General features: G+C 68.6%; 46 protein-coding genes, 3 tRNA genes, 3 rRNA genes and 1 pseudogene (1 of these 53 running past the window's edge). 29 read left to right on the top strand and 24 right to left on the bottom strand.

The annotated features are described in order from the left end of the window. Window positions 1–1,841, bottom strand: the 5' portion of a protein-coding gene (locus OHB44_RS00265; protein ID WP_330439312.1) for a glycosyltransferase family 39 protein. The gene continues 376 nt to the left of window position 1, outside the view; only the first 1,841 of its 2,217 coding nucleotides appear in the window; the start codon lies at window positions 1,839–1,841; the stop codon falls past the left edge of the window. Between the two features lie 123 nt (window positions 1,842–1,964). Between OHB44_RS00265 and OHB44_RS00260 the strand changes: the two genes are divergently transcribed. Beyond that, complete coding sequence (locus tag OHB44_RS00260) at window positions 1,965–2,672, top strand: glycosyltransferase family 2 protein (protein WP_091397575.1); 708 nt, start codon at window positions 1,965–1,967, stop codon at window positions 2,670–2,672. Here the strand turns inward: OHB44_RS00260 and OHB44_RS00255 are convergent. Together OHB44_RS00255 and OHB44_RS00250 are read right to left on the bottom strand one after the other, a co-directional pair. Beyond that, window positions 2,658–3,551: a transketolase family protein gene (locus OHB44_RS00255; protein ID WP_330439311.1), complete on the bottom strand. Its 894-nt coding sequence runs from the start codon at window positions 3,549–3,551 to the stop codon at window positions 2,658–2,660. The genes OHB44_RS00260 and OHB44_RS00255 overlap by 15 nt on opposite strands. 5 nt (window positions 3,552–3,556) lie before the next feature. Further along, a complete protein-coding gene (locus OHB44_RS00250; RefSeq protein WP_330439310.1) occupies window positions 3,557–4,252 on the bottom strand; it encodes a transketolase in 696 nt (231 codons plus the stop codon). A gap of 47 nt (window positions 4,253–4,299) precedes the next feature. Here OHB44_RS00250 and soxR point away from each other — a divergent pair, with 47 nt between their 5' ends. Continuing rightward, entirely contained in the window at window positions 4,300–4,773 is a 474-nt protein-coding gene (gene soxR, locus OHB44_RS00245) for a redox-sensitive transcriptional activator SoxR (protein ID WP_238687525.1), read from the top strand. On the opposite strand, the gene OHB44_RS00240 is transcribed toward soxR, so the two are convergent. Next, window positions 4,766–5,764 (bottom strand): NAD(P)H-quinone oxidoreductase, encoded by a 999-nt coding sequence (locus tag OHB44_RS00240; RefSeq protein WP_330439309.1) that lies wholly within the window; start codon window positions 5,762–5,764, stop codon window positions 4,766–4,768. The genes soxR and OHB44_RS00240 overlap by 8 nt on opposite strands. A gap of 161 nt (window positions 5,765–5,925) precedes the next feature. Here OHB44_RS00240 and OHB44_RS00235 point away from each other — a divergent pair. Continuing rightward, window positions 5,926–6,012 (top strand) — tRNA-Ser (locus OHB44_RS00235). Window positions 6,013–6,110: 98 nt separating this feature from the next. On the opposite strand, the gene OHB44_RS00230 is transcribed toward OHB44_RS00235, so the two are convergent. Continuing rightward, on the bottom strand, window positions 6,111–6,557 hold the full coding sequence (locus OHB44_RS00230; RefSeq protein WP_330439308.1) for a peptidoglycan-binding domain-containing protein: 447 nt from the start codon (window positions 6,555–6,557) through the stop codon (window positions 6,111–6,113). A gap of 168 nt (window positions 6,558–6,725) precedes the next feature. Between OHB44_RS00230 and OHB44_RS00225 the strand changes: the two genes are divergently transcribed. Further along, the gene (locus OHB44_RS00225) at window positions 6,726–6,857 is read left to right on the top strand and encodes a hypothetical protein (protein WP_330439307.1); all 132 of its coding nucleotides are present in this window, start codon (window positions 6,726–6,728) and stop codon (window positions 6,855–6,857) included. Window positions 6,858–6,866: 9 nt separating this feature from the next. Here the strand turns inward: OHB44_RS00225 and OHB44_RS00220 are convergent, their stop codons facing one another. Both OHB44_RS00220 and OHB44_RS00215 read right to left on the bottom strand, forming a co-directional pair. Beyond that, the gene (locus OHB44_RS00220; protein WP_330439306.1) at window positions 6,867–8,069 is read right to left on the bottom strand and encodes a low temperature requirement protein A; all 1,203 of its coding nucleotides are present in this window, start codon (window positions 8,067–8,069) and stop codon (window positions 6,867–6,869) included. Between the two features lie 51 nt (window positions 8,070–8,120). After that, a complete protein-coding gene (locus tag OHB44_RS00215; protein ID WP_238687522.1) occupies window positions 8,121–8,288 on the bottom strand; it encodes a hypothetical protein in 168 nt (55 codons plus the stop codon). Window positions 8,289–8,431: 143 nt separating this feature from the next. Here OHB44_RS00215 and OHB44_RS00210 point away from each other — a divergent pair, with 143 nt between their 5' ends. After that, the gene (locus OHB44_RS00210; protein WP_238687521.1) at window positions 8,432–8,974 is read left to right on the top strand and encodes a YbhB/YbcL family Raf kinase inhibitor-like protein; all 543 of its coding nucleotides are present in this window, start codon (window positions 8,432–8,434) and stop codon (window positions 8,972–8,974) included. A 177-nt stretch (window positions 8,975–9,151) separates the two neighbouring features. On the opposite strand, the gene OHB44_RS00205 is transcribed toward OHB44_RS00210, so the two are convergent. After that, on the bottom strand, window positions 9,152–9,862 hold the full coding sequence (locus OHB44_RS00205) for a class I SAM-dependent methyltransferase (protein ID WP_330439305.1): 711 nt from the start codon (window positions 9,860–9,862) through the stop codon (window positions 9,152–9,154). Window positions 9,863–10,074: 212 nt separating this feature from the next. Between OHB44_RS00205 and OHB44_RS00200 the strand changes: the two genes are divergently transcribed. Then, complete coding sequence (locus OHB44_RS00200) at window positions 10,075–11,910, top strand: hypothetical protein (RefSeq protein ID WP_442932643.1); 1,836 nt, start codon at window positions 10,075–10,077, stop codon at window positions 11,908–11,910. 35 nt (window positions 11,911–11,945) lie between these two features. Here the strand turns inward: OHB44_RS00200 and OHB44_RS00195 are convergent, their stop codons facing one another. Beyond that, window positions 11,946–12,722: a hypothetical protein gene (locus tag OHB44_RS00195; RefSeq protein ID WP_238687519.1), complete on the bottom strand. Its 777-nt coding sequence runs from the start codon at window positions 12,720–12,722 to the stop codon at window positions 11,946–11,948. 325 nt (window positions 12,723–13,047) lie between these two features. On the opposite strand from OHB44_RS00195, the gene OHB44_RS00190 reads away from it, so the two are divergent. After that, window positions 13,048–14,577 (top strand): peptide deformylase, encoded by a 1,530-nt coding sequence (locus tag OHB44_RS00190; RefSeq protein WP_266304160.1) that lies wholly within the window; start codon window positions 13,048–13,050, stop codon window positions 14,575–14,577. A gap of 68 nt (window positions 14,578–14,645) precedes the next feature. On the opposite strand, the gene OHB44_RS00185 is transcribed toward OHB44_RS00190, so the two are convergent. Further along, entirely contained in the window at window positions 14,646–15,761 is a 1,116-nt protein-coding gene (locus OHB44_RS00185; RefSeq protein WP_266304161.1) for a globin domain-containing protein, read from the bottom strand. Between the two features lie 144 nt (window positions 15,762–15,905). Here OHB44_RS00185 and OHB44_RS00180 point away from each other — a divergent pair, with 144 nt between their 5' ends. Then, on the top strand, window positions 15,906–16,676 hold the full coding sequence (locus tag OHB44_RS00180; RefSeq protein ID WP_330439303.1) for a CPBP family intramembrane glutamic endopeptidase: 771 nt from the start codon (window positions 15,906–15,908) through the stop codon (window positions 16,674–16,676). A 4-nt stretch (window positions 16,677–16,680) separates the two neighbouring features. Here the strand turns inward: OHB44_RS00180 and OHB44_RS00175 are convergent, their stop codons facing one another. After that, entirely contained in the window at window positions 16,681–17,976 is a 1,296-nt protein-coding gene (locus OHB44_RS00175; RefSeq protein WP_330439301.1) for a hypothetical protein, read from the bottom strand. A 239-nt stretch (window positions 17,977–18,215) separates the two neighbouring features. Here OHB44_RS00175 and OHB44_RS00170 point away from each other — a divergent pair. The 3 genes from OHB44_RS00170 (at window position 18,216) to OHB44_RS00160 (ending at window position 19,390) form a co-directional block, all read left to right on the top strand. Then, a tRNA-Ser gene (locus OHB44_RS00170) sits at window positions 18,216–18,306 on the top strand. A gap of 35 nt (window positions 18,307–18,341) precedes the next feature. Then, window positions 18,342–18,414: transfer RNA gene (locus OHB44_RS00165), tRNA-Arg, on the top strand. Between the two features lie 394 nt (window positions 18,415–18,808). After that, entirely contained in the window at window positions 18,809–19,390 is a 582-nt protein-coding gene (locus OHB44_RS00160; protein ID WP_330439300.1) for an FtsX-like permease family protein, read from the top strand. Window positions 19,391–19,755: 365 nt separating this feature from the next. Here the strand turns inward: OHB44_RS00160 and OHB44_RS00155 are convergent, their stop codons facing one another. Next, complete coding sequence (locus OHB44_RS00155; RefSeq protein WP_330439299.1) at window positions 19,756–21,315, bottom strand: hypothetical protein; 1,560 nt, start codon at window positions 21,313–21,315, stop codon at window positions 19,756–19,758. Between the two features lie 486 nt (window positions 21,316–21,801). Here OHB44_RS00155 and OHB44_RS00150 point away from each other — a divergent pair, with 486 nt between their 5' ends. The 4 genes and pseudogenes from OHB44_RS00150 (at window position 21,802) to OHB44_RS00135 (ending at window position 27,107) form a co-directional block, all read left to right on the top strand. After that, window positions 21,802–22,914 carry a ricin-type beta-trefoil lectin domain protein gene (locus tag OHB44_RS00150; RefSeq protein WP_238687510.1) on the top strand — a complete coding sequence of 371 codons (1,113 nt, stop codon included), beginning with the start codon at window positions 21,802–21,804 and terminating at the stop codon, window positions 22,912–22,914. Between the two features lie 122 nt (window positions 22,915–23,036). Further along, window positions 23,037–23,369: pseudogene (locus OHB44_RS00145) on the top strand (DUF3455 domain-containing protein); the annotation flags it as partial. A gap of 63 nt (window positions 23,370–23,432) precedes the next feature. Next, a complete protein-coding gene (locus tag OHB44_RS00140) occupies window positions 23,433–25,049 on the top strand; it encodes a serine/threonine protein kinase (RefSeq protein ID WP_330439298.1) in 1,617 nt (538 codons plus the stop codon). Window positions 25,050–25,574: 525 nt separating this feature from the next. Then, a complete protein-coding gene (locus tag OHB44_RS00135; RefSeq protein ID WP_238687508.1) occupies window positions 25,575–27,107 on the top strand; it encodes a non-reducing end alpha-L-arabinofuranosidase family hydrolase in 1,533 nt (510 codons plus the stop codon). A 94-nt stretch (window positions 27,108–27,201) separates the two neighbouring features. On the opposite strand, the gene OHB44_RS00130 is transcribed toward OHB44_RS00135, so the two are convergent. Then, entirely contained in the window at window positions 27,202–27,684 is a 483-nt protein-coding gene (locus OHB44_RS00130; RefSeq protein WP_238687507.1) for a class I SAM-dependent methyltransferase, read from the bottom strand. Between the two features lie 227 nt (window positions 27,685–27,911). Beyond that, window positions 27,912–29,399 (bottom strand): MFS transporter, encoded by a 1,488-nt coding sequence (locus tag OHB44_RS00125; protein ID WP_330439296.1) that lies wholly within the window; start codon window positions 29,397–29,399, stop codon window positions 27,912–27,914. A gap of 299 nt (window positions 29,400–29,698) precedes the next feature. Here OHB44_RS00125 and OHB44_RS00120 point away from each other — a divergent pair, with 299 nt between their 5' ends. Continuing rightward, on the top strand, window positions 29,699–30,454 hold the full coding sequence (locus tag OHB44_RS00120; protein WP_112736771.1) for an SDR family NAD(P)-dependent oxidoreductase: 756 nt from the start codon (window positions 29,699–29,701) through the stop codon (window positions 30,452–30,454). Window positions 30,455–30,533: 79 nt separating this feature from the next. Here the strand turns inward: OHB44_RS00120 and OHB44_RS00115 are convergent, their stop codons facing one another. Beyond that, window positions 30,534–33,764 (bottom strand): S8 family peptidase, encoded by a 3,231-nt coding sequence (locus tag OHB44_RS00115; protein ID WP_330439294.1) that lies wholly within the window; start codon window positions 33,762–33,764, stop codon window positions 30,534–30,536. Between the two features lie 181 nt (window positions 33,765–33,945). Between OHB44_RS00115 and OHB44_RS00110 the strand changes: the two genes are divergently transcribed. From OHB44_RS00110 to OHB44_RS00095, 4 genes are all read left to right on the top strand, one after another. Then, window positions 33,946–34,446 (top strand): sigma-70 family RNA polymerase sigma factor, encoded by a 501-nt coding sequence (locus OHB44_RS00110; protein WP_238687504.1) that lies wholly within the window; start codon window positions 33,946–33,948, stop codon window positions 34,444–34,446. Next, complete coding sequence (locus OHB44_RS00105) at window positions 34,439–35,131, top strand: hypothetical protein (RefSeq protein WP_330439293.1); 693 nt, start codon at window positions 34,439–34,441, stop codon at window positions 35,129–35,131. The genes OHB44_RS00110 and OHB44_RS00105 overlap by 8 nt, the downstream gene beginning before the upstream one ends. Next, the gene (locus OHB44_RS00100; protein ID WP_330439292.1) at window positions 35,128–35,259 is read left to right on the top strand and encodes a hypothetical protein; all 132 of its coding nucleotides are present in this window, start codon (window positions 35,128–35,130) and stop codon (window positions 35,257–35,259) included. The genes OHB44_RS00105 and OHB44_RS00100 overlap by 4 nt, the downstream gene beginning before the upstream one ends. A 102-nt stretch (window positions 35,260–35,361) precedes the next feature. Further along, entirely contained in the window at window positions 35,362–37,011 is a 1,650-nt protein-coding gene (locus tag OHB44_RS00095) for a glucuronyl esterase domain-containing protein (RefSeq protein ID WP_330439291.1), read from the top strand. Window positions 37,012–37,107: 96 nt separating this feature from the next. Here the strand turns inward: OHB44_RS00095 and OHB44_RS00090 are convergent, their stop codons facing one another. Then, complete coding sequence (locus OHB44_RS00090) at window positions 37,108–37,770, bottom strand: hypothetical protein (protein ID WP_330439289.1); 663 nt, start codon at window positions 37,768–37,770, stop codon at window positions 37,108–37,110. A gap of 340 nt (window positions 37,771–38,110) precedes the next feature. Between OHB44_RS00090 and OHB44_RS00085 the strand changes: the two genes are divergently transcribed. From OHB44_RS00085 to OHB44_RS00075, 3 genes are all read left to right on the top strand, one after another. Further along, window positions 38,111–39,169 (top strand): HupE/UreJ family protein, encoded by a 1,059-nt coding sequence (locus tag OHB44_RS00085; RefSeq protein ID WP_330439287.1) that lies wholly within the window; start codon window positions 38,111–38,113, stop codon window positions 39,167–39,169. Window positions 39,170–39,313: 144 nt separating this feature from the next. After that, a complete protein-coding gene (locus tag OHB44_RS00080; RefSeq protein ID WP_238687499.1) occupies window positions 39,314–41,287 on the top strand; it encodes an FN3 domain-containing metallophosphoesterase family protein in 1,974 nt (657 codons plus the stop codon). Window positions 41,288–41,376: 89 nt separating this feature from the next. After that, entirely contained in the window at window positions 41,377–42,456 is a 1,080-nt protein-coding gene (locus OHB44_RS00075; RefSeq protein WP_330439285.1) for a WxL protein peptidoglycan domain-containing protein, read from the top strand. Between the two features lie 12 nt (window positions 42,457–42,468). Here the strand turns inward: OHB44_RS00075 and OHB44_RS00070 are convergent, their stop codons facing one another. Continuing rightward, the gene (locus OHB44_RS00070; protein WP_372488426.1) at window positions 42,469–43,257 is read right to left on the bottom strand and encodes a YoaK family protein; all 789 of its coding nucleotides are present in this window, start codon (window positions 43,255–43,257) and stop codon (window positions 42,469–42,471) included. A 145-nt stretch (window positions 43,258–43,402) separates the two neighbouring features. On the opposite strand from OHB44_RS00070, the gene OHB44_RS00065 reads away from it, so the two are divergent. Continuing rightward, window positions 43,403–44,374 (top strand): quinone oxidoreductase family protein, encoded by a 972-nt coding sequence (locus OHB44_RS00065; RefSeq protein ID WP_238687496.1) that lies wholly within the window; start codon window positions 43,403–43,405, stop codon window positions 44,372–44,374. 4 nt (window positions 44,375–44,378) lie between these two features. Here OHB44_RS00065 and OHB44_RS00060 read toward each other — a convergent pair whose 3' ends face one another. The 5 genes from OHB44_RS00060 to OHB44_RS00040 all read right to left on the bottom strand — a co-directional run bounded on the left by OHB44_RS00060 (window position 44,379) and on the right by OHB44_RS00040 (window position 48,615). Continuing rightward, entirely contained in the window at window positions 44,379–44,969 is a 591-nt protein-coding gene (locus OHB44_RS00060; RefSeq protein ID WP_238687495.1) for an HAD family hydrolase, read from the bottom strand. A gap of 16 nt (window positions 44,970–44,985) precedes the next feature. Then, window positions 44,986–46,242, bottom strand: coding sequence for an RNA polymerase sigma factor (locus OHB44_RS00055; RefSeq protein WP_330441161.1), 1,257 nt, complete (start codon window positions 46,240–46,242; stop codon window positions 44,986–44,988). Window positions 46,243–46,244: 2 nt separating this feature from the next. Further along, window positions 46,245–46,592 carry a YciI family protein gene (locus OHB44_RS00050; protein WP_266305251.1) on the bottom strand — a complete coding sequence of 116 codons (348 nt, stop codon included), beginning with the start codon at window positions 46,590–46,592 and terminating at the stop codon, window positions 46,245–46,247. A 120-nt stretch (window positions 46,593–46,712) separates the two neighbouring features. Continuing rightward, window positions 46,713–47,924 carry a low temperature requirement protein A gene (locus OHB44_RS00045; protein ID WP_330439283.1) on the bottom strand — a complete coding sequence of 404 codons (1,212 nt, stop codon included), beginning with the start codon at window positions 47,922–47,924 and terminating at the stop codon, window positions 46,713–46,715. A 40-nt stretch (window positions 47,925–47,964) separates the two neighbouring features. After that, window positions 47,965–48,615: a winged helix-turn-helix transcriptional regulator gene (locus OHB44_RS00040; RefSeq protein WP_238687491.1), complete on the bottom strand. Its 651-nt coding sequence runs from the start codon at window positions 48,613–48,615 to the stop codon at window positions 47,965–47,967. Window positions 48,616–48,687: 72 nt separating this feature from the next. Between OHB44_RS00040 and OHB44_RS00035 the strand changes: the two genes are divergently transcribed. After that, window positions 48,688–49,410, top strand: a complete 723-nt coding sequence (locus tag OHB44_RS00035) for a hypothetical protein (protein WP_330439279.1) — start codon at window positions 48,688–48,690, stop codon at window positions 49,408–49,410. A gap of 57 nt (window positions 49,411–49,467) precedes the next feature. Here the strand turns inward: OHB44_RS00035 and trpS are convergent, their stop codons facing one another. Both trpS and OHB44_RS00025 read right to left on the bottom strand, forming a co-directional pair. Next, entirely contained in the window at window positions 49,468–50,526 is a 1,059-nt protein-coding gene (trpS, locus tag OHB44_RS00030) for a tryptophan--tRNA ligase (RefSeq protein ID WP_238687489.1), read from the bottom strand. 273 nt (window positions 50,527–50,799) lie between these two features. After that, entirely contained in the window at window positions 50,800–51,264 is a 465-nt protein-coding gene (locus OHB44_RS00025) for a PRC-barrel domain-containing protein (protein ID WP_330439278.1), read from the bottom strand. Window positions 51,265–51,465: 201 nt separating this feature from the next. On the opposite strand from OHB44_RS00025, the gene OHB44_RS00020 reads away from it, so the two are divergent. From OHB44_RS00020 to rrf, 4 genes are all read left to right on the top strand, one after another. Then, window positions 51,466–51,720, top strand: a complete 255-nt coding sequence (locus OHB44_RS00020) for an SCO4848 family membrane protein (RefSeq protein ID WP_238687487.1) — start codon at window positions 51,466–51,468, stop codon at window positions 51,718–51,720. 743 nt (window positions 51,721–52,463) lie between these two features. Further along, window positions 52,464–53,978, top strand: a 16S ribosomal RNA gene (locus OHB44_RS00015). A gap of 381 nt (window positions 53,979–54,359) precedes the next feature. Continuing rightward, window positions 54,360–57,468: ribosomal RNA gene (locus OHB44_RS00010) — 23S ribosomal RNA — on the top strand. 85 nt (window positions 57,469–57,553) lie between these two features. Next, window positions 57,554–57,670, top strand: a 5S ribosomal RNA gene (rrf, locus tag OHB44_RS00005). The 16S, 23S and 5S rRNA genes sit together here, the layout of an rRNA operon. The last annotated feature ends 1 nt before the right edge of the window (window position 57,671 follow it).

Here is a 57,671-nt window from a genome sequence, read left to right as displayed (position 1 = left end):
CGCGGGAAGCCGTACGACAGCGCGAGCACCCCGGCCAGCGCCGAGGTGGCCAGCACGGTGACGGCCGCGACTGTGGCAATCGAGCGACGCCCACCCGCGCGGTTGCGCAGGAGAGCGTCCAGCCACAGGCCGGCGAGGGGCACGGCGAGCACCACGGCGTAGAGCAGTAGCCGGTTTCCCCACGGCTGCCACTTGATCATCGCGGTGTGCAGCAGCACGGCGGTCAGCACCACCACGGCGTACGCCCGCAGCGACCCGGCCCGCTCGGGCGCGATCCGCCGTGGGCGGGCGAGCGCGATCACCGCCCCGATCACCGCCAGCGCCCCGGCCAGCGGAAACGCCACCCGATCCTCGTCCGGATACCAGGCCGGCTCCGGGAACAGCTCACGCCCGAAGGTGATCGCGCGGTCCTGCGGGTCGACGCCGATCGCCTCGGCGCCGCTGATGATCACCTCCGCCCCGGCCCGACGCAGCGGTGCCAGCGGCGTGTCGAACGCGGTGTGCCCGATCCGCAGTGCGTTGACCACTATCGACGCCGGGTCGTGCCGCTCCATGGGGATGGACTCACGCAGCCGGGGTGGCCCCAGCGGGTGCCCGAACTCGGCTGTCACCCGGGCCAGGAACGGGCCGACCACCACGGCAGCGACCACCAGGATCAGCACCGAACCGCCGACGGTGCGGGCCAGCCGGCCGACCGGCCAGGACCGCCGACCCCCACCCGGTGTCGCCGGGTCCGCCGGTGCCGATTGATCGGTCCGGGCCAGCCTCAACTGGGCCAGTCCCCAGAGCACCAGCAGCGGGCCGACAGCGATCAGGCCGCTGGTCTTGGTCACCGCGGTCAGTCCGGTGGCCGCCCCCAGCCCGAGCAGCGTGCCCCAGCCGGTCCGTCGACTGAGCCCGTCCAGCACCAGTGTCGCCGCGCAGGCCACCCACGCCGCGCAGATCAGGTCGGTCTGCGTGCTGGTCGCCTGGAGCACCACCATCGGCGTGGTCGCCAGCACGAACGCGGTGAGCAACTGGGCCCGCCGGCCGCCACCGAGCTGTGCGGTGATCCGTGCGGCCACCAGGAGGCAGACCACTCCGGCCGCCCACTGCACCAGGTTGTGCAGGTGGTCCCCGCCGGTGAGCAGGCGCAGGTGCAGCAGCAGGTACTCGGCTCCGGGCGGGATGGTCACCTGCCGGTGGATGGCGGTGGGCCAAAAGTCCAGGTCGCCCTGGGCCACCCAGTGCTCCACCTTCGGCAGGTGGTACGTCTGCGAGTCGAAGTTGTTCGGTTCGGCCAGCAGCGCGACCAGCAGCTCCACCAGGATCAGCCCGCCGACAGTGCCGGCGAGGAGCCGCTCACCCGGCCGGGCCGTACGCCACGCGTCGACAGTCATGGCACGAAGGTCAGCGACCCCCCGACCAGCCCGGGTCGGCGCGGGGGCGGGCTCATCGCTCTCGGCGGGGGCGGACACGTCGGGTCCGCCACCGGACACCACAGCGCCGACCGGCACCGGCCGCTGTGCGGTGCTGACTGCCGGCGCGGCGCTGACCGGCACCGGTGTGGCAGCGGGCGGCTGCCCGAGGCGGGTCGCCCGTCGCCAGCGCAGACCGGCCGCCGCCGCGGCCGCGACCAGGAAGAGCAGCCAGGCGACTGTGAACGCGCCTCGGGTCAGCGCGTGAGACGCGCCGAGCACCTCGACGACGAGCACCGCGTACGCCCCGCTGAGCAGGACGGCGCGCACCACGGCGAGCCGCAGCGGTGCCACCGCGCCAGCCTCACGTGGCATCGCCGCGACGATGAGCAGGAGCACCGCGGCGGCGGGAACCACCGCGAGCAGGGAGCCGGCAGCCGACATGGCGGAAGTAAACACCATTGATCTGAGGCCGCCGCGCCGGCTGCCCAGCGGTAGCGGTACGTGGTAAACAAACCAACCAGGCTAGGCTATGGCCGACGTGTTGCCGCCACCGTGGAGATCCCCGTGAAGCTCTCGATCCTCATGCCGGTCTACAACGAGGAAGAACGCATCGCGGATGCCCTCAAGCAGGCATTGGCGGTGGACTATCCCTGTGAGATCGAATTGGTAGTCGTCGACGATGGCAGCCGCGATGGCACCGGCGAGGTCCTCGGTCGCGCCGACGACGCACGCCTGCGGGTCATCACCCACCAGCGCAACGCCGGCAAGGGCGCCGCCATCAAGACGGCGGTCGACAGCGCCGAGGGTGACTACATGGTCATCCTCGACGCCGACCTGGAGTACGACCCGCAGGACATCCCCAAGCTTCTCGACCCGGTGCTCGACGGTCGCGCCACGGTGGTCTACGGCAATCGCACCTTCGGCAGCCACAGCGCCTACAGCTTCTGGTATGTGATGGGCAACAAGGGCGTCACGATGGCGGCGAACGTGCTGTTCAACTCGTACATCGGCGACCTGGAGACCTGCTTCAAGCTGATGCCGGTGGCGCTCTACCGGTCGCTCGGGGTGCGCTCGCGCGGCTTCGGCATGGAGGCCGAGGTGACCGGCAAGCTGCTGCGTCGCCGGATCCGGCCGTACGAGGTGCCGATCAGCTACCGGGCGCGCGGTCGGGAAGAGGGCAAGAAGATCACCTGGAAGGACGGCGTCGAGGCGATCTGGATCCTCGGGCGCGAGCGCGCTCGCCGCCGCCCCGCCGTCTCAGCCGCCAACTGACCCCAGGAACGCGCTGATCGACCTCCGCAGGCCGTCGGCGTCCAGACCATGCCACCGGGCGTGGTCCGCCGGATCGCCGTACCGTCGTAGGTCGGTCTGACCCACCCCGAGGGCGAGCAGCCGGTGCGGTACGTCCGCCAGGGCCCGGCTGACGAGCGCGCTCGACGTTCCCGCCAGGTACGGCTCGACCAGCACCACATCGGTGTTGGTGAGCGCCCGCAGCCCGCGCGTGTCGAGCGGCCGGGGCGTGTGGGTGTACGCCACTGTCACGTCCATTCCCTCGGTCGCCGCCAGTGTGGGGTCGAGCATCGGCCCGACCGCCACCACGAGCGGCGCGTCCGTCACGCCCCGCCGGAGCACCAGTAGCCCCGTGGCGTCCGGGTACGCCTCGGCGTTGCGCTGCTCGGAGAGCCGCAGGTAGACCGGATCGTCGCTGGTCGCGGCGTTGCGCAGCAGTGGCGCCACCTCGTCCGGGTGGCCGGGCACCCGAACCGTCCAGCCGTCACCGAGCGAGTCGAAGAGCGCCACGTCCCCGGGCGACTGGTGGGTGCGGCCCTCAGCCGACCCGTCGTACGACGCGCCGATGCTGACCAGGACGGCGCCCACACCCTGGTGGTCCAGATCCAACTTGATCTGCTCGTACGCCCGGTCCACCAGGAACGTCGCGTACGAGTGCGCGATCGGACGCAGCCCGGTCAGGGCGAGCCCGCCGGCCACACCGATCATCAGTTGCTCCCGGATCCCGACGTTGAGCACCCGGTCCGGGTGGCGGTTGCCGGCTGAGGCGAACTGGCTCGCCGAGATGTCGGCCAGCACCAGTGCGGTACGCGGATCCTCGTCGAGGAGCGCTGTGGTGGTGTCGATGAAGGCGGTACGCATGTCGGTCATCCCTTGCTCTCGATGCGGGCGACCACCAGGTGCGGGTGTCGTGGTCGGTGCCCGGTCAGCGCCGCGTACAGGGCTTCGTGGTTCCGGCCGTCGACGGTGTCGGCGGTCCACCCGTTGACGGTGAACCGGCTGGCGATGCCACCGGCCCACCCGTGGCTGGCCGACGAGTTGTCGACAACGACCGCGGTGAGGCTGTCCAGGCCGGTCGCTCCCGCGTACGCGATCGCCTCGTGGTTGGATCCCTCGTCCAGTTCGGCGTCGCCGAGCAGCACGTACACCCGGGGTTTGCGCAGCCCCTGAGCGCGCAGGCCAAGCGCGGTGCCGACGGCCAGCCCGAGCCCGTGCCCGAGGGAACCGGAACCGATCTCGACCCCGGGCACCAGGAGTCGGTCCGGGTGGTGGCCGAGCCGGCTCTCCGGCCCGGCCAGGTCGTCGAGCCAGGCGTCCGGGATGAAGCCGTGCGCGGCGAGTACCGCGTAGTAGGCGGCCGGTCCGTGGCCCTTGGAGAGCAGGAACCGATCCCGCTCCGGGTCGTCTGCGGTGTCGGGGGTGACCCACAGCACCCGGTCGTAGAGCACCTGGAGCACGTCGACGGTGGAGTGCGCACTCGGCGCATGTTTCTCGTCGCCGGTCAGTCGCCGGATCAGCCCGGGCAGTCGGGCGCTGCTGTCGGTGGTCAGTGTCGTGGTCATGCCACTACTGTGTGAGTTGAAGTGGACTTCAACTCAAGGACCTGGTGATGCCGGATCTATTGACGATCGGTGAGCTGTCCGCCCGCTCCGGGGTGGCACCGTCGGCGCTGCGCTACTACGAGCGGCTCGGGCTGATTCGCGCCGACCGCACCGGCGGCAACCAGCGCCGCTACGCCCGCGCCGAGCTGCGGCGGGTCGCCTTCATCCGGATCTCCCAGCAGGTCGGCGTCTCGCTCGACGAGATCCGGGAGGCACTCGACTCGCTCCCCGAGGCGCGCACCCCCAGCCCGCAGGACTGGGCGCGACTGTCGGCGAGCTGGCGCAGCCGGCTGGACGAGCGGATCCGGCTGCTCAGCAAGCTCCGCGACGACCTGGACGGCTGCATCGGCTGCGGCTGCCTGTCCTTGCAGCGCTGCACGCTCAACAACCCGGAGGACACGCTGGCCGGCGAGGGCCCGGGCGCCCGGCTGGTGCTGCCCCGACCGACTGACGACCCGACGCTGGCAGGCTCGCTCAACTGACGGCGGACCCGCCACCCGGCGGACGGGTGAGCAGCACCTTGCCGAAGTGGTCGTTCGACTCGACGAGCCGGTGCGCCTGCGCCGCCTCGGTCATCGGCAGCCGCCGGTCCACGATCGGCCGGATCCGGCCCGCCTCGACCAACGGCCACACCTCGTCCCGTACGCCCTGGACGATCTCCGCCTTCTCGGCGAGCGGACGGGACCGTAGCGACGTCGCGGTGACGCTCGCCCGCTTGGCCAGCAGCATGCCGAGATCCAACTCGGCCTTGCGCCCGCCCTGCATCCCGATCACCACGAGCCGACCGCCGCTGGCCAACGCGGAGACGTTCCGCCCGAGGTAGGACCCACCCATGATGTCGAGGATGACGTCCACTCCGCGCCCGTCGGTGACCCGGCGGACCTCCTCGACGAAGTCCTGCTCCCGGTAGTCGATGATGTGTGCCGCGCCCAGCTCACGCAGCCGGTCGTGCTTGGCCTCCCGCGCGGTGGTGAGCACTGTCACGCCGAGGGCCGCCCCGAGTTGAATGGCGAAGGTGCCGATCCCGCTGCCGCCGCCGTGCACCAGCAGCGTGTCGCCAGCACCGAGCCGGGCCACCTGGACCAGGTTCGACCAGACTGTGCAGGCCACCTCGGGCAGCGCCGCCGCGTCGACCGGGTCACACGCCGGCACCGGCAGCAACTGCCCGGCGGGGACCGCCACCCGCTCCGCGTACCCGCCGCCGGCCAGCAGCGCGCAGACCTGCTGCCCGACCGCCCACCCGGCGACCTCCGCGCCAACCTCCGTGATCACCCCAGAACATTCCAACCCGGGGTACGCGGGCGCGCCCGGCGGCGGCGGATAATGCCCCTGCCGTTGCAGCAGGTCAGCGCGGTTGACTCCGCTGGCCCGCACATCCACGATCACCTCGTCCGGGCCCGGCTCCGGGTCGGGCACCTCGGCCCAGACCAGCGCGTCGGGTCCACCGGGCTGCGGAATCGTGATGGCTCGCATGGGCTCAGTCTTCCTGATCTTCCCGGGTGTCGCAGGCGCACCGCCCAGCCCACAGTGGACACCTCAGACCGCCTGGCCGGCGCACCGGGGAGGGACGCCGGGCCGACCGGAGCGAGCCGTGGCAGACTATGCGTGGCCGTACGCCCACGGGTGGCGGCCCAGGAGGGTTCGCCTAGTGGCCGATGGCGCTGGTCTTGAAAACCGGTAAGGCAGCGATGTCTTCGTGGGTTCGAATCCCACACCCTCCGCTCCCGAGTAGCGAGAAAATGCCCCCTCGCCAGCGCGAACGCTGGCAGGGGGCATGTCTGCAAATTGTAGTCGGGTCTCAAGTCGTCTTGCTTATGTGTTAGCCCGGCCCATCTTTTCCGGCCGGATACCAGCTACACCCCTCATTGGGGGTCGTCTGCCAGCACAGGTGGTCGCGCGTCTGTGGCCCGTACACCCCATCGGCTGTAATCTTGAATCGACGTTGGACATTTTTCAGCGCCTGCTCGGTAGCGGGACCGAAGTCCTGATCGACGGCGATCGGCTGGTCGTAGATCTCACGCAGGGTTTGCTGGAGGATGGCCACGCCGCGGGTGAAGTTGCCACGCCGAAGGTTGCAGTAGGTGCTGGAGCCAGAGCTGGTGGCGGGAACGCGGATCGAGCCGCCCAACTCGCCCGTCACGCTCGTGTGGTAGGAGCAGATGGCAACCGCGCTCGTCGCGGGATCAGCTTTCGCGGCGGCAGCCATCATTTGGGCTGCAAGGACTCCTACCAACATCGCAGAAGTCAATCGAGCCAATTTACCCACTGGCTACTCTCCTTTCTGGTTCGCTGCTTCCAGTGCCGGAAGCGGCGGTTCCTGGGGTTACCAATATATTTACGCAAGCCCATGGGACGGTGCTCCTATTTGTCTGGAACCTGTCAGTGAAGGACGATCTTCGTTGGGTGGTAAAACGTCGATCGTGAACCCACCCCAATGGTGCTGAACAGCGATGTCGCCGCCTATCAGGATATGTATTTGGGCAGTCTGCACGCGGTGGTGGTCGCGGAGCTGCCCGCCGTCGCCGCTGGCGAGTTGTTCGAGCGGTTCGTTGGCTGGGCGCGTTGATCAGCCCGGTCACTTCGGTGAAGTCTGTGGCTGGTCGTTCGTCGAGGATCGACGGGTCCGCGCCTCGTAGCTGAGCAGCGCGACGAGGAACGCGGTGAGCAGGCCGAGAGCGGCCAGACCGGGCAGGTAACGCCCGGCGGGGAGCAACGGCAGCGCCACGACGGGAGCGACGAACTGCCCCGGTCGTAGGCACCGGACGCTGAGACTCAGGAACGTCGCCCGGCCCGCGAGGAACAGGGCGGTTCCCCCGAACAACGCGACGGCAGGCATCCAATCCGAGATGCCGTGGGGCTCCTCACGTGCCAGGCCAGCCAGCACCTGCTCGACTCCCAATGCCACGTAGATGGTCCCGGCGAGCAGCGGAAAGTGGGCAAGGGTGTAGGCGTTGGCACCCACGTGGGCCCGCCGCAGCCCGGACTCCATCATCAACGCCTGGCCGGCGGCCATCGCAGTGGAGGAGTACAGCCAGTACAGGCACACGGTGACGGCCAGCGTAAGAACTGCGGCCAACAGGATCGGTCCGCGGATCCGCTGTACCCCGACGCCGGCGGCGACCGAGATCAGGGACTCGCCGAGCGCAATGATCACCACGAGGCTGTGTCGCTCCGCGAAGTGACTGGGACTTCGCACCGGCCACCCGCTCAGCACCGAGGACACCACCCCGCCGCCCATGTCGATGGTGAGGGCCACCGCCCAGAGCAGGAGCTGTGCGGTGCCGCCGACCAGGGCACCGAGGACGAAGGGGATCCAGGACAGCGCGGTCGAGAGGGCATACAGACGAATGGTCCTGCTCAGCTGTCGGTTGCCCGCAGCGACCCAATGAAAGAGCGCGAGAGCGATAACTCGGAGCGTGACGTAGGCCAGCACCAGGATCAGGCGTTGTCTCGTCGTGCCCGGCCCGGTCGCCCAGGCGTCGGGGATGACCAGTGCGACGAGGAAGACGGCCGCCATCGAGACCGTCACACCGGCACGGATCAGCCCGACGTTGATGCGGACGTGGTTGCCCAGCCAGGAGTAGACCACCCAGGAGATCCACAGCAAGAGGAGTACGAGGAATCCCTGCGTGAGCGCCACCGGCGACGGCCGCTCGCTCATGAACGTGGTGACCCGGATGAGTCCGAAGACGAACACCAGATCGAAGAAGATCTCGAACAGGGTGGTCCGGTGTGTCTCCGCGGTCGCCACCGGCCGCGACCGGAAGATCCGCCCCATCAGGTCATCTTCACCGGTTGCGAGGTGGCAGTCCGGCGCGCCGCGTCCCGGTCACTCCGGCGGGTCGGTGGTCCGCCGCTCCCGGCGGATCGTCTCCTCGGCCAGTCGCTCGACAGCGCGTCGGCGTTCGTCGGCGATGGCTCGCTCGTCGGCTCGCTCGTCCCGGCGGCGGAACGCGGTGACAACAGCCCCCACGAAGTCCCGCCAGATGCCGGCCACGATGTCCCCCTGCGGAACGCTGCCCGACCTCAAACGTAGCTCTGCGAATCCACACGGGGTCAGCGCGTGCTTCCGGTCGTCGGCAGGGCCGTGGCGGGGTAAGAAGGGGCTGGTATCTCCGCACATCGGAAGGACGCGTCACCATGACCCTGGAACGACCGATCGCCCCGGACCCGTACGAGCTGCTGCCGACACTGCCCTCGTTCACGCTGACGAGCGACGACGTGCGGAACGGCGAGCCGATGGACGCCCGGCACGCGCATGGCAGCACCGGGGGTGACAACGTCTCGCCGCAGCTGACCTGGTCGGATTTTCCCGCCGAGACGAAGAGCTTCACGGTGACCTGCTACGACCCGGACGCGCCGACCGGCAGCGGTTTCTGGCACTGGGTGCTGGTGAACGTGCCGGTCAACGTCACCCAGTTGCCCACCGGGGCTGGTGGCGCGGCGGGCACCGACCTCGGCGGGGCGTTCTCGGTTCGCAACGACTACGGCGAGCAGGGCTACGGTGGCGCGGCTCCGCCGGCCGGCGACCGCCCGCACCGGTATGTCTTCGCGGTACACGCCCTGGACGTCGACCGCCTGGACCTGACCCCGGACGCCAGCCCCGCCTACGTCGGCTTCAACCTGACGTTCCACACCCTGGCGAGAGCGGTGATCCGCCCCACGTACCAGATCAAGGACTAACCCCGCCCCCAGCTCCCGCGATCTTGCACTTTCTGTCCCGACATCCTTGACATAAAGGGCATAAGGACGACAGAAAGTGCAAGATCGCCGGGCCGGGCCGGGCCGGGCCGGGCCGGGCCGGGGCCGAGGCCCCGGGCCGGGGTCAGGCTGGGCCAGGGCCGGGGCCCCGGGCTGGGGTCAGGCTGGGACGCGGGCTACGGCGAAGACGGACTGGCCGAACGGCGGGAGGACCAGTTGCTCGGCGGCCTTGGTGGCGGGCAGGACGAGGGTGTCGTACACCTTGACCATCGGGCCTTCCTTCGGCATCAGCCGGAAGACCTTGGTGGCCATGAAGTAGCCGATCAGCCCGAGCGCGTTGGCGTAGTGCATCTTCTCGATGGTCAGACCGGCGTCGGTCATCGCCGCCCCGAGCGTCTTCTTCGTGTAGCGGCGGACGTGCCCGGTGGCGATGTCGGCCGGGCCCATCGCGAACTGGAACGCGGGCACGATGATGATCACGGCGCCGCCGGGTCGGACCAGGTCGCGCATGCTCTGTAGCGCGCCCACGTGGTCCTCGATGTGCTCCAGAACGTTGTACGAGACGGCGGCGCTGTAGTCGCCCCGGTCGTTGTGCGGCAGCAGCATCTGCCGGACGTCGACGTTCGGACGGTCGGCGAGGCGCTCCTTGAGCTGCACCAGCCGGTCCGGGTCGGCCTCGGTGGCGGTGAACCGCGGCAGCCGCTCGGACCATTCCAGCGCGTAGTCACCGAGACCGCTGCCGATCTCGATCGGGTCGTCGCCGAGGTACGGCACGGCCAGTTCGATGAACCAGCGACGGTGGTTGACAGCGGTTGCCAGGCCTTCCAGCACCTCGGACTGCACGCGCTGATCCCCAGTGATTTCTGCCATGCGTCGATTCCTCACGATATGAACTCGACCCGTGCCTGGACCGACAGTGTGAATCATCCGCTGGGACGGCGAAAGAATCGGGGCATCGGGGTGGCCGAATTGTGGTCGGGGGGTGGGTTCGTGATCGGCGGTCGGCGAACCCGGCACATAGTACGGCAGTACCCCGAAACATGTCACGGCGGCGTCATGCGCTGACTACCCTATGAATTGTCATGACTACTCCTGAACCGGACGTGCCCAGCGGCAGCGGCGGCCCGGCCGCCGCGCCGTCGGCGGAGGGGGCCTCCGGTGCCGTTCGGCCTTCCCACAGGGGGATGTGGGCCGATCTGGCCGCCGTGCTGAGCTTCGTGGTGCTGGGCTTCTGGATCACCTGTCGACTCTGGCTGGACCCGGGCAGCGACGTGCGGGACAACCAGTCCGACCAGTCGCAGTTCGAATGGATGATGGCCCACGGTGCGCGAGTAGTCACGCACTTTGCGTATCCGTTCCATTCCAATCAGATGAACGTCCCCGACGGCGTCAATCTGATGGCCAATACGTCCGTATTATCCATTTCATTGCCAATGACGCCGATCACCCTACTGTTTGGGCCGCGGGCGTCATTTCTGATCTTTCTCACCGCCGGCATGATTGCCACGGCCACGGCCTGGTATTTCCTGCTCTCCCGGGTCCTGATCGGCAGCCGGGGGCCGGCGTGGCTGGGCGCCGGCTTCTGCGCGTTCGCGCCGGCCATGGTGTCGCACGCCAATGGGCATCCGAACATCGTGTCGCAGTTCGTCGTCCCGTTGATCATTTGGCGCACGCTACGACTCGGTGAACCGGGCCGCTGGCTGCGCAACGGGGTCCTCCTCGCGCTGGTCATCGTCTGGCAGGCCTTCCTCAACCTGGAGATCCTGCTGATGACCGCGATCGGTCTCGGCGTGGTCGTCGGCGTGCTCGCCGTCGGCCGCGCGGATCTACGGTCGCGGGCCCGATCCTTCCTCGCCGGGCTGGCCGTCGCCGCCGGGGTCGCCCTGCTCCTGCTCGCGTACCCCCTGTACGTCCAGTTCTTCGGACCGGACGCGTACTCCGGGCTGTCCCGCCTGATCCGCGGCTACTCCAGCGACGTGGCCTCGTTCGTCGCGTACTCCCGGGAGTCGCTGGCCGGTAGCGCGCGCACCGCCGCGGGCCTGGCCAAGAACCCGACCGAGGAGAACAGCTTCTTCGGTTGGGCGCTGGTGGTGCTGGTGATCGCAGTGGTCTGGTGGCTGCGCCGCTCGATCGTGGTGCTCGCGCTGGCCGCGCTCGGGTTGCTCTTCGCGGTGCTCTCGCTGGGCCGGGAGGTCCGCTTCGACAATCGGGGTACGGGTGTGCCGGGCCCCTGGGCCGCTCTGGAGAACCTGCCCATCCTGCACTCGGTGGTGCCGACACGCTGGGCGTTGGCGATCACCCCGATCATCGGGCTGCTGCTCGCCTACGGCGCCGAACGTGCCCGCGAGTTGGCCGACGCGCACCCGGCCGCTCGGGGGCAGGTCCGCTTCGCCACCGCCACAGTGCTCACGATGGCCCTGTTGCCGATCGTCCCCACCCCGCTGCCCGTGGCCCACCTCGACCCGGTCCCCGGCTTCGTGACCAGTGGGGCTTGGCGGCCGTATGTGGCCGGTGGGCGCAGTGTGGTGACCCTGCCGTTGCCGGACACCACCTACGCCGAGCCGCTGCGCTGGTCGGCGGCGACCCGGCTGGACATGCCGCTGGCCCGTGGCTACTTCCTCGGCCCGGACACCCGCCCGAACGCCGATCCGCCGAAGGTCGCGTTGTTCGGTGCGACTCCCCGTCCCACCAGCAGCTTCTTCGCCACCATCCGGCGCACCGGGGCGGTGCCGCCGATCACCCCGCAGAGTCGGGTCCGAGCGGTCGACGACCTGCGCTACTGGCGGGCCGGGGTGGTCATCCTCGGGCCACACGAGCACGAGGCCGCGCTGCGCCGGGGCATGACCGAGCTGACCGGGATCCAACCGGTCTTCAATGGCGGGGTCTGGGTGTGGGATGTCCGGTCGTTGACCGACTGAGCGGTGCGGCTCAGCCTGACCTAGGTGAAAAGGCCCTAGCGGACGCAGCAGCCCTGGCAGACCTTCGGGCGGGGCAGGGTGAACGCGAGGCAGCAGGTGCGGCGCTGCACTGTCGGCTCACCGGTCGGCCCTGGCACCAGCTCGATCAGGTCGGCCAGGTCGAGTGCGCCGAGCAGTGTGTCGATGCTCTGCACGGTGGAGCCGGGCAGGGCGTCCGCGGCCCGCAGGATGCCGTGCGCGATGCCGGAGGCGACCGAGCCGAGCAGCGTCCGGGTGCCTACCCGGACCTCGGACTGGATCGCCGTGATGAGCGGCGCCAGGTGGGCGTCGAGCAGGGACGCGCGCAGCGCGACCAGCAGCTCCGCCTCGTCGGCGACGACCCGCACCTCCGGCAGGCCGGCCAGCGCCAGCGGATCGTTCGGCAGCACCGCCACCGTGGTGCCCCGGCGCATGCCCATGGTGAGTAGCTGGCGGTGGTCCTCGAAGTGGATCAGCAGGTCGGCCGGACCGAGCAGTGGCACCCGTCGGGCCGAGGCCCAGCCGAGCACTACCGGCAGCGCTGCCCAGTAGCTGTAGGACTTCCAGGCCAGCGCCGCGCAGGCGTGCGGGGTGCCGCCCCAGCGGACGGCGGCGCCGTTCAGCAGCTCCGGCAGTCGGCTGCCGTCGATCAGGGTGGTGGCGGGCGCCCAGCCGAGCTCGTCGTCGACCAGCAGGCCCCGGGCGAGGCCGGGGAGGTCGTCGGTGCCGAACATGGCCCGGAGCGCCGCGGTGACGGGGGCGAGCGGCGTGGTGGCGGCCTCCCGCCGTGGCATCACCGCTGTCACCTGAGTCGTCCCCTGTCTGTGAGACCGAGGAGTGCGCCCCGGCGGACGAACCAGTGCCGTCCTGAGCTAAGGCTAGCCTAACCAAGCCCCTGGCCGTAAGGGAAGCCTCACCTTGGTCACATCCCGGACGCCCAGGTCACCCCGCATTTGACGGAGTAGTGCTTCGCCTACTACCCGGAGTCAGTGCTGGAAAACGCCGCCGCACAATCGATGGCCATCGGTGAATTGTCAAGCGGTGTGTCGAAAACATGCCACTTGCGTGTGTGTCCGCGTACGGAACGTGAAACTTATAGCCCCGGCCGCGAGGAAGCTGATGACGACCTCACCCCTCGAACGGGCTGCCGACTCCTTCGCGGCCGAACTCGCCCGACAACGGACGGGGCGCGGGCTGTCCAAGAAGCAACTGGCCGTCCTGATGGGGTTCGACCCGTCCTACGTCAGCCACGTCGAGGGGCGCCGGCACCGCCCGACCGAGGACTTCGCTCGCCGCGCGGAGGCCGTCCTGGAGGCAAGCGGCGCGATCTGGCAGCGCTTCCGGGAGTACGACGACCTGCGGCACGCCAGGGCGGGTCAACCGCACCGCGAGCCGTACCTGCCCGGCCAGTGGCTGCCACCCGGCACCGGCCTGGTCGTGGAACGGGAGCTGGCCACCCTCACGCACGTCGACGAGGGCTACCGGTGCGTCATCCACCGTGAGTTGTACAACGCCGGCACCGAGCCGGTCACCCGCTACCTGGTCCGGGTGGCCGTCGACCGCTACCCGAACGACCCCGGCCGCTCCAACCGGCACCACCGGGAGCACCCCCTCAGCTTCGCCGAGCTGCAGATACAGGCCCGCCGAGACGACGGCGGCGGAGACCCGGAACCGATGCACTGGCGAGCCAAGCACGATCGGGACGCGTTCAAGGAGATCTGGCTGCTCTTCGAGAACGGGGAGCGACGCTTCCCCCTCTACCCGGGCGACCGGGCCGTCATCGAGTACGCGTACAGCGTCGGGCACGAGAAGTGGGGCCCCTGGTTCCAGCGAGCCGTCCGACTGCCCACCCGGCAGCTCGCCGTACGGCTGGATCTGCCGGCGGCCCTCGACCCGCAGGTCTGGGGCGTGGAGACCTCGCTCAGCGCGGAGGAGGGCCCGCTGCGGACGGCGCCGCAGCGTCACGACGAGGGCGACCGGGTGATCTACGACTGGCAGACCGACGACCCCCCGTTGAACGCCCGCTACCGGATGCAGTGGCGGTTCCGAGCCCGTCCGGACACCGAACCGGACGTCGGCCCCGGCGGCGCCCGGGTCCGACCCAGCGACCGGATGCGCGGCCTCGGCATCGTGCAACGCGGGGACGACCTGCTCCGCCAGCGGGCCCGCCCGTTCGACCTGCCCGCTGAGGACCACGTCGCCCGCGACGTGGTCGACCGGCTCACCATGGCCCTGGCCCGGCTCGACGAGCTGCACCCGTTCAGCAAGGGAGTGGGCGTCGCCGCACCGCAGTTCGGCATCGGCCGCGCGGCGGCAGTGGTGCGGCCCCCCGACCGGTCGGCGGAGCCGGTAGTGCTGCTCAACCCACGGGTGGTCGACGCCGACCCGGAGACCGACGAGCAGTACGAGGGCTGCCTCTCCTTCTTCGACCACCGGGGTCTGGTGCCCCGGCCGCTGCGACTGGACGTGGAACACGCGCAGTGGGATGGCAGCCGGATCATCACGTCGTTCGAATTCGGCATGGCCCGGCTGGTCGCACACGAGATCGACCACCTGGAGGGCCGGCTCTACGTCGACCGGATGGCACCCGGCGTGCCGTTGGTGCCGGTGGAGGAGTACCGCGAGACCGGGCACCCCTGGCGCTACTGAGCACGAAGGGACCGGGGCGCGTGCCCCAGGGGGCAGGGGCACGCGCCCCGGTGTGGGGGGAGGAACGTCTAGAGGTCACCGAAGGTGTCGTAGCGGATGTGCGGCGGCGGCACATTGTCCGCGGCGAGCACCCGCAGGGTGGACCGGACCATCCGGGCGGCACCGGAGACGAAGCAGTCGTGCGTGGTCCACGGGCCGTACCGGGCCACGACCTCAGGGATCTCGCCCTGCTCGCCGTCGAAGTCCGGATCCTCACTGCACGCCGCGGTGACCGACAACCACGGGTGTACGGCCACCAACTCCTGCAACCCGTCCAGGCCGTACAGGTCGCCCGCCTGTCGTGCGCCGTAGAAGACGTGCACCCACCGGGTCCGGTTGAAGGTGGCCAGCTCCTCCACCAGCGCCTTGATCGGCGCCAGCCCGACGCCGCCGGCCACGCAGAGGATGTCCCGTTCCGAGGCGCGGTCCAGGGTCATCGACCCCATCGGCGCCGCCAGGCGGAGCAGGTCACCCGGCCGCACCCGCCGCACCAGGGCGCCGGACACCCAGCCGGCCCCCGGAGACCGCACGTGGAACTCCAGCACGTTGTCGTCGTTCGGCGCGTTCGCCACCGAGTAGTTACGCCACACCCGGGGGTGGTAGCGCGGCGCCTCCAGGCTCACGTACTGCCCCGCCTGCCAGCGCAGCGGATGCTGCAACGCCCGGCAGGTCAACACGGCGGTGTCCGGGCCGTGCCGCTCGTGGGTCAGCACCTCGGCGTGCCAGAACGGCGGGTCGTCGTCGGAGGCGGCGCCAGCCACCATCAGGGCGGCGATCGCCGCGTACGCCTCCCGCCACGCCTGGTCGTACTCCAGGTTCCAGCCGTCGCCGGCGGTGCTGCGCAGCGCGTCCAGCAGTGCGACACCCATCGTGGCGTAGTGCCGCTCGTCGACGTGGTACTTGCGGTGGTCGCGGCCCAGCGCCCGGAGGAACTCGTCGAAGCTCTCCGGATCGTCGACAGTGTGGATCGCCGTGATGATCGCTTCGAGTAGACGGTCGCCCTGGCCGGTCATCTGCACCGGGAAGAGTTGCCGCAGGGCGGGGTCGAGCAGGAACAGCCGAGCGTAGAAGTGACCGCTCAACCGGACCCGGTCGTCCTCGACCAGGGTCCAACTCTCCTTCAGCAACCGCGCGAGGTTGTCCACGGACGCTCCTTCTCCAGACGGCAACGGATCGGGCGCTCATAGAATCTCCACGGAGCGTGTCGACTGGTCGCACAGAATGTGCGATCGGCTCATGGTGGCCGGTCGGCCATGTCACGGGTGCCGCACGTCGGGCAGAGTGGTGCGGTGACCGTTGAGCTGACCCGCCCGGTGTCCCGCCGACTGCTGGGCACCGAGACGCTGCTGGTCCTCGGCCTCTCCCTCGGCCAGTCCGCGATCTACGCGGTGGTCTCGATCATCGCGAAGTTGACCGCCGACGGTCCGCTCTCCAAGCAGACCGCCTCACTGAACACCTCGGCGTCGGCCCGCCCCTGGCTGGACCTCACGTACCAACTGCTCGGCATCGTGTTCGCGCTGCTGCCGGTGCTGCTCGCCGTACACCTGCTCAGCCGTGACCCCGGCGACCCGGCGCGGACCCTCGGCCTGGACGCCCGGCGTCCCGGTCAGGACGTGGTGCGCGGCGCCGGCCTGGCGGCGCTGATCGGTCTACCCGGGCTGGCGCTGTTCTGGGTGGCGGCCCACCTGGGCCTCAACGCCACGCTGGTGCCGGCCGCGCTGCCGGACGTCTGGTGGACGGTTCCGGTGCTGATCCTTGCCGCCGTGCAGAACGCCGTGCTGGAGGAGGTGATCGTGGTCGGTTACCTGGTCACCCGGCTGCGCCAGCTCCAGTGGCGGCTGGCCGCGATCATCGCGGCCAGCGCGCTGCTGCGCGGCTCGTACCACCTGTACCAGGGCTTCGGCGCGTTCGTCGGCAACGCGATCATGGGCGTCGTGTTCAGCCTCTTCTACCTGCGCACCCGGCGGGTGATGCCGCTGATCATCGCGCACACCCTGCTCGACGTGTTCGCCTTCGTCGGCTACGCGCTGCTGCCCCGGGAGTGGTTCGACTGGCTCTGACCGGTCAACGCCGGTCGGATCGGTAGACGGCCAACGCTCGGGTCGCGAGCCGGTCGGCCGCCGCCGCGTCACCCAACGCCGCCGCGAGCACCGCCGCTCCCGGCAGCAACCGTGCCACCAGCCGCAACACCACCCAACCGCCGGCCTGCGCCGTGAGCGGCGCGGCCAACCGCCAGGCCGCCTCCGCAGTGCGCGGCCACGCCCCCTCGACCGGGTCACCCGGCGACTCGGCGGCGGCAAGAGCCGCCGCCGCGCTCGCCCGATCCGGGTGCACCTGGGTCAGCACCAGCAGGTCGACGGCCCGGTCGGGATGCGTCGGATCCTTGCCGTACGCGGCGGCCAGGTGCAGCACCAGCTCCGAGTGCGTCCACAGCACCGCCGCCAACTCGGCCAGTGGCGCGAAGAACCCGGCCAGCGCGGCGGTCGCCCCACCCGCCCCCGCCGAGCGGACGAACCGCCGGGTCGCCAACCGAGCCAGGCCGTCCGCCGACGCGTCCGGATACCGGTCGCGCAACCCAGCGGCCCACCCGGCCGCGCCGGGCCCGAACGTCCGCACCGCGGCCAGAGCCAGCAGCTCCGGTGCGAAGCCAGGGTGGTCGAGCACGCGCGCGGTGACCGCGCGCAGCTCCGATTCCGGGGTACGCCCCAGAGGCGGCTCAGCCTGCCGCACGGCGGGGTCTGCCGGGGCCAGTTGCTGCTCGGTGGGCGCCGTCTGCGGCCTGACCACGGGTTCGGGGGCGGGGTTTGTCGCCGTGGTGCTCTTTGTCGGCGTGGTGCTCTTGCGTGGGGTGGCCGCGCGCTTGGTGGTCTTTGCGGCTCTGGCCGGGGCCGTTGGCGTGATCGTGCTCGCCTCGCCGGTGGTGCTCGCGTCTGTGGTGGTCGCGGCCTCGGTGGTGCTTGCGGCCTCGGTGGCGGTCGCGGCCTTGGTGGGTTTTGCGGCGCGCTTGCGGGGTGCCGGCGTGGGCGGGGTCACCTCGGCGGGCGTGTCGGCTGCCTGCCGAGGGGCAGCACTGCGAACAGGGGCGGTCCGAGCCTTCGGCGGTGTCGATGCGAGGCCGGTTGCCGGGCTCGGATGGTCGCCGGTCGGCTGCTCCGCGTGCTCCGGCTGCTCCGCGATGGTGTCGGTGGCCAGTTCGGCCGGTGCGCGCCGAGGCTGTCGAGGCAGCGGGCGATCCGGCTCCGGTGGTTGGAAGAGCACCGCCGGGGCGGCCTTGGCCCGTCGAGGACGCTGGGTCGCCGGGGTGGCCGGCGGCGGTGCCGACGCCTCAGGCTCCACCGTCTCGGTGGGCTCCTCGGCCACGATCGGCGGCCGGAAGGTAGCCCGTGGGGAGCGCCGACGCGCTCGTTCAGCAGGCTCTCGACGGGTCGGCTCGCTGGGCGGCTGCTCCTGCATATCGATGGAGCGTAGTCGCGATCACGCCGACGCACAGCGTGGAAACACGGGGGCGGGCGGGTCGCGGTGGGCGTACCCCGGAAGTCGTTTTGCTCCCGGTGGGTGGCGACCTGTATCCTCGGGCGCGGTGGTCTGAGGATCACCAGGGAGACTTCGCCTAGTCTGGTCTATGGCGCCGCACTGCTAATGCGGTTGGGGTCTTAAAGCCCCTCCCGGGTTCGAATCCCGGAGTCTCCGCGCGAAAGCCGGTTGTGTAGACTGGCTGAGCACAAGCGCCCGTAGCTCAATGGATAGAGCATCTGACTACGGATCAGAAGGTTAGGGGTTCGAGTCCCTTCGGGCGCACAGAGTTTGAGCAGGTCAACGCCCCTCTGGTTGTCGACAATCGTCGACCAGGGGGGCGTTTTGCGTGAGCCCATGGGCTCACACCTGCCGCTTGTGATACCCCACCGTTACTCTGAGTTGCGGGTGCCAGCTCTGGCGCGAGGTGCGTCCTCGTCGCCATCCACGCGTCTCAACCGCCACGCATAACAGGCCTTCTCGCTTAGTACGGAGCAGCGGCCATTCGCGATCTCCGGTCGGCAGGGTGTCTGGTGCTTCTTACGAATTCGCTGCTTCGAGGATGGCGGTGAGACCGTCGATGGTTTGCTGCGCCTCAGCCTGGTCGGTCTCGGTCGTCCATCCTTGATGCCAGGGTCCGCCGGGACCGGCCACGAAGCGCAGCGCTTCGAGTGCGGACGTGGCAAGGTCGGGCGCTGGCTCGGGCAGAATCATTGCGCTTGGTTCGTCGGACACTTGCGTACCGCGGGCCGACGCCGCTGCGGCGCGCGTCTCCCTCCAGCGCACCCTTGCCGGCACTGACAGCCGGATCCTCGGCTCCGGCGACTGGATCGACGCCACCACGGCCCAGACCCGCCAGGCCAACAACCTCAGCCTCACCATCCTGCTCGGACCGGCCGGTCTCTACGCCGCCATCGCGATCGTCAACGCCACCCTCATCGGCGGATCCCAGCGGCGCCGGCAGCGCGACCTGGTCCAGTTCCTCGGCGCGACCCCCGACCAGGTCCGGCGAGCAGCCATCTGGCAGGCCGCCCTCGTCGGCGGCACCGGACTGCTCCTGGGCGGTGCCACCACCCTGCTGCTCGGCTGGCTCGTACGCCGCGCCATCACCGCCGACCTGGTCGGCATCGCGGTGCCCATCACCATCCCGTGGCTCCCGCTGCTCGGCATCGGCGTCACCTGCGTGCTGCTCACCGTGGCCGCAGCAGCGGCCGGTATCCGTACGCGCAAGGCTCCCCATCTAGCCGGGAACGCGCCATGAGCGTGGATCCCGGAAGACTTCACGGTGTTGAATCGTGCCGACAGGAGATCCCGAGGTCCCGTGTTCTTTCCCGCGTCCTGGCAGGGGGTCTGCGGGCCGGGACCGCCCGGGGGCGTCACCGTCGAGCCTGTTGATCACGCCCCCCGGCCGGTCCGGTGGCGGGTTGACCACGAAGCTGCACCTGGCATATGAGCAGGGACAGTGCCGTACCCGGAGGATCGTCGCGCGCCAGAGCAACGACGGTTCGAGTCCCTGGTCGTTCCACGGATGGCATCCGGTCCCGCGCAGGTCCGATCTTCGTGACGGAACCTGTGCGGGACCGGATGCCTAACTCGTGCTACCCGAGTGTCGGACCGATCGGATGATCAGCCGAAACAGTTGGGCACCGGTGGTGAGCTGGGTGTGCAGTTCGTGGGCCGGTTGCCGCTGATCACCGTCTTCTGGTCCACTGTGACCTGGCCGCCGTCGTTGAAGATCCCGCCGGGTGCCAGGATGGAGATGTTGTCGGTGACCTTGCTTTCGGTGAGGGTGAGCGAGCTGTTGTTGTAGATTCCGCCGCCCTGGGAGTTCGAGCCGATGGCCCGGTTCCGGTCGACGTGGGTGCGGCGCAGTACGACGGTGCCGCTGCCGTTGTAGACGCCGCCGCCGTGTTCGATGGTGCTGTTCGTGCTGGCGACGTTCTCGTTGATCGAGGTCTCTTCGGCCACGAACTGGCCGATCTGGTTGTAGACGCCGCCACCCCGTTGGCCGGCTTCGTTGTGGTGGACCTTGCCGTGCCGGAGGTGGAAGACGCCGTCGGAGAAGATTCCGCCGCCCTCGCTGCCGGCTCGGTTGTCGTTGACTTCGACGTTCCGGGCCTCGGTGGTGGAGTTGATGCCGCCGCGGATGCCGCCGCCACGGAAGCCTGCGGTGTTGTTGTCCAGGTGGACGTTCTCGAGCACGGCGACCTGGCTGTTCGACAACCCGCCACCAGCACCACCGATGGGCAGAACGGTGACGACCCCGATCGTGTTGTTGTAGCTCAGCCGGGTGTTCTGCACGGTGAGGTTGCCGTTGTTGTGGACGCCTCCGCCGTCGTACAGGGCGCTGTTGTTGCTGATGTTGCTGCCGCTGTCCTTCTTCTTGTCCTTGTCCTTGCCGTTCCAGTCCTTGCCGTGGTCGTTCCCGCCGAGGATCTTCGTGACGCCGAAGTTGGCGATACCACCGCCCGTGCCGTTGGTGTGGTTGTAGACCACGTCGGTGTTCTCGATGGTGGCCCTGCCGCCGATGTCGACCCGGATGCCACCGCCGCCGGCGCCAATCCCGCCGTCGGCTTGGCCGCCCTTGATGGTCGCGTCGCGCAGCGTCAGGTCGCCGCCGGCTCCGACCTCCAGGATCCGGAACGGGGTGGCGTTGGCCGCGCGGACGATGGTGGACCCGTTCCCGTCGATCACGACCTGCTGGGTGATGATCGGCAGGCCGACCGCACCGAAGGGCACCGGTGGCTGGGGTGCGGATCTGTTGAGCGTGTAGGTGCACTTCTCGGCGAGCCGGAGCTTCGCCCCGGAGTCGGCGTTCGCGCGGACGATCGCCGCGATCAGTTCGTCGGCGTTGCAGGGTACGGACCGGAAGTCGTCGCCCCTGTCGTCTCGATGGTCGCCGTCCTTCTTGTGGTCCTTGCCGTCGCGGCCGCCCGGGTCCTTTCCTCCGTGGTCGTCGCCGCTGCCCCGGTTGCCGTCGGCGAGGAGCTGCGCTCCGGCGTTGGAGGGGTTGCTGCCGCTCATCCCGGTTGCTCCGCTCACCCCGGCCGGGGTGAAGGCGGCCAGACCGACCACTCCGGTCAACCCGGCCACCCCGGCGACGAGCCAGCGGGCCCGGCGCCGCTTCGGCGGACTGACCTGACCTGCCGCGACTTCGCTCATGTTCGGGTGCAGATAGTTGGACATCGAGCTACCTAGCCCTTCTCCGTACACCAGGTTTCCGCACGTCACAGCGGTGCAGAAGGCGACAAATCGGTTGTCGCCACCAAGGCGACAGTAGTTGAGCGATCCTCACATCAAACGGTCTTAAGCGAAAAATACCTACATTCGGCGTACGCGTCACTGGCGCCCCAGCAGCGCCACCAGGCCCTTCCGTCCTGCCGGCACCGCGCGACCCGGCGGGCATGATCCGCTCGCTCGCCTCGCCGAGGCCGGCAAGCGGCAGGTACGGCGAGGGGGTGGCCGGCGACACGGGGCGCGGGGTGCCGCGCCGGCCAGGACACTCGGGTTGCTGGCGCTTGACGTGGGCCAAATCAGCGACAAGAATTTACAAGGATCGCTGTTAGCGTTAACAACCCGTCCCAGTGCTGCGACGGCATCGTCATGCCGATGTCGCGGCGGTCGCGACGGCCTGACTCCTCGGTCAGCACTACCACTGCAGGGGAGAAATCTATGCGAACGAGGGCAAGATGGCTCGCGGCGACTGCCGCACTCGGTGTTGTCCTCGCCGGGGTGCTGACCTCGACCGGCCCGGCCAACGCGGAATCCAACGGCGGGGTGCGGGTGATGCCTCTCGGCGACTCCATCACCGAGGGCACCCAGGTGCCGGGCGGGTACCGCATCGGGCTCTGGCAGCGCCTCGTCAACGGTCGATACACTGTGGACTTCGTCGGGTCGCAGTTCAACGGGCCGGCCAGCCTGGGCGACCACGACCACCAGGGACATCCCGGCTGGCGCATCGACCAGATCGACGCGAACATCGTCGGCTGGTTGAACACCCAGCGACCGCAGACCGTCCTACTGCACATCGGTACCAACGACATCTTGCAGAACTACAACGTGAGCACCGCGCCGAACCGGCTCTCCACCCTGATCGACCGGATCACCACCACGGCTCCCACAGCGGAAGTGTTCGTCGCGCAGATCATCCCGCTCTCCAACAGCAACCAGGAAGCGGCCGCGCGCACCTTCAACGCGGCGATCCCCGGCATCGTGCAGAGCAAGGTGAACGCCGGCAAGCGAGTGCGCCTGGTCGACATGCACAGCGCGCTCACCACCGCCGACCTGATCGACGGCGTCCATCCCACGTCCGGCGGGTACGACAAGATGGCTGCCCGCTGGTACAGCGCACTGCAGTCGGTGCCCGGCAGCATCGGCGAACCAGGCAGCGGCGGCGGGCAGACCACCGCGATCGTGGGCACCCTGTCCGGTCGCTGCGTCGACGTCCCCGGCTCTTCCACCACCAACGGCACCCAGGTGCAGTTGTGGGACTGTCACGGCCGCACCAACCAGCAGTGGACCTACACGAGCGGCAAGGCGCTGACCGTGTACGGCAACAAGTGCCTCGACGCCGCCGGCTATGGCACCTCCCCGGGCACCCTGGTCACCATCTACGACTGCCACGGCGGAACGAACCAGCAGTGGAACGTCAACGCCAACGGCACCATCACCGGAGTGCAGTCCGGCCTCTGCCTGGACCCGTACAACGTGGGTACGGGCAACGGCACGAAGCTCGTCCTCTGGACCTGCACCGGCCAGGCCAACCAGCAGTGGAGCCGCCGATAGCTCGTACGGTCGCGGCGGGTGGTCGGATCGTCTGTGATCCGACCACCCGCCGGCGCCTCCGCCAGGTGAATGGTCGTTCGATTCGGACCCAATTTTGATCGTTCTACGCATGCTGTCCGAGCTGGCAGTCCGAGCGGGACGGCTCACTGATCACGGCGAAGAAGACCGCGGAGAGCCCACGGGTGGGAACGATCCCCGAGCTGCTGCTGATTGTGGACACCCATGCCGGCACCGCCATTCTCGGCAACGTCGCGTACATCAGCCGTCTGCTGACGTCGGGTGGCGTCGCCCCGGCCGGCGCCTGCATCGACGGCGCGACGGTGGCCGTGCCGTACGGGGGCGGCTTCAGTAGCGTCAGCCGCGACGAGGCGACGAGCCCCGGTCGTGGCCGCCTGTTGGACGGCATCGACGGGATTCGGTGGGCGGGCGATAGGCTGCGGCCGGCGTCGAAGTGACCTAAGGGGACGGATGATGGGCGGATCGGTTCGCGCGGTGGTCGCGGTCTGCGGGCATCTGGCGTGAGCGACGGGTTGCGTCCCGGTGACCCGGCACGCCTCGGTGGGTACGAGGTGCTCGACCGGCTCGGCGACGGGGGCATGGGCAGTGTCTTCCTGGCCCGTTCGCCGCAGGGGCGGCTGGTGGCGGTCAAGGTCGTCCGTGCGGACCTCTCCCACGACGAGGAGTTCCGGGGTCGGTTCCGTAGTGAGGTGAACCGCGCCCGCCAGGTTCCACCGTTCTGCACCGCCGAGGTCCTGGACGCCGACCCGGACCATGACCCGCCGTACCTGGTGGTGGAGTACGTCGAGGGCCCCAGTCTGGCCGAGGTGGTCCGAACACAGGGCCCGCTGGGGGCGGCGCGGCTGCACAGCATCGCCGTTGGGGTGGCCACCGCGCTCACCGCCATCCACGGCGCCGGGGTGATCCATCGCGACCTGAAGCCGGCGAACGTCCTGGTCGCGCCGGGTGGGATCAAGGTCATCGACTTCGGCATCGCCCGAGCGTTCGAGGCGACGAGCCAGCACACCCGGACCAACCACATGGTCGGGACCGTCTCGTACATGGCTCCGGAGCGGTTCGACACGACGTCCGGCCGTCCGACGGGCCCGGCCGCTGACATCTTCGCCTGGGGCGCCCTGGTCGCCTACGCCGCGACCGGCCGCAACCCGTTCGGAGGCGACTCCCCTACCGCCACCGCGATGCGGATCCTCACTCAACCACCGGACCTGACCGGGCTCGGTGGGCCGTTGCGGGAGTTGGTGTCCCGGGCGTTGGAGAAGGACCCCGCTGCCCGACCCAGTGCCCGGGAGTTGCTCGACGGCTTGTTGACCGCAGCGTCTCGGGCGGGTGCCGGCGGGCCGGATCAACTCCCGGGCGCGGCGCCGTCGAGTGTGTCGCCCGCTGCCGGTGGTGATGATCAAGGCGCGCGGTCGACGCCGTCGGGTCTGGCCACGGCCGGTCGCGCGGGTTCACGCCGGCGTGGCTGGCTCACCGCGCTGGGGGCGACCGCTGCGGTGATCGCCGTGCTGGTGCCCGCTTTTCTGTTTGGCCCAAAACTGTTGGGCGGGCAGTCCAAGCCGGACCGGGCCAGCTCGACGCCGAGCGGTGGCCCGACGACGAGCGGGCCGGCGGCCACGACGTCCACGCCCGCGTCGGGCAAGCCGTCCGCCTCACCGTCGGCCAGCGCGGACCCGACCCAGGCCATGCTGGCCGGGCAGCGGCGAATCCTGCTGCACGTGGTGGAGATCGACCGCGACCTGTCGCTGCCGTCTCACGGCGAGGTCGAGGTCGGCAACGGAACCGGCAAGGACGCGCTGTTCGTGCTCGAACCGGTCGGCGTCGACTACATGATCAAATCGGTGAACCCGGAAATCGCCCACCGACCGTGCATCGGGGTCAAGCTCGATTCCGAGGGGGACAAGTCGCTCGTGGGAGCCGACTGTCGGCCGACCAAGGCAACGTTGTTCGCGATATACCGGGAGGGCAGGGACGACAAGGGGCGCCCCTCCTACGCCATCATCAGCGACGAGTACGGCCCGGTGCAGTGGAGCCCGACCAAGAAGGAGATCTTCGTCGAGTTTCTCGGCGACGCCCCGTTGATCACCACGTTCAGCCTGGTCGATCGAGGCGCGGTCTGACTCGGACGTACCCCGGCGCCTGCGGAAGAGCCACCCGGTGCGCCTTGGCTCGCACGCCGACGGGTTCCTGACCGTCGCCGCGCCAGCGCTCCTGCCGGTCGACCGTCGGGCTGAGTTCATCGGCTTTGCCAGCAAGCCGTCGGCGATGGGCGGCCGTCGATGTTAACGCGCTCGCGGGGCCTCCTCAAGGGCCCGACGGTGATCCGCGCGGGGGATCTGGGGCGATGCCTGCGGGAACGCGGTTCAAGACGTCTCACCCCACGATCCGCAGCCCGGCAGTGGTAGATGTTCCCAGCACATTACGTCTTGACGAACGGCATGTTATCGCTCACAGTCGATGCCTAAGGACGACGACACCTTGGCTTTCCGGGCAAGCCCTGCCTCGTCGATCTCGAATCAGGCGTGCGCTACTGCTCGCCGGCGTCTTGTTAACGCTAACTCTCTGACGCCTGCGCGCTCGGCCACGCGTCGCGGTACGCCCACCCTCGGGCAGGCCGTTCGGCTCTTGGTCACTGGAGGAGGATCATGTCTGCCCTAGATAGGTCTCCATCGATCGCAACGCCGTCGCGGCGGCGTTGGTGGTTGCCCCGCATCCTTGCCGTCAGCGCGGCGGCGTTGATGGTCGGTGGTGCTGCCGTGACGGTGGTGTCGTCACCCGCCGCCGCGGCGACGGTCGACACGAACGCGTGGTACGTGTTGGTCAACCGCAACAGCGGCAAGGCCCTGGACGTCTACAACCTGGCCACCACCGACGGTGCGCGGATCACCCAGTGGGCCCGCAACAACGGCAACCAGCAGCAGTGGCAGTTCGTCGACTCCGGTGGTGGCTACTACCGGGTGAAGTCGCGGCTGTCCGGCAAGGTGCTGGACGTCTCGGGTCGCTCGACCGCCAACGGTGGCAGCATCGTGCAGTGGAGCGACAACAACGGCACCAACCAGCAGTTCCGGCTCGCCGACTCGGACAGCGGCTACGTCCGGTTGATCAACCGGAACAGCAACAAGGTGATGGAGGTGCAGGGCGCCTCGACCGCCGACGGCGGCAACATCGTGCAGTACGACGACTGGAACGGCACCAACCAGCAGTGGCAGTTCGTCCGCGTCGACGGAACCACGCCGCCGCCGACGACGACTCCGCCGCCGGGCGGCACGTGCGACCTTCCCTCGACGTACCGGTGGTCCTCCAGCGGAGTGTTGGCGAACCCCAGGTCGGGTTGGGTGTCGCTGAAGGACTTCACCGTCGCCCCCTACAACGGCCAGCAACTGGTCTACGCCACCACGCACGACTTCGGGTCGAGTTGGGGTTCGATGAACTTCGGTCTCTTCTCGAACTACTCGCAGATGGGCTCGGCCAGCCAGAACGCGATGAACTCCGGCACTGTCGCGCCGTCGCTGTTCTACTTCGCGCCGAAGAACATCTGGGTGCTCGCCTACCAGTGGGGTGGGCCGGCGTTCTCCTACCGGACTTCGTCCGACCCGACCAACCCGAACGGCTGGTCGTCGCCGCAGACGCTGTTCACCGGAAGCATCACCGGCTCCGGTACCGGTCCGATCGATCAGGCTCTCATCGCTGACGGTTCGAACATGTACCTGTTCTTCGCTGGCGACAACGGCAAGATCTACCGGGCCAGCATGCCGATCGGGAACTTCCCGGGCAACTTCGGCAGCAGCTACACGACCATCATGAGCGACACCACTAACAACCTGTTCGAGGCCCCGCAGGTCTACAAGCTTCAGGGTCTGAACAAGTACCTCATGATCGTCGAGGCGATCGGTTCGACGGGCCGCTACTTCCGTTCGTTCACGGCGACCAGCCTGAACGGTTCGTGGACCCCGCAGGCCGCGACCCAGAGCAACCCGTTCGCGGGCAAGATCAACAGCGGCGCGACCTGGACCAACGACATCAGCCACGGTGAGCTGCTGCGCACCAACGCCGACCAGACGATGACCGTCGACGCCTGCAACCTGCAACTGCTCTACCAGGGGCGTTCCCCCAGCTCCGACGGCGTCGACTACGGCCTGCTGCCGTACCGGCCGGGTCTGCTGACCCTGCAGCGCTGACCCGATTTGATCAAGATCGACTGAATGGGAACGGGCGGGCTCGGCGTCACGCCGAGCCCGCCCGGCTCATGTCAACGCTGCGATCAGCCCAGGCTCATCGCAGCGGCGTGCCGGTGACACAGGTCAGCACCCGGCCCTGACCACGGGTGGCGCTCGATGTGGTCGTGGCGAAGCCGTGGGCCTCGAGCAGTGCTTCGGTCGCTGTGAGGTTCGCGGTGGCGTGCGCTTCGGTGGGTCGCTCGCCGAAGACGTAGAGCCGTCCTCCCGGTGCCAGCAGGCTGCGCATCCGAGCGATCTGCTGCGCCGCGTCGCCCAACCAGAAGAGGCTGACGTTCACCGCGAAGATCTTGGTGAAGTGGCCGGTCGGTAGGTCGGCCGACTCGAACCCCGCTCGCCGAATCTCGGCTCTGCCGGCGTCGATGTGGCTCAGGTTCCGTTCGGTCGCGAGCCGCACCATCGTCGCGGCGCGGTCGATGGCGACGATCCGACCGGTGCTGAGCTGGTCGGCGACCAGGGAGACGGCAGCCCCCCGACCGCAGCCGATCTCCAGCACCTGGTCGTCGGGCGCGACAGCCATGATCTGCACCGCCCAGCGCTGCCGATGCGCGGGTGTCGCCGGAATCGGCGCGTTCGCCGCGGGCGTCGTGTCAGCGCCGGGCGGACCCGGATCGCGGGTCGAAAGAGTGGACCTCACGACGTCACTCGCCGGTGCCTTCTCTGCCCACACCTCTGATTCCACCCTGTCCGCGGAGTCGGTGCACCGTGTCCTCGGTCACCGCGCCGGGTCGACAGGCGTGACAGCGATCAGTGCGCGGGCACCGGCGTGACGTCCCCGAGGGCGTCCGTCGGGGCCGGGACGTGCTTCGGGGCGCCGGCGTTGACCATTGCCAGGGAGACCAGTGCCGCCGCGACCACAAATCCGACGGCGACCCAGTACGCGACCGAGTAGCCGTGCATCAGCGCCTCGTTCCGCTCGTGGGCTTGTGCCGCCGGGCCACCGTGCGAGACCAGGTAGGTGGCGGCCGAGCTGGTCGCGATGGTGTTGAGCAGCGCCGTGCCGATCGACCCGCCGACCTGCTGCGACGAACTGATCATCGCGGAGGCGACACCGGCGTCCTTGGGTTCGACGCCGTGGGTGGAGATGCTCATCGCGGGCATGAACGCGGTGCCGATGCCGAGCCCGATCACCGTTTCGGCGAACGCGATCTCCAAGAAGGTGCTGTCCGCGTCGAGCAGAGCCAGCAGCACCAGACCGACCGCTGTGACGAGGTACCCGCCGACCATGATTGGCCGGGGTGCGATCCGGTGCGCGAGTCGGGCGCCGATCTGCGTGGCACCGATGGCCTGCGGCACCGCCATCGGCATGAACGCCAACCCGGCCATCACCGGCGACCACCCCTTGACCTGCTGGAAGTAGTAACTGAGCAGGAGGAACATCCCGAACATGCTGACGATCGCAAGGCCCACCGAGAGGTACGCGGCGGCCCGGTTGCGTTCGGTCAGCACGCGCAGTGGCAACAGCGGGGACGTGACCCGCGTCTGCACCACGACGAAGGTCGCGAGCAGCAGCACCCCGGCGGTGAACGATCCGATGGTCACCCCCGCCGACCATCCGCGGCTCTCGGCGACACCGAACCCGTAGACGAGGCCGACGAGTCCGGAGCTGGCCAGCAGTACGCCGGGCAGGTCGAGTCGGGCACGGTGCCGCTCGCCGTCGTCGTGGACGGTGCGACTGGCGCCCAGGATCCCGATGACCGCGATCGGCACGAGGACGAACATCGCGAAGCGCCAGTTCAGGTACTGGGTGAGCAGCCCTCCCACGATCAGGCCGACAGCGCCGCCGGCGATCGAGACCGCGCTGAACACGCCGAACGCCTTCGCGCGTTCCCTCGGCTGGGTGAAGGACAGGGAGAGCAACGAGAGCGCGGCCGGCGCGAGCAGGGCCGCGAACACCCCCTGGAGTGCCCGGGCGAGCAGCAACATCGCGGCGTTGACGGCCAGGCCGCCGATGGCCGACGCGATTGCGAAGCCGGCCAGCGCGATCAGGAAGGTGCGCTTGCGGCCGACCATGTCACCGACCCGGCCGCCGACCAGCAGCAGACCGCCGAAGGCCAGACCGTACGCGGTCACCACCCACTGCCTGCTCCCGTCGGTGAAGTGCAGCGCCTGTTGCGCCGAGGGGAGCGCGATGTTCATGACCGCCCCGTCGAGCACCACCATCAGTTGAGCGATGGAGATGAACAACAGGGCCTTCCACCGCTGGGACTCCGGGGCGGCACGACCTGTGGGCATGATTGTTCCTTAAGAGTGGTTTGTGGGTATTCGAGCGACTCGGCCAACGTTAACCACGTTCTGGAACGACCACCAAAGAATGTGCCTGCGGTTACAGTGGCGTCGTGGGTGATCTTCACGCCCAAATAAACGTATTTTCCGGCTGAGGTTGCCCAATCGAGAGGCAGTCGCCGCTGCGAAGGTGGCCCCTGTGAGTGGCGTTACTTTGTCGAACGTTCCAGAAAGGGTTAGCGTTCCGTCCCACGAAGAGCCCTGCGGGCCCCGTGGCGGCTCACCAGTCGAAGTGGATGTGAGACGAGATGTCTGGACGGTTGGAAGCAAAGGTGCTGGTCGTTACCGGCGGCACGCAGGGCATGGGCCTGGCGTTCGCCCAGCGGGCGGCCACGGAAGGGGCCCGCGTCGTCATCGGCGCCCGGGACAAGGACCGGGGTGAGGAGGTCGCCGCGCAGATCAGGAACGCGGGCGGCAGCGCCCTCTTCGTGCCCACCGACGTGACGGTCGAGGAGGACATGGCGCGGCTCGTCGACGCAGCGGTGACGGAGTACGGGCGGCTGGACGGCGCGTTCAACAACGCCGGCGGTGGCCCGATGGCCAGCGTGCGCGAGACCGACAGCGACAACTGGCACCGGTCGCTCGCCCTCAACCTGACGAGCGTCTTCTACGGCCTGAAGTACGAACTCCCGGCGATCATCGCCTCCGGCGGTGGCGCGATCGTCAACAACGCCTCGGTCTCCGGCGTGAAGGGCGACGGGACCCAGGCCGCCTACAACGCGGCGAAGCACGGTGTCATCGGTCTGACGCGCTCGGCGGCCCTGGACGTGGCGCGCTCCGGTGTGCGGGTCAATGCCCTGGTCACCGGCCTGATCGACACCCCGCTCTGGCAGGGCGTGGTCAGCCAGGCCCCGGAGATCGCGGAGCGCTACCTGTCGGCGCAGCCGACCGGACGAGCCGGCACCTCCGACGAGGTCGCCGCCCTCACCGCCTTCCTGCTCAGCGACGAGGCCACCTTCATCAGCGGCGCGTCCATCGCCATCGACGGCGCCCTCACCGCCTGAGCACTGAGGCACTGAGGCACTGAGGTCCGGTCCGGGGTGGCGGCTCCAGCGCAGCCGCCACCCCGGACCGGGCAACGCGTCAGGCGATCCGGTAGGCCCGCTGGATCGTCTGCGTGACAGTGTTGCCGGCGGTGTCGGTGGCGGTCAGTCGCAGCGAGACGAATCCGGCCCGTCGCGGATGACCGATCAGCGCGACGTTCCGGATCACCGGCAGGTCGACCCACGTCCGGCCGTCGTCGAACGACGCGGACACGGCGAGCGTCCGGTTGGGCGCGGCGGTCGAGCCGGCCTGCCGGTCCAGCGCCACCGGGATCGTCATGATCCGGCCGGTCCGTGCCGTGTTGGTGTCGTCGAGCACTGGCGTCGGGCGAACCGTCGTCAGCGGCAACCGCTCCGGCGACGTGGTGTGCGCCGAGGTGAAGGTCCAGGCCACCGAGACCGACGTCGACAGGGTGTCGGGCGCGCCTCGGGTGGCGGTCGCCTCCAGCCGGTAGGTGGCCTTCCCGGCGGGCACCGCGAACTCGGCCCACGGGCTGTCCGAGGTGCCGATCTCCTTACCGTCGCGCAGCAGTCGGAACCGCACCGGCTGGTCGTCGCGGCTCGCGGGGCGACCTGTCGCGTCGCCGAACAGGGGCACCGACGCGATCGAGATGGTGTCGCCGTCGCGGCCCGCGTACCCCAGTGGTGACAGGGTCGGCGCCTGGGTCACGGAGGGCCCGAAGGGCGCCGCGTTCCAGGTCTGGTTGTACGTACGCCCCGACCTGAATGTCGAATCCTGCGCGGTGAGGTTGTCCCCCTCGACGAACGTGGACGTCCAGACGATGCCACCGTCGGTGTTGTAGTACTCGGTGCCCTTGAACGGCAGGTCGACAGGCGTGTTCGACCCGATCGGACCCGCGCCTCCGGGCGCCGACGCGCGGTGGAACCGGGTGGCCGTCGTCGTCGTGGACTGGCTGCGGTAGGTCGTCTTGACAGTGGCGAGGTTCTTCGGTGACAGCTTCCTGGTCAGGCCGGTGAACATGTCGCCAGTGCCGACGTACGCCAGGTCGTAGGTGTAGGGACTGTTCCGGAAGGTGCCGTCCCTGCCCGGCCGGGCGAGCCCGACGCCCAGCGTCGCGGTGAACTCGGGCGCCGCGACGGCGGGCCCGAGCCGGCCGAAGAAGACGTCCGTGAAGGACGCTCCGCTGAGTTGGACGCCCGGGTAGCGCAGGCCGTCGTCCCAGTTGGCGCTCACGTTGATCGAGATCGGCGCGGCGTCGCGCTGCGGCACCGTCAACGCGACCGGCTTGGCGGTGCGGGCGTCGACCGCCTCGGTGACCGGGCCGCGTACGTCCAGGACCGGCTGCGCGAGCAGTGTCGACACGGCACCCTCGTGGATGGTGCTGTACAACGCGTACCGCCCCGTGGGCAGCCGCAGGACGCCGCCGCCCGGTGTCACGGCGAGGGTGCTGAACTCGCCGGTGGTCAGGTTCGCCGCCACTGTCGTGTACTCGGTGGCCGGCTTGCCGTCACGTCCGGTGTGGTTGAGCCGTACGTCGTAGCTCTCGATCTCACGGTTCAACACGAAGGGCGTCCGTACCCGCAGGTCGCCGGCGGCGGTCGCGGTCAGCGCGCCCTGGTAGACGCCGTCCGGGGCGTCTACCCGGGTGTCCACGGTGATCGTCGCCTTGGCGCTGCCGCCGGCCGGCACCACCAGCGTGGCCGGGCTGACGGTGAGCATGCCGGCCGGGGCCGGAGCGATGGCGAGCGTCAGTGTGACCGGCGCGGTGCCCGTGTTGCGGTAGCCGACGACCTGGGTGATCGGGCTGTCGTCGGCGTGCGGCCAGCGCTGCACCGGAAAGTCGATGGCGGCGATGTCGGTGGCTACCGGCTGGGCGACCGCGCGGGCGATGTCCACCCGGCCGGCGCCTTGCTCGTAGATGGTGTCCTCGCCGGTCGGCTTGGCGGAGTCCATCAGGGCGGCCTTGAGCTGCGGGCCGGACCAGTCCGGGTGTTGCCCGGCGAGAATCGCGGCGGTGCCGGCCACGTGCGGGGTCGCCATCGACGTACCCGACATGGTGGCGTAGTCGCCGCCCGGAGCGGCGGCCACGATGTCGACGCCCGGCGCGCTGATCTCGGGCTTGATGTGGTTGTCGCCGACGCGCGGGCCCCGGCTGGAGAAGTAGGCCCGCTGGTCGTCGGCGTCCACTGCGGCGACGGCGAGAGCGTCGTCGGCGGAGGCCGGCGAGGAGACCGACTTCGGCTTCCCCTCGTTGCCGGCCGCGACCACGAAGAGGGTGCCGTACCGGTGGCTCAGCTCCTGGACCGCGGTTTCCAGCGGGTCGAGCCCGGGTGCGTCGTCGCCGCCCACGCTCAGGTTGACCACCCGGGTCTGCGGCGCGAGCCACTGCATGCCGGTGATGATGTCCGAGTCCTGGCATTCGGTGGTGGCGCAGACCTTGCCGACGAGCAGTTTCGCCCCGGGCGCGACCCCGCGATACCTGCCGCCGGAGGCGGCGCCGCTGCCGACGATCGTCGAGGCCACGTGGGTGCCGTGGCCGACCGCGTCGCCGGGGTCGTTGCCGCCGGTGAAGTCCCGGACCTCGGTGAGGTGGCCGGCGAAGTCGGGGTGGCTGGCGTCGATCCCGGTGTCCAGCACGCCGACGGTGACGCCGGTGCCGTCGAAACCGGCCTGCCACGCCGCCGGGGCACCGATCTGCGGCACGCTGCGATCGAGGGAGACCGTGCGCTTGCCGTCCAGCCAGATGTGGGTGACCCCAGTGGTGAGGGTGCGCGCGGACGGCGTACCTCGGGTGAGTGACGTCCAGAGGGTCACCCGGTCGTCCCGGTCCGCCCGGACCGCGAGCGCGTGCGCGGCCGGGAGGTCGGCCCGCACCCGCCCGGCACCCCCGGTGGTCGCGGTCCGTGCCCGCTCCGCCCTGTTCTCGGGGTACGCGACCAGCAGCGGCAACTCGGCCGCCCGGTCGTCGTAGCCGAACTCGCCGAGCGTGCTGAGGTCGAACAGGCGTCGGTCCAGCCGCCCGTCCCGCACCAGCGGCATCGCGTCCACCGGGATGACGTACTGGTGACCGTCCTCCCGGCTGCTCACGAACCGCATGCCGGCCCGACCCGGCCCGCGCTGGATCTGCGGGCGCCCGGCCGCGTCCAGCGAAACCCGGTCCCCGGTGATCAGGGTGAAGGTTCCGTGGGTGCCGGGGGCCGGGGCCGCCGGCGTTTCCCGCGCGTTCGCCGGTTGGGCGGTCAGGCCCGCCGCAACCAGCGCGCTCGCGAGTACGCCGGCTGTCAGGGCGCGTCGTTGCCGTCGTCGCACATCGTCCTCTCCGCCACGGGCGTCTCCCGGGTCGGCACGATGACGCCTGACCAGGTCGTTAGGTTGATCACCCTGGTGTGACAGAGACCACAATCGCGCCCCGCGCCGACGTCACCGGTCCACCCTTGCGAGTTCCATGCGGCGGTGACCAGGGGACGAGGCATGGGAGGGCACCGGTCGGATGCGTGACGCCGAAGAGTTCGACGCCCTCTACGCGGCCTGCGCGGGTCGGGTCGTGGGTCACGTGTACGCGCTCACCGGCAACCGCGCCGAGGCGGAGGATGCCGTCGCCGAGGCGTTCATGCGGGCCTGGCAGCGATGGGCGACGGTACGGGAGACGGACAGTCCGGAGGCGTGGGTCCGCCGGGTGGCCTCGCGGATCGCGGTGAGCAGCTGGCGCAAGGCGTTCAACCGGGTACGCGCGCACCGCCGGGCCGCTGTCGACCAGGGGGTGCCCGGACTGAACGAGGACCACGTCGCACTGTTGCAGGCGTTGCAGCGGCTGAGTGCCAACGAGCGCCGGGCGGTTGTGCTGCACCATCTCAACGACCTCAGCGTCGCGGAGGTGGCAGCCGAGATGGAGGCCCCCGTCGGAACGGTGAAGACGTACCTCGCCCGCGGTCGGAGAGCGATGGCCGGGTTGCTGACCGATGCGCACCAGGAGGAGACCTCCCATGGCTGATCCGCGCGACGATCTCACAGCGATCTCGGACGAGGTCCGGCGAGTCACCACGCTGCCGGGAGCGCAGACGTTGCGGCACCGCAGCGACCGGCGTCGGCGGCGTCGGGCGGCCGTCGGCGCGGCGGGGCTTGCCGTGGTGGCCCTCGCCGCTGGCACCGTCCTGGTGCAGGTACGAAACGACGTCGAGACGCCGGATGTCGGTCCGGCCAGCCAGGCCGCACCGCCAGTGGTCGTCGCGTCCGCGACCGCTTCGCCGGGGCCGCAGGAGATCCTCGGTGGCCGGCGGCAGGTCCAGATCGTGCTGCCCGGCATGCGCGGGGCCACGTTGGCGATCGACAGCGGCGGCGATCAGGTGCGGGCCACCACCGAACAGGGCATCGACGATCGGGCGCTGTGGGTGCTGCGCCCCGAGGGCGACAGGTACCGGATCCTCCTGGCGTCCGGTGCCGACGCGATCTGCATGACCGTCGTGCACGACGCCGCGCCGGGCAGCGTCCGCGGTCGGGCGTGTGATGCCGCCGCCTCGACGCAGCTCTTCCGGATCGATCAGGTTCCGGACGGCAGCTACTCGATCTTCCAGGGCAAGCGTTACGTCCAGGTGGTCGACGGCACCAACGCCCTGGTCCCCGACCTGCCCGAGGGCCTGACCACCACGTACGAGTTCCTGGACGGCGGGCCGAGGTGAGCGGCCTCGACAGCGGGGCCACGATCGAGGCGTCGGTGCGCGGCGCGGGCGTGATGCCGCCGTCGAGCCGGACGCTGGCGTCGAAAGGTTTCGACACCACGAGGCCGAAACTTTCGGAAAAACATTGACACTTCGCGATGTATTCGCTCAGGCTTGACCTGGCTGGCAATCGTGATCATCGATCTCGCTTCGTCCCTTCCTGCAACCACCACCTCGGAAGGAGACCTCTAGTGGCCATCCCCTTGGGCCGTTCCAGGACCCGGTCCACTGTCGTCGTGCTGGCGCTGGCAGCGCTCACTGTCGCCGGATCGGTATCGGTAGTGACACGAACGACGAACGCTCAAGCCGCCGTAGGCACGCTGGCCGCGGCAGTGGAGGACGAGGGCGTCGACTGCGCCGTGTCCGGTCTGCCTGACCTGGGCTCCCTGCCCACCAACGCAAAGCTCCCCGACCCCTTCAAGAAGCTGAACGGGACGACCATCACCGCCAGGTCAGACTGGCGCTGCCGGCGGGCTGAGATCAAGGAGCTTGCCGAGAAGTTCGTCTTCGGCGAAAAGCCGGCCAAGCCCGCGACGGTCACGGGGACGGTGTCCACCAGCACCATCACCGTCAACGTGGCACACAACGGCAGAAGCTCGACCTTCTCGGCGAGGGTCGAGCTGCCCAGCGGCACCGGTCCCTTCCCCGCCGTCGTGGTGGTCGGGGGGTTCGGCGCGGACACGGCCACCATCAAGGCCGCCGGTGCTGCCGTGATCAGTTACGACCCCTTGGCAGTCGGGCGAGAGGGCACTCCCCGGACCAACAAGCAGGGCGCGTTCTACAGCATCTACGGCTCGTCGAGCAGCACCGGACTGCTCGCCGCCTGGGGGTGGGGCGTCAGCCGGATCATCGACGTCATCGAGCAGACCGACGGCAGGATCCTCAAGGCGGACGCGATGGGCGTCACCGGTTGCTCCCGTTACGGCAAAGGCGCCTTCGCGATCGGTGTGTTCGACCAGCGCATCGCCCTGACCATGCCGATCGAATCGGGCAGCGCGGGCGTCCCCATCTTCCGAGGTATCCCGGGTGAGGGCGCGCAGAGCCTGAGCAGCGCGTACGGGGAGCAACCCTGGCTGGGCGACGCGTTCGGCTCCTTCACCGGCAGCCCGAACCGGCTCCCGGTGGACACCCACGAGATGGTCGCCATGGTGGCACCGCGCGGACTGTTCATCATGGACAACCCGCACATCGCAAACCTCGGCCCCCGGTCGGCGAGCGTCGCGGCCCTGGGTGGCGCGGAGGTCTACAAGGCGCTCGGCGTCGGTGACAACATCACCTACTGGTCCGACGTGCAGGACGGCAGCCACTGCGCCAACCGCCCCGAGTGGCGTACCCCGTTGCAGAACAACATCCGCAAGTTCCTGCTGAGGACGGGCAACGAGCCGGGCGTGATCCGGATTTCCAGTAGGGCGCTCGGCCGGTTGGCCGACTGGCGGGACTGGCCGACGCCGATCCTGACTGACGGCCCGACCACGCCACCCCCGACCACGCCGCCGCCGACCACGCCACCCCCGACCACGCCACCCCCGACCACGCCGCCGCCGGCCGGTGGTGGCTGTGCGGCGACGGTGTCGGTCAACCAGTGGACCGGTGGTTTCGTCGCCACGGTGCGGGTGAGCGCCGGCACATCGCCGGTAAACGGTTGGACGGTCACCATGACTCTGCCGTCGGGTGCCAGCATCACCAGCATCTGGAGCGCCAACCGGAGCGGTAACACCGGGACCGTTCAGTTCACCAATGTCGCCTACAACGGCGCCATCGCGTCCGGGCAGTCGACCGAGTTCGGTTACCAGGGCGGCGGCACCGGTGCGGGGATGACTCCGACCTGTTCGACCGGATGACCCACAGGCCCGGTGCGGAGGTGCACAGCCTCCGCGCCGGGTCGCGCGGCTGCCCGCCGGAGCCGGGCGGCGCGGCTGCGCGCCGGAACCCGAGCGTCAGAGCCAGACCACGAGCCCGGTCAGGTCGTTGAGGACGGCGGCCACGCCCGCCCGGATGGCCGCCGCGCACCGGTCCGCGGTGAACGAGTTCGGGTCGTACGTCGAGGACATCCCGAGCCCCTCGCCACGGAACGACGCGCCGTCCCAGTCGACAGCTGTGACGTTGTGGGTGGGCTCGGCGAGTTCCGCGCCGACCACGAGGAACTTCTCGTCCAGGTGGTTCGGGGTGACCAGCGCGAGCCCGTCGATGAGGTCGTTGCCCGCGCTGACGATGAGGTCCGGGCCCATCTCCATCGCCTTGGCGATGCTGGGAACGCTGTCGTGCGCACTGCCGACGACGATGGTCCTCAGGTCGACGTGCTCGTCATCGGCCCAGTCCTTCACCGCCGTCACGAGGGCCTTGGTCGGGTTGTCCGTACCGCTGGTCAACAGGACGACCCGGTAGTCCTTCGGCGGGTGGACGTCGGCCCACGAGCCGGGCTGGGGGGTGATGGTCGCCTCCGGCGCGGGCTTCGTGGAGGGGTCGACGAACCCCGGGCCGAGAGTGCCGATGGCGCTGGGCGCCGGACGTGGCTCGGACCAGTCGGCGCTGGAGTTGCAGGCGGTGACCAGCGCGGCGGTCGCGGCCAGCATGGCAACGGCCCGAAGCGGGGGGCGCAAGGTGATCGTCCTCCGGGTGGTGGCGGAAAGTGCGCGTACTTCTTCGTATTCCTATCTCAATTCTGGTCACCGGTAATTGGTGGACGGCCGTTCGGGGAAGTTGTTCTCCGGCGGTTCGTCGGTGCGCGGGTTGGTGTTCACCCACGGCATGCAACGTGCACTGGCCAACCGAGGGAGTCGAATGTTAGGCCGCATCCGCCGTACCGTTATCGTCGCCGCTGTCGGGTTCGCCGCAGCGGTGGTTCCGTTTCTGGGCTCCGAATCGGCGTCCGCGCACGGCTTCTCGTCGACTGTGTACGCGAAAATTGCGGCGGGAGATGAGGGTCACATTCGGACCGGGGTGGAGCTCGAATACGACCTGCTCGTCGTTTCCGCCGCGGATGCCGGCGACGACGACCCGTTCTTCCAGGCGGGAACCGCCGCGTTCGAGGCGGGCGACACCGCCGCCCAGGCCGCCGCCCTGAAGGGGCACGCGTCGGCGGTTCTCGGGTACGTCTCCGACCGATTCTCGGTGAGTTCTCGGGGTGCGGCCTGCCGGCCGACCCAGGTGGGTGACGCGACGATCGGCGAGCGCGAGGGCGTGCCGTACGCGGACCTGCTGCTCGACTGGACCTGCCCGGAGCCTGTCGACGAGCACGTGGTGCGCAGCGGCCTCTTCCCTGATGGCGAGGGCTACGTCAAGGGCACGAAGACGATAGTCACCTACGAGATCGACGGCCGTTCGGGCAGTGCGGCGCTCGACGCCGCCAACCCGTCCTTCTCGACAGCGCAGGCCTGGTACCAGCGGTTCGGCGAGTTCTTCCTCCTGGGCGCCGAGCATCTGCTGACCGGGATCGACCACATCCTGTTCCTGCTGGCGCTCATCGCCGGGTCACGGCGGCTCCGGGAGATCGTGCTCGCGGCCACCAGTTTCACACTGGCGCACTCGGTGACGTTCATGCTCGCCGCACTCGGCCTGGTCGAGGTGCCGGGGGTGATCGTGGAGCCGATCATCGCGTTGTCGATCGCCGTCGTCGCCGGTTGGCACCTGTGGGGGATCTGGCGGCGTGGTGGGCACGCGGCCGATCTGGACACGGCCGGGCACGGCCACTTCAGCCTGGATCGGGCCGGCTGGATCCGCCTCGGCGTGGTGTTCTGCTTCGGCCTCGTGCACGGCCTCGGCTTCGCGGGCGCTCTGGGTATCGACGAGGCATGGTCGTGGACCCTGCTGTGGTCGCTGCTGGTGTTCAACATCGGCATCGAGGTCGTTCAGTTGACGATTATCGCTGTCGTCTTCCCGCTGCTGTTCGTGCTGCGCCGTCGTGCGCCGAAAGCCGGCCTCTGGGCGACCGGGGCTGTTTCCGCAGCCGTGTCCATTATGGGGTTGATCTGGTTTGTGCAGCGCGTTTCTGGATCATGAGTAGGGCTAAGTAGTTCGTGAAGTGCAGTCTTTCGCAAGATCACGTTCATGATCGGTTCATCGGGCGGCGAAAGCGTGGAATTGCTTCCCCAGCGTCGGGTGAAGGCACAATCCATTTCTCTATTTGAAAAGGGAACAATGTCGATGACATTGAGCACCTCGACACGGGCCTCCGCGCTCGTGCGGCGGCGCCTGGTCGCCGGGGTCGCTGCCGGGTTCCTCGGTCTGGGCGCGGCCCTCGGCAGTGGCCTGATGGCCACCGCGAGCGCGGCCGAGTCCACCACGATCACCGGTGTGGTCCTCGGCGTCGGTGCCAACGAGACCCAGCGCATCGTGAGCTGGTACTCCTCCGCCGACACCGCGCAGAAGATCCAGCTCGCCCCGACCGCCGAGATCGTCAACGGCGAGTTCCCGGCCGGCGCGGTCAGCTTCGACGCCGTCGGTGCGGCGAACACCTCCACCACCGGCTTCAACCGGCACGCCACGATCAGCAACCTGCGTGAGAAGACCGCGTACTCGTACCGGGTCGGCGCCGAGGGCAGCTGGTCCCCGGCGTACGCCTTCAAGACGCAGGACTTCGAGGGCGACTACGACTTCCTGTTCTTCGGCGACCCGCAGATCGGCTCCTCCGGTGACCGGCTGAAGGACCAGGCCGGCTGGGAGGACACCCTGAAGGTCGCCACCGCGGCCAACCCGAACGCCGAGCTGCTCGTCTCCGCCGGCGACCACGTCGAGAGCGCCAACGACGAGGGTCAGTGGACCTCGTTCCTGGCCCCCGACCAGCTGCGTCAGATCCCCCTCGTCGCCACCATCGGCAACCACGACGTCGGCGGCAAGTCCTACGAGCAGCACCACTTCACCCCGAACACCGACCGCTCGGCCCAGTACTACAACGGCGACCAGGCGACCCGGTCCGGCGGCGACTACTGGTTCATCCACAAGGATGTGCTGTTCATCGACCTGAACAGCAACAGCTACGTCAACCCGGCGGACGGCTCCGCCGGCGGCGACGCGGCGCACGTCGCGTACGTCACCGACGTCATCAACAAGCACGGCTCCGAGGCCAAGTGGAAGGTGCTGGTCTACCACCACTCCATCTACTCGCCGGCCAGCCACGCGACCGACGCCGACAACAAGCAGCGGCGGGAGGACTTCACCACCGCGTTCTCCAACCTCGGTGTCGACATGGTCCTGCAGGGCCACGACCACAGCTACACCCGCAGCTACTCCATCAAGAACGGCCAGAAGGAGAACCCGGCTGAGAAGCCGGGCGCTGCCGACGTGTTCCCCGGCCCGGGTGGCGTCATCTACGTGACTGCCAACTCGGCCTCCGGCTCGAAGTACTACGACATCAAGAAGCCGGACAACACCGGCACCGGCATCCGTGGCAACGGCCCGGACCCGCTGGACGCGAACAAGTACTGGTACAACTCCGTGCAGAACCAGGAGCACGTGCGCAGCTACGTCAAGGTGCAGGTTCGCGGCGACAAGCTGGTTCTCGCGAACGTTCGCAGCGGCACCTGCGCGGCGCCGAACGCGGCCGTCGAGAAGGGCCTCTCCTGCGTCAACACCCCGGACGGTCAGCCGGTCGGCTCGATCGTCGACAACGTGACGGTGCACCCGTTCCACGGTGACGGCCAGGCCATCCAGGTCAACGTGCCGAACCCGGCTCCGGGCGAGTTCGGCTGGACGATCGACGGCTACAACGGTCTGGTCGACCTGGGTACCGCGCAGGAGCGCAACGGCACCTCCTTCCAGGCCAACGGCAAGATCAACCCGATCCTCGTGTCGGACAGCCGCCGGTCGCTCGCCCCGTGGTCGATCTCGGCCAACGTCGGCGACTTCTCCGACGCCGACAAGAAGTTCTCCGGCTCCTACCTCGGTTGGAACCCGTACGTGCTCGACGCCGGCGCGGGCGCCGAGGCCGGTGCCCCGGTCCTGTCGTCCCTCGACGACCAGGGCAAGGGCCTGTCGGTCTCCAGCGCGCTCGCCGCCGCCGCGCAGGGTCACCCGCGTGGTGGCGCCAAGCTCGGCGCTGACCTGGACCTGAAGATCCCGGACAGCATCGCGAAGGGCAGCTACCGCACCACCCTCACGATCACTGCACTGAGCAGCTGACCGGACTGTTCCATTCGGCGGGGTAGGCACCTTCGGGGCCTACCCCGCCACCGGTTCACCCACTACCAAGATCACCACAAGGACTTGAGATGCAACCGTCCGTCACTCGCTGGAAGACCACGACCGCCGCACGCCTCCGTACGACAGCACTGTCCCTGCTCGCCGTCGTCGCGGCCGTCGGTGTCGGCGCCGGTCCCGCCTTGGCGGCGGACGGTAACGTCGCCTGGACGGTCCGGACGGCCTCCAACGGCTACGGCGAGGCCCGGTCCAGCTACAGCTACAACGTCAACCCGGGAGGCGCCGTCGAGGACGCCATGGTCGTGGCCAACCGCGGCCCGGTGCCGCTGGCCCTCTCCGTGTACGCGGCCGACGGCTTCACCACCGACGCCGGCCAGCTCGACCTGCTCACCAAGGACAAGAAGTCGATCGCGATCGGCGCCTGGGTGAAGCCGAACGCCGGCAGCGTCGTGATCCAGCCCGGAAAGACCGCCCAGGTCCCCTTCACTGTCAGCGTTCCGGAGAACGCCACGCCCGGGGACTACGTCGGCGGCATCCTCACCACGCTGACCCAGGCCGACCAGGCTGAGGGGATCAACGTCGACCGGCGTCTCGGCATCCGGATCACGTTGCGGGTGGGCGGCGAGCTGAAGCCCAACCTCGCGATCGAGAACCTGCACGTCACCTACGCCGGGCCGACCAACCCGTTCAGCAAGGGTGACGCCACCATCACCTACAAGGTCCACAACGTCGGCAACGCGGTCCTGTCCGGTAAGCAGGCGGTGACCGTCTCGGGTCCGTTCGGCCTGCTGCGGGTGCGGGCCGAGGATGTCGCCGCGCCGCCGGAGCTGCTTCCGGGTGAGAGCTGGGACGTGACGGTGCCCGTACACGGGGTGGCTCCCGCCATCTCGCTGGCCGCGACCGCGACAGTGACACCCCTGCTCACCGACGCCTCGGGCTCCACCACCTCGCTCAAGCCCGTCCAGGTCACCGCGCACGGCTGGGCCCTGCCCTGGATGCTGGTGCTGGTGCTCGTCGTGCTGATCGCCGTGCTCGTCGGGGCGTACCTGTACCGACGCCGCAACCGGGCGCAGAGCAAGGCGCGCGAGGACGCCCGCGTACGCGACGCCGTCGAGCAGGCGCTTCGTGGCCCGGAGCCGCAGACCTCCTGATCGCGGCTCCGGTCACCTCGGCCGGCTTCGGCCGGCGGCGGTTCTCGCCCGCTGGGTCAGGCCGATCGCGAACGCGATCACGGCGATCACCAGCACCGCCGCCGGCACGGATGCCCAGGTCGGGGCCGTACGCAGCACCACAGTGCCGAGCGTGGCGCCGACCACCAGCCCCGCCAGCCGGCCGACACCACCCACGTCGGCGAACCGGTGCGGGTCGACGACGCGCCGCCGGACCAACTCGGTCAGCGAGCCGGTCAGGTAGGTGGTCGACGCACCCCGTACGCCGGCGGCCACTGTGATCACGCTCTGGATGCCGCTCGACACGGCCGCCATCGCCAGCAGCACGAGCCCGAAGCCGTACCCGGGACGTGCCGAGCAGCCGAACCAGCCAACAGTGAAGCCGAGCAGCAGCACCGCCTCGGCCGACGTCACCACAGCGGTACGGCGGTTCCAACCCGGCGGGGTGTGGCGCAACGGCACAGTGGCAGCGGCCACGCCCACCGCGTACCCGCCAACCGCCACCACCGCCCCCGCGAGGGAGCGGGTGTCGGCAGTGGCGATCGCGTGGCCGAAGTGCACCAGGTTGCCGGTGACCACGCTGGCGAAGTAGCCGTTGAGCTTGGTCAGACAGATCACGTCGAGGAAGCCGGAGGCCGTGGCGAGCGCCACCAGGAGCCCGGCCGTGGCCCGCGTCGACGGAGCGTGCACGATGCCCCTTCCGTCGGTCCCGCGGCCAGCGCGACGCGCCCGTCCTTCACGTCGAACCCACCCGCGCTCGCGCCCGGCGCGGTACGCGGACATTCCCGTGCCTGCCCCGGCTACGCGCGGCGGGGCCCACCAAACGCGGGCGTTCGTCCTTGTGGGTGAACGACGCTCGGCTCCGAACCACGCCCGTTCCCGAGCCGGCATGCTGCGACGGTGACGCCGGCACGGAGAGGGAAGCCACATGGTTGACGGGGATGTGCCAGAGCGGATGCAGGCCGCGGCCTTCGACGAGTTCGGCGGGCCGGAGGTGATCACCCTGCGGAAGCTGCCGATCCCGCAGGTCGCCGACGACGAGGTGCTGATCAAGGTCTTGAGCGCAGGTGTCGGGGTGTGGGACGCGTACGAGCGCGAGGGTGTGCTGGTGCCGGAGGGCTCGGCGCTCCCGATCGTGCCCGGTTCCGACGGCGCCGGAACCGTCATCGCGGCCGGCAGCAAGGTGACCGGCCTGGCCGTGGGCGACCTGGTCTACGTCTCCGCCACCGCTCGGCCGAAGGGCGGCTGCTACGCCGAGTACGCGTCGGTCAAGGCGGAGTACGCGGCGAAGGTGCCCGACGGTGTGCCCGCCGAACACGCCGGTGCCATGCCCACCGACGCGCTGACCGCGCTGGCCGGGCTCGACGCGATCAGCCTGTCGGCCGGCGCCTGGTTGCTGATCTTCGGTGCGAGCGGCGGTCAGGGTCACCTGGCCGTGCAGTTGGCGAAGCGGCAGGGGCTGAACGTGATCGCCGTGGCGTCCGGGGCGGACGGCGTCGCGCTGGTGACCCGGCTCGGCGCCGACGTGTCCCTCGACGGCCACGGCGACATGACCGACGTGCTGGCCCGGATCCGGGACGCGGCGCCGGGCGGGGTGAACGCCATCCTGGCGATGGCCGGCGGCGCGACTCTGGACCGGCTCACCGAAGCGTTGGCCGACGGCGGGGTGGTCGCGTTCGCCCACGGGGTGCAGCCGGAGCCGCAGGAACGGCCGGGCGTCATGGTCCGCGCGTACGACGGCGAATCGAGCCCTCGACAGTTGCGGCGCCTCAACGAACTCATCGAGGCGGGGCCGTTCGTGGTGCACGTCGCGGAGAAGTTCCCACTGGGCAAGGTGCGGGACGCGCACCAGCGCCTACAGACGTCCTACTCCGGCAAACTCCTGCTGACTGTCGCCTGAGACGTCAGGGCGTGCGCTGTTGCGGCACGCGTACCGAAGCCATGCCGGCCGCCGTCGCGGCCTGGATGCCCAGGTCGGTGTCCTCGAAGACCAGGCAGGACTCCGGGGGTACGCCGAGCTGCTCCGCCGCGAGCAGGAACGCCTCCGGGTCGGGCTTGGCCCGGGTGTAGTCGTCGGCGCAGACCAGCACGTCGAACCGGTCCAGCAGGCCGAGCGCGTCCAGGGAGGCGGTGACCGACGCGCGGGTGCTGCCGGAGACGACGGCGAACGGGACCCGCCGGTGCGCGTCGTGGATGTGCGCCAGCACCTCGGGCACGGCGGCGAGCTGCGGCAGCAACTCCTGGTAGTAGCTCTCCCGGCGCTCGACGACGGCTGCCACCGGCATGGCAAGACCCTGCTGCTCGTTCAGCGCGACGATGATGTCGGCGGTGGGCCGCCCACCCCAGGCGTAGAAGAGGTCCTCGGGGAACTGGCAACCCCACTCCTCAAGGGCCCGCTGCCAGGCCAGGTAGTGCAGCGGCATCGAGTCGACGATGGTGCCGTCGCAGTCGAACAGGTACGCGGCGAACGGCCCGGGAGGCAGAGGCAGACTCACCCGGGAAGGGTACAGCTCACTCGGTCGTGACGGCTCTCAGCTGACTGAGCAGGTACGCGCGCTCCGGTTCGGTGCCGACCAGCGTCAACGCGCTGCGGTACGCGACGGCGGCCTCGTCGTACCGGCCGAGCCGACGCAGCAGGTCGGCCCGCGCCGCCGGATAGGGGTGGTGGCCGCGCAGCCGAGGCTCGTCGGCCAACTCGTCGAGCAGCGCGAGCCCCGCCGCCGGCCCGTCCCGCATGGCGACCGCGGCGGCGCGGTTGAGCGCCACGATCGGCGAGGGCACCAGGCCGAGCAGCACGTCGTAGAGCGCCACCACCTGCGGCCAGTCGGTGCTGGCCACGTCGGCGGCCTCGTCGTGCAGCGCGGCGATGGCGGCCTGCACGCCGTACGGGCCGGGCGCTCGGCCGGTGAGCGCGACCACCACCAGGCCCCGCCCCTCCTCGATCATCCGACGGTCCCAGCGTCCACGGTCCTGGTCGTCGAGAAGGATCATGGTGCCGTCCGGCCCGGTACGCGCGTCCCGTCGGGCGTGGACCAGCAGCATCAGGCCGAGCAGCCCGGCGACCTCCCGCTCGGCCGGCAGCAGCCGACGCAGGATCCGGCCCAGCCGGATGGCCTCGTCGGCCAGGTCGATCCGTTGCAGATCCGGGCCGGAGCTGGCCGCGTACCCCTCGGTGAAGACCGAGTAGACGGCCTGGAGCACGGTGGGCAGACGACCGGGCAGCTCGTCGGGGCCCGGCACCCGGAACGGGATGCGTGCGTCGCGGATCTTCCGTTTGGCGCGGACGAGTCGTTGGGCCATGGTGGCGGGCGGCACCAGGAAGGCCCGCGCGACCTCGGTGGTGGTGAGGCCGGCCAGGAACCGCAGGGTGAGTGCCCCGCGATCCTGCGCGGCCAGCGCCGGGTGCGCACAGGTGAAGAAGAGCGCCAACCGGTCGTCGGGCAGGTCGCGGTCCGCGTCGGCGGGCGGCGCGTGATCGGCCCGCTCGGCCTCCGCCTGCAGTACCGCGAGCCGGGTCGCCAGCACCCGGTCGCGACGCAGCCGGTCGACGGCCCGACGCCGAGCCGTGGTGAGCAGCCAGGCACCCGGCCGGCTCGGGACGCCGTCGGTCGGCCAGTGCGTCAGCGCCGCCTCGATGGCCTCGGACGTGACCTCCTCGGCCAGGTCGAGGTCGCCGAAGCGGCGCACGAGCGAGGCGAGCAGTCGGCCGCGTTCCTCCCGGAACACCGCCTCCACCGACGACCCGACTGCTGCCTCCTCGGCCGGCACTGTCACCCCTGCATGTCGAGCTCGAAGATCGGACGGACCTGGACCGATCCGGTGCCGATGGCCCCGGGGCTGCGGGCCGCCCAGTCCAGCGCGGCGTCGAGGTCCGGCACGTCGATGACGTCGTACCCGCCGAGCAGCTCACGGGTCTCGGCGAACGGCCCGTCGGTGATCGTGCGCTCGCCGTCCGCTTTGACCTGCACCGTGGTGCAGGTGGTCAGGTCCTGCAGGGGGTGCCCGGAGACCCAGACCCCGGCGTCCTTCATCTCCCGGTCGTAGCGGGTCCAGTCCTCGAAGCTGCACCCGTTGTCGACGACCTCCCCGTCAACCATGGGGCTCATGAACAGCAGCATGTACTTCACGTTTCGGCTCCTCTCGGTGCGGCGGATCGCCGTACAGCATGACGACGAACGTGGGACGGGGATATCGACACGGCGCGGCAGGATTTTCGCGACCGAACTGTCCGACTGTGCTCACGGGAGGCCCCGCTGCGCCGACTCGGGTCGTTCGTCGCGTCGGTCCATCCGTCGTTCGAACCAGGTCACCCCGATCAGAAGAGCGGTCAGCACTGTGAGCGCCGCCAGTGGCGGCAGGGATCGGCCGATCGGCAGCAGGGCCAGCGGCAGCAGCGCGGCGACGACCTGCGTCGGGTACACCGGGCCAACCGTCAGCCGGCGGAAGACCAACCTGCTGAGCAGGTAGAGGGCGGCGCCGCCGTAGAGCGCGGTAGCGGCCTCCCAGCCCAGTCGGTCGGGGTGCGCGGACTCGTCGGTGAGCTGGGCGATCACCTCCTCGATGCCGAGCGCGACGTAGATGGCGCCGATGATCAGCGTGGAGTGCCCGAGGCCGTACGCGTCGCCGGCCACGCTGGCCCGTCGTTCACCAGGCACGTTGCTGACGGCCTCCCGGGCGGCGGGTGCCAGCCGATCGAAGTAGAGCCACCACAGGCACACCGTGCAGGTGAGGCCGAGCAGTGCGGCCAGGAGGGCGGAGCCGACCGGTGCCATCGCCCTCGGGCCCGCGCCGGCGGAGATCAGGGACTCACCCAGCGCGATGATGAGCACCAGGCCGAACCGCTCGCTGAAGTGGTCCACGCTGCGCAGTTGCCACGGCCGAAAGGTGGACGCGATCCGGGCGCCGCCGATGTTCAGGAGAAACGCGACAGTCCAGAGCGCCGTCTGGGCCGCACCGCCGAGCAGGGCACCGATGATCAGCGGGACCCAGCCCAGCACCACCGGCACTGTAAAGAACCGCAGCGTCGAGCGCAGTGGCGGGTTCGTCGCGCTCGCCCAGAACAGGATCACGAGCTGCACGGCCCGGCCGACCACGTAGGCCAGGGCGAGAGTCAACGGCGCGTCGAACAGTTCCGGGCTCTGCCGCCACGCGTCCGGCAACACCAGCGCGGCCACGAAGATCGCCGCCATCGCGACGAGGGTCACAGCGCGGACCGGGCCGACGTCCGGCCGGACCAGGTTTCCCACCCAGATGTACGGCGACCAGGAGTACAACAGCAGGAGCAGGAGGAGTAGCCCCTGGGCCAGGGTGAGCGCGCTCGGCGACCCCGCCATGAACGTGATGACCCGGGTGAGCGCGAAGACGAAGACCAGATCGAAGAAGATCTCGAACATCGTGGTCCGGTGCGTCACGCCTGCCGGCACCGGACGAATGTCGAGAACCCTCCTCATCCTCGCATTCTGCGCCATCGGGGTCGAGTGTTCACCCGGTCTACTCGCCTGGCGTCGCTCCGAAGAGCAGGAAGAACCGCTCGGCCGCTGCGATGTCGCCGTGCACGTCGATTTCGCCCGCCGAGACCGCCGAGCGCAGCGGCGTGCCGCCGAACATCAGGTCCCGCAGTGCTCCGACAGTGCCGGTGACAGTGACGTCGACAGGGCCCGACCGGCCACGGGCCACGCTGATCCCACTCGGAGAGACCCCCACCTCGAAGGCGTCGGTGCCCACCTGCAACCGGAGTCGAGCGGTCACCGAAGCGTCGGTCGGTGGTCGATAGAGGGCCTTCAGCAACAGCATGAACGCGTCGGTGCTCATCTCGACGTCCGGCTCCGCGGGCAGGCCGGCGCCCCACCGCGACAGCTCGATCAGCGTCGGCTCCAGTTGCTGGCCGCGTTCGGTCAGCTCGTACGCGTGCACGCTTGCCGGCGGCCCGAGCTGCACCCGCCGGACGATGCCGGACTGCTCCAGCTCCCGCAGTCGCTGGCTGAGCACGTTCTGGCTGGCCTTCGGCAGGCCGGCCCGCAGATCGCCGAAACGCTTCGGGCCGAACACCAGCTCTCGAACAATCAACAGAGCCCAGCGCTCGCCGACGATGTCCATCGTGCGCGCCGCCCCGCAGGCGTCCTGGTAAGTCCGCTGAGTCACATCGTCATCGTAGTCGGCGTCCACCGAACAGTGCTAACGTCGGACCGGCCAGTCCTAACTTAGGAGTAAGCGATGGATGCACTGCTCGCCAAGGTCATCGAGCGCCACGGCGGCCTCGATCGCTGGAACACCGCATCGACCCTCACCACCCGGCTCACCTACGGCGGCCCGTTCTGGGCGTTCAAGGGCCGTCCCGACTTCGACAGCACCGAACTCGTCGAGGCCGACCTGCACCGGGAACGGATCCGCCACGTCCAGGAGGGCACCGGCCAGGTCACCGAGTACGACAGCGACACCGACCGGGTCACCGTCACCGCAGCCGACGGCAGCCTGATCGACGAGTTGACGAATCCTCGGGCCAGCTTCGCCGGCTACACCCAGGAGAGCCAGTGGACGCTCGCCCAGGCGGCCTACTTCCGTGGCTACGCCACCTGGCACTACCTCGTCGAGCCGTTCCTGTTCACCTGGCCGGGCGTGGAGGCGCACGAGGTCGAGCCGTGGACGGAGGAGGGCGAGTCGTGGCGCGTCCTGCGCGTCACGTACCCCGAGAGCGTGCACACCCACAGCGACACCCAGCTGTACTACTTCGACGACAGCGGGCTGCTGCGGCGCATGGACTACCAGCCGGTGGTCAACGGCTCCTCCCGGGTCGCGCACTACGTCAGCGGATCCACCGAGGTCGACGGGCTGGTCGTGCCGACGCGACGCCGGATCCACATCCGCCAGGAGGACCGCACCCCGGACCTCTCCTGGACGCCGATCACCCTGGACCTGGCTGACGTCCGGATCCGCTGAGACCCCGCTGGTGTCGCAGCGGACCCGGCGCCACATCGCCGACCGGACGCCCCGGCCTCAGGTCGAGGCGTCCGTCCGGCGCCGGCTCCGCTCAGCCCGCCGCCGCACCTGCTGGTACGCGCCGGTCAGCCCCATCGCCCGGCGTACCTCGAGCACCGTCTGGCGTACCTCCTGGCGGGTCCGTTCCGTACCCTCGACGATCAGTCGGTCGACCAGGCCACGGTCGGCTTCGATCTCGGCCCGGCGCTGCCGGATCGGCGCCAGGAACCCCTCCAGCGCGGCGATCAGCCGTTCCTTGACCTCCACGTCACCCACCCGCCCGGCCCGGTACCGCCGGGCCAGGTCGGCCACCTCGTCGCGGTCCGGATTGAAGACGTCGTGGTACGCGAACACCGGGTTGCCTTCCACAGTGCCCGGCACGTCGGCCCGCACCCGGTTCGGGTCGGTGTACATGCCGAGCACCTTGCGACGCACCGTCGCCGCGTCGTCGGAGAGCGCTATCGCGTTGCCCCGGCTCTTGCTCATCTTGGCCGCGCCGTCGGTCCCCACCAGGCTCGGTGTGTCCGCCGGGATCAACTCGGGCACCGGGAAGACCGGGCCGTACAGGTGGTTGAACCGCCGGGCGATCTCCCTGGTCACCTCGACGTGTGCCGCGTTGTCCCGGCCGACCGGGACCACCTCCCCCTTCACGCAGAGGATGTCCGCGGCCTGGAGCACTGGATAACCCAGCAGCCCGTACGGCATCTCCTCCTTGCCGGCGTCGCGGGCCATGTCCTTGAGCGAGGGCACCCGTTCCAGCCGGGGGACGGTCACCAGGTTCTGCAGGAGGGTGTTGAGGTCGCCGACCTCGGGGATGGCCGACTGGAGATAGAACGTGGCCCGGTCCGGGTCGACGCCGGCGGCGAGGATGTCGGTCACCATCTCGCGGGCGTTGCCGGCGACCTGGTCGATGTCCTCCCGGCGATTGCGGGTGGTGAGCATGTGCAGGTCGGCGATGATGAAGAAGCTCTCGTAGCGCCGGTGTAGCCGTACCCGGTTGGCGATGCTGCCGACGTAGTGGCCGAGGTGCAGGCGGCCGGTGGGCCGGTCGCCGGTGAGCATTCGTGCGACGGACATGGTGGTGCCTCTCGTTCCGTTGGTGGGTCACGCGTGGGCGCGCGCCGAGCAGGGCTGGCTCAGCCCTGCTCGGTCAGCGGGATCGACTCAGCGAGTCGCCCGCCATCGCGCGCCGGCGCGAAACCGCAGACCACCGGCACGGAGGACGTTCAGAAGTTGCTCACGGCCATCGCCGGAGCTGGTCGGGACCTCGGGCACGGCACCGGGGAAGCGGCCGTCGACCAGGTCGACCGCCTCGGATGCGCAGTTGCCCGTCCGGACCACGGCCTCACATTACCTGCGGTCCGTTGCCGGCGGGGACAGGTAGCTGTCGGCGTAGTAGGTACCGACACGTTCCCGATATTGCTGGTCAGCCGAGTTTGGGTCGAACGGTGGCGCGTCCTTGATCTCCTGGCGCGTCCGGTCGACGTGCACGACGCGTTCCTGGTGATCCACCCGTTCCACGGTTCCGGCCGGCAGCAGGACCTTCTGGCCGAAGATCCACGGCCCGGTGTCCACCACCAGGTGCCCGGCGTCCGCCTCGTCGCTCGTCTCGTCGATGGTGCCGATGCGGCCGTCGCTCGCCTGCACCTGATAGCCCACCAGGTCGACGGGCGTGCCCGGGCCGGGCGCGTCCGGGCCGTCGTGACCACCCTCGTGGTCGTCGGGCGGGGTGACCGACGGTGTGGTCTGCGTGTAACCGCCGGCCAGGGCGGACGGGTCACGCCAGGCCCAGGGGTTGAAGATCGAGGGTCGCACGGGGCACCTCCAGGGGACGGTCCTCAGCTGTCCCCCTTCGCAGTGCCCATCACCCTGACGGCGGAAACAGGCCACGTTCTACGCGGCAGCGCTCCTTCCGAGGCGTGAGGGGTGGTCCGCCCGGCGTTCGCGCCGCCGGTCGCGCGGTGGCGGTGGCCGGCACGGGCCCGGTGACCAGGTGCGCTGGCATACTCGGCTGCCATGGTGCTGTCGCGAGGGTGGAGTGTCTTCCTGGTCGGAGTCGGCGTCTGGACCTGGGTGATCTGGCCGAGGTTCGCGGTCGCCATCTGGCAGGACCCGCGATCCTGGGCGTCCGGCACCGTGGCCGACGGCGCGGCCACCAGCTTTCTGTGGGTGCACGCGTTGTTGATCGCCGCTTCCCTGGCGATCGGCACCACAGCTGGCGTTCTTGGCGTCCGGGCATGGCTCGCGACCCGGCGTCGACAGACCTCCTGAGGGGCGCCACTCCTGCGGATCGGGGCCGGTCGGTGCCCGTACTGCTGGTGGTCGCCGAGCCATCGTTGCTGGCTGAACGCTTCTGACCTGCGAAAACGCGGCGGACGAGCGAATGTGACGCGCGCCGCTACCCGTGGATTTGACGATCAAACCCGCAGACGCGTAACTTTCTCTCTGCCAGCGCGGAACGGGGCAAACGGGACGAAGGTCCTAGAGCACCGAAACGGGATGGCAACCGGGTCAAGCAGGGGTTCGCTCCTGGGAGACGCGGTCCGGGCGGGGCTCGCCGGATCGGCCGCGAGGCGGATTTGGTGCGGCGAAGCCGACCGGGTAAGGTTCACGACCGGCAGGGAACCGGGCGAGACTGCGGGAAACCGCAGCGGCCGGTCTGCTGAATCCGACGACCTGACGCAGCGGTTCGCTGCTGCGTGAGTGCGCCGGCGCTGACCCGTACGAAGCATGACAGACCGGGACACACGGTTTGACACGGCGAAGACGGTGAGGTAACGTAGTAAAAGTGCCCGGCGCGAGAGCGGCGGGGACGCGGTACGAAAAGCCCCGGTTGGGGTTCCACTGAGGTGGGGCTTCTGGTCGGTGTGTGGTTGTTCTTTGAGAACTCAACAGGGTGCTTGTAAAGCCAGTGCCAATTATGATTTATACCCCGGACTGGTCAGTTTTTGCTGGCTGGTTGGGATTCCTTTGGCAACATTTGTTTGTTGTCAGGATGCTGTTCAACTAATTTTTTGTTGGAGAGTTTGATCCTGGCTCAGGACGAACGCTGGCGGCGTGCTTAACACATGCAAGTCGAGCGGAAAGGCCCTTCGGGGTACTCGAGCGGCGAACGGGTGAGTAACACGTGAGCAACCTGCCCCAAGCTTTGGGATAACCCTCGGAAACGGGGGCTAATACCGAATATTACTTCTGGCCGCATGGCTGGTGGTGGAAAGTTTTTCGGCTTGGGATGGGCTCGCGGCCTATCAGCTTGTTGGTGGGGTGATGGCCTACCAAGGCGACGACGGGTAGCCGGCCTGAGAGGGCGACCGGCCACACTGGGACTGAGACACGGCCCAGACTCCTACGGGAGGCAGCAGTGGGGAATATTGCACAATGGGCGGAAGCCTGATGCAGCGACGCCGCGTGAGGGATGACGGCCTTCGGGTTGTAAACCTCTTTCAGCAGGGACGAAGCGAGAGTGACGGTACCTGCAGAAGAAGCACCGGCCAACTACGTGCCAGCAGCCGCGGTAAGACGTAGGGTGCGAGCGTTGTCCGGATTTATTGGGCGTAAAGAGCTCGTAGGCGGCTTGTCGCGTCGACCGTGAAAACTTGGGGCTCAACCCCAAGCCTGCGGTCGATACGGGCAGGCTAGAGTTCGGTAGGGGAGACTGGAATTCCTGGTGTAGCGGTGAAATGCGCAGATATCAGGAGGAACACCGGTGGCGAAGGCGGGTCTCTGGGCCGATACTGACGCTGAGGAGCGAAAGCGTGGGGAGCGAACAGGATTAGATACCCTGGTAGTCCACGCTGTAAACGTTGGGCGCTAGGTGTGGGGGGCCTCTCCGGTTTCCTGTGCCGCAGCTAACGCATTAAGCGCCCCGCCTGGGGAGTACGGCCGCAAGGCTAAAACTCAAAGGAATTGACGGGGGCCCGCACAAGCGGCGGAGCATGCGGATTAATTCGATGCAACGCGAAGAACCTTACCTGGGTTTGACATGGCCGCAAAACTCACAGAGATGTGAGGTCCTTCGGGGGCGGTCACAGGTGGTGCATGGCTGTCGTCAGCTCGTGTCGTGAGATGTTGGGTTAAGTCCCGCAACGAGCGCAACCCTCGTTCGATGTTGCCAGCGCGTTATGGCGGGGACTCATCGAAGACTGCCGGGGTCAACTCGGAGGAAGGTGGGGATGACGTCAAGTCATCATGCCCCTTATGTCCAGGGCTTCACGCATGCTACAATGGCCGGTACAATGGGCTGCGATACCGCGAGGTGGAGCGAATCCCAAAAAGCCGGTCTCAGTTCGGATCGGGGTCTGCAACTCGACCCCGTGAAGTCGGAGTCGCTAGTAATCGCAGATCAGCAACGCTGCGGTGAATACGTTCCCGGGCCTTGTACACACCGCCCGTCACGTCACGAAAGTCGGCAACACCCGAAGCCGGTGGCCCAACCCTTGTGGAGGGAGCCGTCGAAGGTGGGGCTGGCGATTGGGACGAAGTCGTAACAAGGTAGCCGTACCGGAAGGTGCGGCTGGATCACCTCCTTTCTAAGGAGCACCTTCACCCGAAAGGGTGCAAGGAGCCCGCGGCCCACGAATGTTGGGTCGGGGTGCTCAGATGGCGGAGACACTGGCAAGTTTTGCCCTGGCAACGGCCGGCGGCGCCTAGTACAGCCACTCTTCGGGGTGGTGGGAACGGTGGCTTCTGGTGCGGCTGGGGGAGAATGTGAGCACCCTGTTGGGTCCTGAAGGAACAACCTCTGGTTGTTGTTTCAGAGACGCGCCGGCCTCCTGTGTGGGGGCTGGAAGTCTGCCAGGCATGGCCTGGCCCCACATACCGCCAACAGTGTGTTGGGTTTGGTGTGGGGCGGATCGGGTTGTGGGTTGGTCGTTTGTTGAGAATTGCACAGTGGACGCGAGCATCTTTGTGGTCAAGTTGTCAAGGGCGAACGGTGAATGCCTTGGCACCAGGAGCCGATGAAGGACGTGGGAGGCCGCGATAGGCCTGGGGGAGCTGTCAACCAAGCTGTGATCCCAGGGTGTCCGAATGGGGAAACCTGGCACCAGTCATGTGGTGTCACCCACACCTGAACACATAGGGTGTGTGGAGGGAACGCGGGGAAGTGAAACATCTCAGTACCCGTAGGAAGAGAAAACAATTTAGTGATTCCGTGAGTAGTGGCGAGCGAAAGCGGATCGAGGCTAAACCGGCTGCGTGTGATACCTGTCAGGGGTTGCGTGGTCGGGGTTGTGGGACCCTGCTGAACAAGCTGACACTTGTTCGAGAAGTTACAAAGTCAGTGGCTAGTCGAACAGTCTGGAATGGCTGACCGTAGACGGTGAGAGTCCGGTAGGTGAAAGTTGCTGACCTTCTGTGGGTGTTCCCGAGTAGCGGCGGACCCCTGAAATCTGCCGTGAATCTGCCAGGACCACCTGGTAAGCCTAAATACTTCCTGGTGACCGATAGCGGACAAGTACCGTGAGGGAATGGTGAAAAGTACCCCGGGAGGGGAGTGAAATAGTACCTGAAACCGTTCGCCTACAATCCGTCGGAGCCTTGCGGGGTGACGGCGTGCCTTTTGAAGAATGAGCCTGCGAGTTAGTGGCATGTGGCGAGGTTAACCCGTGTGGGGGAGCCGTAGCGAAAGCGAGTCTGAATAGGGCGATTCAGTCGCGTGTCCTAGACCCGAAGCGGAGTGATCTAGCCATGGGCAGGCTGAAGCGCGGGTAAGACCGCGTGGAGGGCCGAACCCACCAATGTTGAAAAATTGGGGGATGACCTGTGGTTAGGGGTGAAAGGCCAATCAAACTCCGTGATAGCTGGTTCTCCCCGAAATGCATTTAGGTGCAGCGTCGCGTGTTTCTTGCCGGAGGTAGAGCACTGGATGGTCTAGGGGGCCCACAAGCTTACCGAAATCAGCCAAACTCCGAATGCCGGTAAGTGAGAGCGCGGCAGTGAGACTGCGGGGGATAAGCTTCGTAGTCGAGAGGGAAACAGCCCAGATCACCAGCTAAGGCCCCTAAGCGTGTGCTAAGTGGAAAAGGATGTGGGGTCGCATAGACAACCAGGAGGTTGGCTTAGAAGCAGCCACCCTTTAAAGAGTGCGTAATAGCTCACTGGTCAAGTGGTTCCGCGCCGACAATGTAGCGGGGCTCAAGCACACCGCCGAAGCTGTGGCATTCACATTTTATCCTCGCTTGGACTTGATTCCTTGTGCAGGTGTGTGGATGGGTAGGGGAGCGTCGTGCCGCGAGTGAAGCAGCGGGGTGACCCAGTTGTGGACGCGGCACGAGTGAGAATGCAGGCATGAGTAGCGAAAGAAGGGTGAGAAACCCTTCCGCCGGATGACCAAGGGTTCCAGGGCCAGGCTAATCCGCCCTGGGTGAGTCGGGACCTAAGGCGAGGCCGAGAGGCGTAGTCGATGGACAACGGGTTGATATTCCCGTACCCGCGAAAGAGCGTCCCTGATGAACCTCGTTGTGCTAACCACCCGAACTTGGTGAGGTCTTCGGACTGAGCTGAGGGAGCGTGGGAACCTGATGGGTAGTAGTCAAGCGATGGGGTGACGCAGGAAGGTAGCTGAGCCCGGCCGGTGGTTGTGCCGGGGTAAGCGTGTAGGCCGTGTTGTAGGCAAATCCGCAACACATGAAGGCTGAGACGTGATGCCGAGCCGATTCAGGTGAAGTCAGTGATCCTATGCTGCCGAGAAAAGCCTCTAGCGAGTTCTTAGCGGCCCGTACCCCAAACCGACACAGGTGGTCAGGTAGAGAATACCGAGGCGATCGGGCGAACTGTGGTTAAGGAACTCGGCAAATTGCCCCCGTAACTTAGGGAGAAGGGGGGCCGGAGACGTGAAGCCCCGCGCGGGTGGAGCGTTGTATGGCCGCAGAGAGCAGGGGGAAGCGACTGTTTACTAAAAACACAGGTCCATGCGAAGAAGTAATTCGATGTATATGGACTGACGCCTGCCCGGTGCTGGAACGTTAAGGGGACCTGTTAGCTCTTCGGGGCGAAGCGGAGAACTTAAGCGCCAGTAAACGGCGGTGGTAACTATAACCATCCTAAGGTAGCGAAATTCCTTGTCGGGTAAGTTCCGACCTGCACGAATGGCGTAACGACTTCCCCACTGTCTCAACCACAGGCCCGGCGAAATTGCAGTACGAGTAAAGATGCTCGTTACGCGCGGCAGGACGGAAAGACCCCGGGACCTTTACTATAGCTTGACATTGGTACTCGAATTAGCTTGTGTAGGATAGGTGGGAGCCGGTGAAGTCCATACGCCAGTATGGGTGGAGGCAATCTTGAAATACCACTCTGGTTGATTTGGGTATCTAACTTCGGACCGTTATCCGGTTCAGGGACAGTGTCTGGTGGGTAGTTTAACTGGGGCGGTTGCCTCCTAAAAGGTAACGGAGGCGCCCAAAGGTTCCCTCAGCCTGGTTGGCAATCAGGTGTTGAGTGCAAGTACACAAGGGAGCTTGACTGTGAGACTGACAGGTCGAGCAGGGACGAAAGTCGGGACTAGTGATCCGGCACTTGCGAGTGGAAGCGGTGTCGCTCAACGGATAAAAGGTACCCCGGGGATAACAGGCTGATCTTCCCCAAGAGTCCATATCGACGGGATGGTTTGGCACCTCGATGTCGGCTCGTCGCATCCTGGGGCTGTAGCAGGTCCCAAGGGTTGGGCTGTTCGCCCATTAAAGCGGTACGCGAGCTGGGTTTAGAACGTCGTGAGACAGTTCGGTCCCTATCCGCCGTGCGCGTAGGATACTTGAGAAGGGCTGTCCCTAGTACGAGAGGACCGGGACGGACGAACCTCTGGTGTGCCAGTTGTCCTGCCAAGGGCACGGCTGGTTAGCTACGTTCGGAAGGGATAACCGCTGAAAGCATCTAAGCGGGAAGCCTGCTTCAAGATGAGGTATCCCACCCACTTTGTGGGGTAAGGCCCCCAGCTAGACGACTGGGTTGATAGGCCGGAAATGTAAGCCCGGTAACGGGTTCAGTTGACCGGTACTAATAGGCCGAGGACTTGACTACTAAGCTGCTACGCGTCCACTGTGCAACTCTGAACAAGCGAACACCCGTGAGTGTGTGCCGGGGTTGTTTGATATGTTCATAGAGTTACGGCGGTCATGGCGGAGGGGAAACGCCCGGTTACATTCCGAACCCGGAAGCTAAGCCCTCCAGCGCCGATGGTACTGCACTCGTGAGGGTGTGGGAGAGTAGGACGCCGCCGGACA

The organism is Micromonospora sp. NBC_00821 (assembly GCF_036347035.1).
Lineage (GTDB): Bacteria > Actinomycetota > Actinomycetes > Mycobacteriales > Micromonosporaceae > Micromonospora > Micromonospora hortensis.
Note: the sequence above shows the minus strand (reverse complement) of the source record. Positions and strands in the feature narration are given on the sequence as shown.

What these genes read in the sequence shown, in the direction of transcription:
- OHB44_RS00255 (WP_330439311.1), bottom strand. Translation starts at nt 3,551, where the DNA reads ATGCGTACCGCCTTCATCGACACCACCACAGCGCTCCTCGACGAGGAT.
- OHB44_RS00250 (WP_330439310.1), bottom strand. Translation starts at nt 4,252, where the DNA reads ATGACCACGACACTGACCACCGACAGCAGCGCCCGACTGCCCGGGCTG.
- soxR (WP_238687525.1), top strand. Translation starts at nt 4,300, where the DNA reads ATGCCGGATCTATTGACGATCGGTGAGCTGTCCGCCCGCTCCGGGGTG.
- OHB44_RS00240 (WP_330439309.1), bottom strand. Translation starts at nt 5,764, where the DNA reads ATGCGAGCCATCACGATTCCGCAGCCCGGTGGACCCGACGCGCTGGTC.
- OHB44_RS00225 (WP_330439307.1), top strand. Translation starts at nt 6,726, where the DNA reads ATGGTGCTGAACAGCGATGTCGCCGCCTATCAGGATATGTATTTGGGC.
- OHB44_RS00220 (WP_330439306.1), bottom strand. Translation starts at nt 8,069, where the DNA reads ATGGGGCGGATCTTCCGGTCGCGGCCGGTGGCGACCGCGGAGACACAC.
- OHB44_RS00210 (WP_238687521.1), top strand. Translation starts at nt 8,432, where the DNA reads ATGACCCTGGAACGACCGATCGCCCCGGACCCGTACGAGCTGCTGCCG.
- OHB44_RS00205 (WP_330439305.1), bottom strand. Translation starts at nt 9,862, where the DNA reads ATGGCAGAAATCACTGGGGATCAGCGCGTGCAGTCCGAGGTGCTGGAA.
- OHB44_RS00200 (WP_442932643.1), top strand. Translation starts at nt 10,075, where the DNA reads ATGACTACTCCTGAACCGGACGTGCCCAGCGGCAGCGGCGGCCCGGCC.
- OHB44_RS00195 (WP_238687519.1), bottom strand. Translation starts at nt 12,722, where the DNA reads ATGCCACGGCGGGAGGCCGCCACCACGCCGCTCGCCCCCGTCACCGCG.
- OHB44_RS00190 (WP_266304160.1), top strand. Translation starts at nt 13,048, where the DNA reads ATGACGACCTCACCCCTCGAACGGGCTGCCGACTCCTTCGCGGCCGAA.
- OHB44_RS00155 (WP_330439299.1), bottom strand. Translation starts at nt 21,315, where the DNA reads ATGTCCAACTATCTGCACCCGAACATGAGCGAAGTCGCGGCAGGTCAG.
- OHB44_RS00150 (WP_238687510.1), top strand. Translation starts at nt 21,802, where the DNA reads ATGCGAACGAGGGCAAGATGGCTCGCGGCGACTGCCGCACTCGGTGTT.
- OHB44_RS00135 (WP_238687508.1), top strand. Translation starts at nt 25,575, where the DNA reads ATGTCTGCCCTAGATAGGTCTCCATCGATCGCAACGCCGTCGCGGCGG.
- OHB44_RS00130 (WP_238687507.1), bottom strand. Translation starts at nt 27,684, where the DNA reads ATGGCTGTCGCGCCCGACGACCAGGTGCTGGAGATCGGCTGCGGTCGG.
- OHB44_RS00125 (WP_330439296.1), bottom strand. Translation starts at nt 29,399, where the DNA reads ATGCCCACAGGTCGTGCCGCCCCGGAGTCCCAGCGGTGGAAGGCCCTG.
- OHB44_RS00120 (WP_112736771.1), top strand. Translation starts at nt 29,699, where the DNA reads ATGTCTGGACGGTTGGAAGCAAAGGTGCTGGTCGTTACCGGCGGCACG.
- OHB44_RS00110 (WP_238687504.1), top strand. Translation starts at nt 33,946, where the DNA reads ATGCGTGACGCCGAAGAGTTCGACGCCCTCTACGCGGCCTGCGCGGGT.
- OHB44_RS00105 (WP_330439293.1), top strand. Translation starts at nt 34,439, where the DNA reads ATGGCTGATCCGCGCGACGATCTCACAGCGATCTCGGACGAGGTCCGG.
- OHB44_RS00080 (WP_238687499.1), top strand. Translation starts at nt 39,314, where the DNA reads ATGACATTGAGCACCTCGACACGGGCCTCCGCGCTCGTGCGGCGGCGC.
- OHB44_RS00075 (WP_330439285.1), top strand. Translation starts at nt 41,377, where the DNA reads ATGCAACCGTCCGTCACTCGCTGGAAGACCACGACCGCCGCACGCCTC.
- OHB44_RS00070 (WP_372488426.1), bottom strand. Translation starts at nt 43,257, where the DNA reads ATGTCCGCGTACCGCGCCGGGCGCGAGCGCGGGTGGGTTCGACGTGAA.
- OHB44_RS00065 (WP_238687496.1), top strand. Translation starts at nt 43,403, where the DNA reads ATGGTTGACGGGGATGTGCCAGAGCGGATGCAGGCCGCGGCCTTCGAC.
- OHB44_RS00050 (WP_266305251.1), bottom strand. Translation starts at nt 46,592, where the DNA reads ATGCTGCTGTTCATGAGCCCCATGGTTGACGGGGAGGTCGTCGACAAC.
- OHB44_RS00045 (WP_330439283.1), bottom strand. Translation starts at nt 47,924, where the DNA reads ATGAGGAGGGTTCTCGACATTCGTCCGGTGCCGGCAGGCGTGACGCAC.
- OHB44_RS00035 (WP_330439279.1), top strand. Translation starts at nt 48,688, where the DNA reads ATGGATGCACTGCTCGCCAAGGTCATCGAGCGCCACGGCGGCCTCGAT.
- trpS (WP_238687489.1), bottom strand. Translation starts at nt 50,526, where the DNA reads ATGTCCGTCGCACGAATGCTCACCGGCGACCGGCCCACCGGCCGCCTG.
- OHB44_RS00020 (WP_238687487.1), top strand. Translation starts at nt 51,466, where the DNA reads ATGGTGCTGTCGCGAGGGTGGAGTGTCTTCCTGGTCGGAGTCGGCGTC.